Here is a 57027-nt window from a genome sequence, read left to right as displayed (position 1 = left end):
CAAAAACCATTAATTTTAGTTTAAGGGATTGGTATTCCTTATATACTCGTTCAAAATCTCTTTTACCACATTGATGATAAATCCTTATTCCTCTAGCTTTCATATCCTCTGCCACACTTAAAGCAAAGTTATTAATCGTTCTAGCTCCTTGCGACCCTCCCATAAATAAAACATTTATCACCCTATGCCTTATTCTAGCAGTTTGAAAAAATGCTTGATTAATAGGATAAAATTTAGTAGGCGAAGTATCCAAATAAGAGGAGAAAAAGAGTTTTGCATAGGGCTTTAAAAGAGTATTTAATCGTCCAATTTGTGCATTTTGTTCATGAATGATTAAAGGGATTTTCAAAACAATAGCAGCAAATGCTGCAGGTGCTGCAGAATATCCTCCCACAGAAAAGACAAAATTAATCTTTTCTTTCCTTAATATTCCTAAAACCTCATAAAAAGCACTAAAGTGATGCCAAAGAGACCTTATTTTACCTATTCCTTTTTGATTAACAACCCCACAAGTCTTTAAAAAGTATTTTTGAATAAAATAATGATTATTTTCAAAATAGATTCTATCCTGTCCTGCATTACTCCCTATAAAAATACATTCTAAACCATTTTTAAAACATTCTTCTAAAAAAGCTTTTGCAACACTTAAATGTCCTCCTGTCCCACCACCTGTAATAACTACTTTCATTAAATTCCTCTAAAACTTTATTAAAATCTTAACACAAGAATACTTTAAAGGCATAGCAACTTCTTAAATGTGTAGAATATGCAACCTCTTATGACAAAAGTTTAAATAAAATAATACTTTTTTACAAAAAGTATTAAAAATAATTGTAAAATTTCCTTAAAATACACCAACATCATAAAGGCTTAAATATGGAAGAAATGAATATTCTTGATAAAAAATCCCTATCAATGTCTATCTTAATGACCCCTAGTATGGCAAACTTCCGCGGAAGGGTTCATGGTGGAGATATTATGAAGCTTATGGATCAAGTTGCTTATGCTTGTGCGGCTAGATATTGTGGCAAATATGCAGTTACACTATCTGTTGATAGTATTACCTTTAAACAACCCATAGCTGTAGGCAATCTTGTGACCTTTAACGCATCGGTAAATTACACCGGCACTAGCTCTTTAGAAATAGGTATTAAAGTTATTGCTGAAGATGTTTATAATCATTCTAATACTCATACTAATAGTGCCTACTTTACAATGGTATGTGTTGATGAAGAGGGCAAACCTGCTAAGGTTCCAGAATTCATCCCGCAAACCGATGAAGAAAAAAGGCGACATAAAAACGCCATTAAACGCAAAGAAGTAAGAATGGAATTAGCCAATAAACAAATGTGATTTTATGTTACAATTTCTCCTCTTGGAGGGATTATGCTAAACCAACAAAACAATATACAAAATATTCAAAATACATTGATAACTAACCATCTAAACCGACTTTTTAAAAAAAACTCAAGAGCCATTGCGCTACTTTTTAAAGCCCTCATTAGAGGTGAAAAACTTTATCCCAAAGATACCCTATTAAAACCTAGAGAAGAAAAAACTTCACAAACCAATAATAAATCCCTATCAAAACCCCAAAACTCAAAGACAGATTCTAAGCCCTTAACAAAAACCCTCACAAAACCTCCCCTTAATATTGAAGGATAAATGCAATTCCATATCGTCCTCCATCAGCCAAGAATACCTCAAAACACAGGAAATATAGGAAGGCTTTGCTTTGCAAGCAATTCTATTTTACACCTTATTCACCCCTTAGGTTTCAAAATTTCTGCAAAGGAACTCAAAAGAGCTGGAATGGATTATTGGAAAGATTTAGAATTTTATGAGTGGGATAATTTTAAATCTTTTCTAAACTCCGCTATTACCTTAGAGCATTTTTACCTCACCACCAAAAGCACCTTAGCTTACTATAAAGCAGACTTAAAAAATGGTGCATATTTGCATTTTGGCAGAGAAGATGCTGGATTAAATCCCTCTTTACTCGCTCAATACCCCAAACAAACACTCACTATTCCTATGCAAAATAATGCAAGAAGTTTAAATCTTGCGACAAGTGTAGGGATTGTTCTTTATGAAGGCATTAGGCAACGCGATTTATTCCATCTCTAAACGCAATAAAAGCATTTCATTGCCCTCTATTATTGCAATTGATGAAGAGCCACACAAAGGGCATTGTGTATAATTTATCCCTACAGCTTGACTACTTTGCTTACAATTCTCACAAAATAGCTTCACTTTAACCAATCTAATAAACAATTCAGCATCTTCACAAATGCTCCCAATCTTAAAATCTAAAAATGCTCTTTTTAATAAATCCGCATTTACTCCACTCCTCTCCCCAATTTCTAAATGGATAGCTAACACCTTACTAGCTTGATTATCTTTAGCAATTTGCTCACAATTCTCAAGCAATGAGGAGACTACTGAAAATTCGTGCATACTTTTTCCTACTATTTCTACAAATTAAAATATTTTTAGTTATCATATTGTAAAATATTTTTTTTAATCTTAAAAACACTAGAAATTTTAGATTTTTGCAAGGTAATCAATGAGACATTTTCTAACTTTAGCGGATTTTAGCAAAGAAGAAATTTTAGAAATTTTACAAATCGCTAAAAAGCTCAAAAAAGAGCTAAAAGATGGTCAATACAGCAATCTTTTAGAAAATAAAACCTTAGGAATGATTTTTGAAAAAAGCTCCACAAGAACTCGTGTAAGCTTTGAAGTGGGTATCCACCAACTAGGGGGTAAAGGAATCTTTTTATCAAATAATGATATACAACTTAGTCGTGGGGAACCCCTTAAAGATACCGCTAGAGTGCTCTCATCTATGGTAGATATGATAATGATGCGAACCTTTAAACATTCAAGCCTAGAAGAATTCGCACAATACTCTAGTGTGCCTGTAATTAATGGCTTAACCGACGATTTTCACCCTATGCAATTACTCGCAGACTTTTTCACAATGCAAGAATGCCATAAAGATAAAAACCCTATAGTAGCATATATCGGAGATGGGAATAATATGGCACATTCTTGGTTAATGCTTGCTGCAAAACTTGGGTTTGAATTAAGAATCGCCTCCCCTAAAAATTACCAAGTTTCGCCAAAAATTCTGCAACAAGCCCAAGCATTCGCTAAAATTTCTGGCTCAAAGCTATTAATAATGCAAGACCCTAAAGAAGCAATTTTAAATGCAGATGTTGTTACCACAGATACTTGGACTTCTATGGGGCAAGAAAAAGACAAAGAAATGCGAAAAAAAGCATTTAAAGGCTATTGTGTAGATAAAGCACTTTTATCCCTAGCAAAACAAGATTCTATCTTTTTGCACTGCTTACCCGCCTATCGAGGAGAAGAAGTTACGCAAGAAGTTTTAGAAGGCACACAGAGTAAAGTTTTTTTAGAAGCAGAAAATCGCTTACATATACAAAAAGGAGTTATGGTTTGGCTACATCAAAATCGTTAATACAACACAAAGAAACAAATTGCTACCAAAAACTTAAACAAGCAATTACACAAACTCACAAATATGTCTCTGATTTACCAGAATCTCTTCAAGACTTCCCTAAGGATTCTTTAGCCTATTGTCTCAAAGATAACAATAATGAAGAATATTACCTACTCTCTACAAAAATTGTTAGAGCCCTTATGGAATCTGCAAAAAAGTTAGAAGAGGATAAATACCTCTTTAAATTAGAGCAAGAAATCTACAAGAGTATGCCTATTGATTTTGATGATGTTTGGTGCATTGCCTTAAAAGAAATCAAAAATTACAAAAAAGACCCCAAAAAGATTATCCAAAATATCAAAAAACGCTATCCCTATTTATTTGTAAATTTTGATTTAAATAATTCTATGAATAATATAAGAATATAACCAATGCAACCTACCATAGACTTTAAAAAGTTTGCCACTTATTCTAAACCCGGTCCCCGCTATACAAGCTACCCAACCGCTATAGAATTTAATGAATCTTATACTTTAGATTCTTACCTCAAAGACTTAAGAGAGGATAAAAGCCCCCTCTCTTTATATATTCATCTCCCTTTTTGCCGCACCGCTTGTTATTTTTGTGGTTGCAATGTTATTTATACAAGCAAAGAAGAAAATAAACAACTTTATATAAAAAACCTCCAAAAAGAGCTAGAAATCTTAAAAGATTCAATGGATACTACAAAAATCGTTTATCAACTCCATTTTGGAGGGGGAACACCAACTTTTTTTAACGCAAAAGAGCTAGAAATCATTATTAATCTTTTAAAAAACACTTTCCCAAACTTCGATAAAGAAGCAGAAATTGCCTGTGAAATTGACCCTAGATATTTCACTACAGAACAAATGCAAGTGCTAAAAAATGGAGGTTTTAACCGACTAAGCTTTGGAGTGCAAGATTTTAATCAAGAAGTGCAAACGGCTATCCATAGATACCAACCCTTTACCCAAGTGCAAAAGGCTATCGAAATTGCAAGAGATTTTGACATCCCCTCAATTAATTTTGATTTAATCTATGGATTACCTTATCAAAACTTAGAAACCTTTAAACAAACCCTCAAATCTTGCATAAGTTTAAACCCTGAACGTTTTGCTATTTTTAACTACGCCCACGTGCCTTGGCTAAAAAAAACTATGCGAAAAATCGATGAAACTACCTTACCTAATCCCGAAGAAAAGCTAAAGATTCTAGAATACACCATTACCTACCTGCAAGAAGCAGGATATAAAATGATTGGAATGGACCATTTTGCCAAAGCAGATGATGAACTTTTTCAATCTATACAAAAAGGTGAATTAAGGCGAAACTTTCAAGGCTACAGCACAAAAGGTGGGACACAAACTATAGGCATTGGCTTAACCTCTATTGGGGAGGGAGAGAATTATTATGCCCAAAACTACAAAGAAATGCCTCTTTATCAAGAATCCCTACAAAAGGGGAAACTGCCCTTTTGTAGAGGCATTAAGCTTAGCCTAGATGATAAAATTAGAAAAAAAGTGATTATGCAGTTAATGAGTAATTTTAAACTCAATTTTACACAAATCCAAAAAGATTTTTCTATTAATTTTAAAGACTATTTTAAAGAAGAATTAGAAAATCTAAAGCCCTTGAATGAAGCAGGATTCATTACTCTTAAGAGTGATGAAATTCTAGTTAGTGAGATGGGAACTTTATTAATCCGTAATATCGCGATGGTTTTTGATATTTACCTAAAAAAAATCGCGCAAGGACAAAAAGTTTTTAGCAAAACAATTTAGGATAAAAATGGCACATTTTGAAAATTATAACTATCTAACAACAAGTGATGCTTGCGTTAAATGTGGAAAATGTCTTCCAGATTGCACGATTTTTGCTATTAATGGCGATGAAGCAACTTCCCCTAGAGGCTTTATTGACCTATTAGGTGCTTACCAAAGGAAAGAAATTCCTCTTGATAAAAACGCAAAAGAAATTTTTGAAAAATGCTTTTTATGCACGACTTGCGTTAGCGTATGCCCAATCTCTCTGCCTACAGATACACTCATTGAAAATATCCGCTATGAGCTTATGCAGAAGTACGGAATTAGCTGGTTTAAACGCATATTTTTTTATCTCCTAAAGCACCGCAAAATTATGGATTTTAGTTTTAAAATTATCGCATTTTTCACTCCCCTACTTTTCAAAGAAAGCCCCGATAAAAGCTCTATAATTCCCCGCTTTAAACTGCCTCTTATAAAAAATAGAATCTTTGCTAAAACTTATAAAAAAAGCTTTTTAAACACCCATAAAGAACACTTAACTTTTGATTCAAAAAGTAAAAAAAAGGTAGCAATTTTTATTGGTTGTTTGGGGAATTACAACTACAAAGAAATTGGTGAATCGCTGCTTTATATTTTAGAAAAATTAGGGATTAATGCGATGATTCCAAAGGCACAACAATGCTGTGGAGCACCGGCATATTTCACAGGGGATTTTGAAAGCGTGGATAGGCTTATCAAACACAATGTAGAATATTTCGAAACCTTTATTGATGAAGTAGATGCGATTTTAATCCCAGAAGCAACTTGTGCGGCGATGGTAATAGAAGATTGGGAAAAGTTTATGAAAAACAACCTAGAATTTAAACAAAGAATCCAAAAAATCTTGCCAAAAATTCATATGGCGACACAATACCTAGCAAATGCTACTCATCTTAAAGAATACTTAAGCAATCTCCAAACTACCCATAAGCCCACTTTAACCTATCACGACCCTTGCCACGCTAGAAAAGTATTAGGAATATGGAAAGAACCAAGAGATCTTTTAGCACAAAACTATACTTTAATAGAAATGGAAGATTCTAATATGTGTTGCGGTTTTGGTGGAGTTACTATGCAAACTGAACGTTTTGAACTTGCTAGTAAAGTAGGGAGTAAAAAAGCCAAAATGATAGATAAAACACAAGCAATGTATGTAAGTGCAGAATGCAGTGCTTGCAGAATGCAACTAAGCAATGCACTCTATCAAGAAAAGGTTGATATTCCCTTTAAACACCCTTTAGAATTAATTGCCAATGCAATAAAACAATAACCCTATACCACAACTTTAGCTTTACAATCTATTCAAGAAGTATCAAAGCTTATTTATAATATAATCACAACAAAACAAAAAAGGGGTTATATTTGCATAAAATTACATTGATTGTATTAAGTGCAGGAGATAGCAGTCGCTTCCAAACAAAAAAGATTCCTAAAAAACAATGGTTACGCATAGGAGAACTCCCCTTATGGCTAAAAGTAGCTCAAGAAATTAGCAGTTATTACCCCTTTAGCAAAGTCCTTATTAGTGCAAAAGAATGTGAAAAGAAATATATGCAGCGGTATTTAGACTCTTTTGGATTAGACTTCCTACTCACAACGGGTGGAGAGACACGGCAAGAATCTCTTAAAAACGCCCTATCACAAGTAGATGAAGAATTTGTTTTAGTAAGTGATGTTGCACGTTGCAGTATCCCCAAAAGCATATTTGATACAATCCTATTAGAAGCTAATAACTATGATTGTGTTGTCCCTTATATCCCTATTAATGATACTATCGTCTATGATAAGGATGGCTTAGAATATCTCCAAAGGGAGCAAATAAAAATCATTCAAACCCCCCAACTAAGCAAAACAAAGATTCTAAAAAATGCCTTAGGAAATCACACTTACACCGATGAAAGCAGTGCTATTTATGCAAATGGTGGAAAAGTAGGATTTGTGCTAGGCTCACTACAATCAAGAAAATTAACCTCTTTAGAAGATCTATCAAGCCTTTCATTGCCTCCACCTAACAAGAAAACCCTTATTGGTTGTGGTAGCGATATTCACGCTCTCAAAAAAGGAGAAGGAATTTTACTAGGAGGAGTCTTCATCCCTTGTGAATTTAAGCTCATCGCCCATAGTGATGGGGATGTATGTTTACACGCTTTAAGCGATGCCATACTAGGGGGAATTGGTGCTGGAGATATTGGGGAGTGGTTTCCTGATAATGATGAAACCTATAAAAATGCAGATTCTGCAAAACTCTTAGAACAAATTACGAATTTTACCCTAAATGTTGGCTATACAATCCAACAAGTAGATATTACGATATTTGCACAAAAACCCAAAATATCTCCCTACAAACAAGCCATAGAAAAAAATATTGCTAAACTCTTAGGGATTCCCCTATTTTGTGTAAATGTAAAAGCCACGACAACAGAAAAGCTTGGTTTTATCGGTAGGCAAGAGGGGATTTTGGTGCATTCTAATGTGGTTTTAACCTACTTCCAATGGCACAATAAAACAAATGAGGAAGAACAATGAAAATTTTAATTATAGAAAATGAAATTTACTTAGCACAAAGCATCACTACAAAACTCAATCATTTAGGATTTGACTGCGAAAATGTATCCAACATCAAAGAAGCCTTTAATATCCAACTAGTAGATATTGTTTTATTATCTACAAATATCGCAGGAGAGGATTTCTATCCACTCATTGAAAAGTTTAAAAACTCCATTGTTATTTTAATGATTCCCTATATTAACGATGATACCGTTACATTTCCCCTGCAAGCTGGAGCAAGTGACTATATTGTAAAACCCTTTATGATTGATGAACTTGTTAGAAAAATCAAACATTTCACACATTACAAACAATTACAAAAAGAAATTTTATTCTATAAAGATTATTTTTGCAGTTCTTTAATCAACCCAAACCATTCTATTAATGCAATAGTTTCCTTTCCTCTCATCATCAAAAGCATTTCCCAAAAGATTATTGATGCTTATGTGATTAATTACGCTATTATAAAAAAACTATCCATTAACTTCCATTCTTTTTACAAAAACCCCAAATTCCAAGATTACCTAAAAAATACTTCTAGGCAACAGCTTAACTACATCATTGGTTTTGAAACACTTACAAAAGAAAAAAGAGAGGAGTTTTTAAAAAAATTAAAAAATACTCCCGCAATGCTTTCTTACTTAGGCGAAGAAATTGAAGATAGTTTTAGCAATGTTTATGAAATCAGCGCCAAAAGTATCACTGAAAATCTCGAAGAAGATATTTTAAGTGTCGATGAATATGTCAAAACAACGATTTTAAAATTTGAAGATAAATATCCTGATACAGAACTTAGCAAAAAGCTTGGAATGTCCAGAAAAAGTCTATGGGAGAGAAGAAAAAAATATGGAATTGCAAAGAAAAAATAAATCTCTATTCATCGACAAAGAAGCTATTTTTGCCCTCCTTTTATGCCAAGAGGGGCTACTTTATCCAGTAACGCATTTAATGGATGAAGCAAAAATGCTAGAGGTAGATAAAACCGGACTTTATAACAACCAAAGATTCCCTCTCTCTTTCATTCTAGCACCCGCAGGAAAACGCAATGAAGAGATTATCAAAACCGCTACTAAAGGGGAGGTATTAGACTTAGTCTATAACAACCAAGTCTATGGGACTCTAAAGGTGGATTCAAGCTTTTTTATTGATAAAAAAGAAAGACTTTTAAAGATTATGAGTGGAGATATTTACTCGCAAAAAGCACAAGATATTTATCGTCGATTAGGTAATTATGCCATTTGTGGAGAATACAACATTATAACTTCACTCGCAAATAATTGCTTTGATAATAGAATTGCAAAAGACAAAATCCTACAATTCAAAAAAAGCACAAAAGCACAAAGTATTACTTCAATGGTATTAGACGCCTCCCCTATTACAAGGATTCACGAACATATATTCCGACTTATTTTAGATAAAAACCAATTATTAATCCTACTCTTGCTGCGCAAACAAAATGAAGATTTACTAGATTTTCAAATCCGCAAAGAATGTTTAGAATATGTGATTGAAAACTTCTTACCAAAGGGCAAAATTATGATTTTTCCTTTAGATAACATCTATCTTTTTGCTGGAGCACACGGGATTATCTTAGATGCTATCCTCTCTCAAAATCTAGGTTGTGAGAGAATAGTTATTGGGGAAAATTATCCCAATCTAGCTATTTACTACGACCACCAAAAAATCCATTCTATTTTTGATACCACCAAAAACATTAAAATCAAAGTAAAACTGCTTAGCGAATTTGTTTATTGCAACCAATGCAACACAATTATTAGCACCAAAACCTGCCCACACGGGAAACACCACCATATTAATTATTCCTCTAATTTCATCCAAAGCATTTTAAAAGCAGGATTAATCCCTCCTACTATTTTAGTGCGAAAAGAAGTATCAGCAAAAATCCTTAGCCACCTTTTTCCTAAACGTTTTCAACACATTATTAAACAATACCAAACAATGTTTTCAAAAAATGGTATCTTGCAAGAGCAAAGTGAAGAAGATTTTTATTTAAAACTTATCGAACTTTACCAAACACATCCTTAAATTAGGAATTTTTATGCAAGAAAAAAGTTTTTTTCTAACTTTTAAAAATCCAAAAGATTTCTTAGCTAAAATGTATCTTACGCTATGTTTTAGCGGTTTATCCCCCAAAGCACCTGGAACTATCGGGACTTTAGTCGCAATACCCTTTGCTTATTATATCGCTTCATTCTCGCACACTACACTTTTGCTCTCTGCCCTCTTAATTTCTGCACTTGGTATTAAAATCATTGACCATTATGAAAAGAAAGGATTAGAACACGATAGAAAAGAAATTGTAATTGATGAACTTGCGGGCGTTTGGGTAAGTATTGCTATAATTGGCAATACCACACTTGGGATAGTATTATCTTTTATTTTCTTTAGGATTTTTGATATATGGAAGCCATCCATTATAGGCAAAGTAGATAAAAATATCAAAGGAGGCTTGGGAGTAATGGGGGATGATTTACTCGCAGGATTTTTTGCAGGGATATTAGGATTAATAGTTATAGGAATCCTAACTAAAATGGAGAGCTTGAATTTTTAAAGTAGCGATAATAAATCTTTTAAATTATGCCATAATCAAATCACAAACAGCACAAAGGATACCTAATGAATCTACTAATAAATATTAGGGGGTGGGCAAAATAAATCCCACCCTTTACAAACTCTCCTAAGAACTAAAACTCTACATTCTATAAAAACAAATTCTAAAACCCTCAAACTTTTAAACCCTAAGCTTTTAGATTCTATTATAGAATCTAATTTCACTCTAATCTTAAAGCCTTAATCTTTAATCAATTAATCCCTAAACTTCTTGCTTTACAAGAATATTTTAAATTTTCATTTTTTAATATAAATAAATTTATTATAAATATATGTTATAATATATTTAATTTTATTAAAGTAAATATTCTTAATCCATTGAAAAATGAATCTAATAACTTTTCTTTGATCCCTAATTTGCCAAGCTCTACTTTATTTTTAAGTTTAAGTGTAATAAATGTTTTAAATACTTCTTTAGGTGCAGATAGTTGGGCTACATCAGGAACTATTACTTTAAAAAATAGTGGGACTATAGATACTATTACTTCTACTGGTGGAACTAATAATAAAATTGTGGGGAATCAAAATGGAGTAAAGTATAATAATTTAGTAATTAATGAGGGAACAAGGTTTTACAGATGGACTAATAATGCAGGTTAGAACCATGGATATAAGGGATAATGCCTGCCATAGGGACATTATTAATAAAGGGATAACAAAATCAAATACTGAAGATATTAATATCAATAAAGGAGTGATACAAGCTTGTGAAAATGAAGGAATGTTAAAAGCCAATAGAGATGGTATGGGCAATATTTTATTCAACGAAAGAACCATTCATACCCTTATTAATAATAGGATAATGGATAGTAATCAAGCTTGTGGCATTTCTCTGGAAAATAACTCTACCATAACTACTTTTGCTAATGCTGGAGCAACAAATGGTGGTGGTATAGTGGGCGATTCTACTATTACAAACTTTACTAATAAGGGAACTATACATAGAAAGCATAATAAGGCTTTAGGTATTAATCACTCTAGTGCAGGAACACTTAGCAATAGTGGATTCATAAAAAAAATGATAGCTCTGCCATAGCTATTGAAAATAATGCTACTTTAGGGACTTTAAACAATACTGGAACCATAGAGGCTAAGGATACTAATAACAACTATGACGTTAATGCAATTATAACTAAGAGCTTTAATAATAATGGCTTGATTAAGGTGGAAGGGTTAATATCAATAATAACTCTACCATACAAAGCTTTAGTAATAGTGAGACTATAAAAGCAGGAAATACGGGTATGAATATAAGCAAAAATGCTGCCATAGAAAGTTTTACTAATACAGATACTATAGAATCAAAAAGTTGCTCTGGGATATTCACTGCTGGAGCAAATATTAAAACCCTTATCAATAAAGGAAATATCATTTCTGAGGGTGATAACAATCTACACGCTGGTGTCAAGCTAAATGAAGGAACTATTGAAAGCATTATTAATACAGGCACAATAAGAGGAAATAATTTTGGGTTTGCTGTAAGCATTGGTAAATTTGGAAAATTCTCTATGCAAGATGGTGCAATAGTGATTGGGAAATATTCAGGTATTATAGTAGGAAATAATCAAACTTTAGGAGAGCTTGAAATTAGTGGAGCAAATACTAGGATTAGTGGGGATGATTATGGTATTTGGTTAAATAGAGGAACAAAAACTGAGAAGGTTACTGTTAAAGATGGAGCTAGATCAAAGGTGGCACTGCTGGTATTTCTAATAATAGTGGAACGATAAGTGGTAAGATTACCATTGAAAGTGGGGCTACTATTACTTCTACAAGAAGAGGAAGTAACACTGCTATTGCTAACGCTGGTGATACTACTTTAACTGGAGGTATTACTATAAGTGGTGCTAATACGAAGTTAGAGGGTAAGATTATAAAGAGTAATAATGCAAAGATAGCTAGTGATATAAAGATACAAGAGGGTGCTAGTGTTAATGGAGGGTTAGTGAATAATGGAATTCTATATCAGGAGGCATTAGTATTGATGAGAATAGTAAGCTTAATTCTATTATTAATAATTCTAGTAAAAGTAACTTCACTTTAATAATTAAAAACGAAACAAACACTTAAGAGACAATAAAGACAAATAAAGAGATTCATTAATAAATTAAGATTAAAAGATTTAATAATAAATAAGAGAATGAATATTTATAAAATTTAATAGATTTAAAAGCTTAATAAATGAATAAGATTAAATGTTTTAAAAAATTTTTGTGGATAGGAAGTATAACTTACTAAGCTGTGGAAAGTTTGTTTATCAAAAAGAAATCTTATGCTTTTAAAATCCTTTTTGAACTTTATTTAGCATTTAAAGCTTTTTATTTCAATCTTTTAGTTTTAAGTCTAAAGGAAATAACCAAAATTATTAAACTTCATAAGACTTTTGTGTAATTTTGCTTAAAAATTCTTCTAAATTAAATTTCTTTCTTTGATTTTCTGTAAAAAGATGAATAATAATATCCCCTAAATCTGCCACTATCCAATTAGGATTTTCTTCTTCGATATTTAAAAAACTTTCCCCTTTTTGCTTTAAATCCTTTTTCAAAAAATCCAACAATGCCAAAGCGTGCTTATCAATAAGTGCAGTTGCAATAACCACAAAATCTACAAAATAATCACTCCCTTTAAGATTAAAAACCTCAATATTTTCACCCTTTTTATCCTCTATAATTTTACAAATTTCCTCAATAACTTTTTCTCTATCTTGCAATTTCTTTCCTTTTTAAAATCTCCTCTAAAATAGCTTGCGGGATAAACTCTAAAACCTCCAAATCATCCTTTTGTAACGCAAGTTTGATTTGTGTAGAACTAATCGCTATTTCTTGCATAGGCAAGACTCTAAAATCACCAACTATTTCATAGCCTTTACGCGGAATTATAACAAACTCCACCTTAGCTTTAAGGTTTTCATACTGATACCATTTAGGCAAATTCTCTATATTATCCGCACCTAAGAGTAAATAGATTTTATTGGGCTTATAAAGGTTTTCAATAAACTTTATAGTTTTCAATGTTGGTGTAGGTTTATTTTGCCTAACTTCAAAATCTAGCACTTTAAGTCTTGAATCTTTACCTATTAAGAGATTATTAAGCCAACTTAGACGCTGCGTTGAACTAAAAAGAGAGATTGCCTTAAAAGGGTTTAAAAAACAAGGCACGACAAAAAGTTTGTCAATGGCTAATTTTTCTAAAGCAACCCTAATAATCTCTAAATGCCCCAAATGTGGAGGGTCAAATGACCCTCCAAAAACCGCTATATCTCCCATAAAATCTCCAAAAAATAATGTAAAATTGTATCAAATTTTAAGGAATGCTATGGAATTTTTATTTGTTTTTGTTTTTGGCGTTATTTTAGGCTCCTTTGCTAATGTCTTAATCTATCGTATCCCAAAGAATTTAAATTTATGCCTACCCTTCTCCTTTTGCCCACAATGCAAAAAAACATTACTTTGGAGAGACAAAATCCCCCTATTCTCTTATCTTTTCTTAAACAAAAAATGCAGGCACTGCCAAAGTAAGATTCCATTTTGGTATTTTTTAAGTGAATGTTTAGGTGGATTTTTCGCAGTTTTTAGCTTTTATCATTATGGTATTGGGGGAATTGTTTGCTTCTTTTTATGTTTATTCTTTTATACACTTTGTGTTATTGATTGGTATTTTTTAGAGATTCCTAATATTTTAAGCTTCCTAACCTTTGGGCTTGGAATTTGCTATGGATTTTATGCCGATTTAAACGCTTTTTATTCGCCCATTAATCCTTTTTTAAATGCTTTTGTTCTAATGGGTATTGCAAGTTTCTTAAGGCTTTTTATCGGAAGTATTTGTAACAAAGAAGTTATGGGGGAGGGGGATATTATTGTTTTTGGTATCCTTGGTGGTGCTTTAGGGATATTCTACGCTTTTGTGGCAATCTTTATAGCAGCTATTACAACCTTATGTGTTATGCTTGTTACAAAAACATACAAAATGCCATTTGTCCCTTTCTTGTTTTTTGGCTTCTTGTTGCTCTTGATAGTAACAACTTTTTAACCTCCCCAAATAAAGTTAGAATTTTATTAAGAAATAATTTTTTTAAACTTTATTTTATAGAGCTTCTTATATACTTAGAGGCATTAACTAAAAATTAAGGAGAAATTATGTCTGTAAAAATTACTGATATTTGTATAGCCTGTGGAGCCTGTATTGATGAATGCCCTGTTGAAGCAATCGTAGATGATGATGATAACCCAAATGATGATGGTTGCTATTTTGTTTATAATGACAAATGTGTAGAATGTGTAGGGCATAACGATGAACCAGCCTGTGCAACAGCCTGTCCAACAGAGGGTTGCATTGTATGGGATAACATCGTAGAAGCTCAACCACACAGAGATGATATTGGAGAGGATAAACGAACATCACATACTCCCGTAGTGGAATAATTTAGATTAGGGTTTCCTAATCTAAGAAGCTTTCTTTAAGAATTTTCATTATCTTTACCCCTTATTTTATCAATCCATTCTTTTAATGTTTTTTCAAATCCTTTAGGTAGCCACTTGACAAACTTTAGCCTTTTAGACAAATACTCTTGCTCTACCCAACCACCAAAACTATGAGGATAAAGATAATCTTTAGAAAATTGACAAAGAGACTTTGGAATTTCTTCATTAGGATGAGTTTTTACATAATCTATCGCTTCATTAATAGCTTCATAAGCACTATTAGACTTAGGTGAAGCTGCAAGATAAATAACGCATTGACTTAAAAGAATCCTAGCTTCTGGGTAACCAATTCTTGCTACCCCTTGCATTGTAGAAACCGCTAAATTTAAAGCATTAGGATTAGCATTACCAATATCTTCACTCGCTAAAATTACTAATCGTCTTGCTATAAATTCCGGATTCTCACCCTCTGTAATTAATCGTGCCAAGTAATAAATAGCTGCATTTTCATCGCTTCCTCGGATACTTTTTATCATTGCAGAGATGAGATTATAATGTCTATCAAGCTCACTAACACCGATATTCAAAGAGGTTGGTCGAAGAGACTTTAGAACTGCTAGGGTAAGTGGCTCTTTAAGACTTAAGGCACAATCAAGTAAATTAAGCATAGCCCTAGCATCTCCTCCACTACTTTCTATCAAATAGGTTTGAATTTCTAAGTCTAAATCATAAGGCTTTAAAATCTCTCTTAATTCGTCCTTACTCAACGCAAAAAACTCAAAAACAAAAGAACGCGATCTTATCGCACTACTTAGAGCAAAAAAAGGATTTTCCGTAGATGCTCCCAAGATAAGGACTTGATGATTTTCCATTATAGGTAATAGTGCTTCTTGTTGGGATTTGCTTAATCTATGCACTTCATCAATAAAAATCAAAGGTTTTTGTAAAGTATTTTGGTGTTGTTTTAAAATATTACGCAAATCTTCTAACTTAAAATTCGTGGCATTAAGGGGATAAAATGGGAGTGAGAGCATATCCGCTATTAAAAGTGCCGCACTTGTCTTACCACTTCCAGCATTACCAAAGAAAAAACTATGCGGGATACTCCCACTTTTAAGAAGTTTCATAAAAGGAGCATTCTCTCCAAAGAGGTGTTTTTGTCCGACAAATTGCTGAAAACTTTTAGGTCTTTTGTTGTATGATAAATTTTTCATCAACTTTTCTTAATAAAGGAATAATATGGCACGATTTGCTCCTATTATTTTAGCACTTTTTGCAATGTTTATGGTTTTATTAATGATGTATGGTTTTAACAACCCGATTTTTTAAAATCCTTAAAACTTCTTTTGGAGAGTCTGCAATACTTATAATCTCTAATTCCTCTTTAGAAATCAACCCCTCTTTAAGCATAACTTCCTCAATCCAGTGAAAAAAACCTTTCCAATACTCCTTGCCATACAAAATAATGGGTATTTTTTGTATCTTTTGGGTGGCTATTAATGTTAGAATCTCACTTAATTCATCTAAAGTCCCAAACCCTCCCTCTCCAACGATAATTCCTATAGAATGGTGATTAAAGACAAATTTCCTACTAAAAAAATTTTCGAATATTAAAGGAATCTCTACATAAGGATTTATTGTTTGCTCGTGGGGAAGCTGTATATTTAGCCCAATAGAAACTACTTTAGAATCTTTGTCTTTAGATTCTACCAAACCCTTATTAGCAGCTTCCATAATCCCAGGTCCCCCTCCTGTCATAATACAATAGCCTTCCTTTCCAAGCTCAAAGGCTAATCTTTCTATCTGCTTATAAGCTTCACTATATTTTGCAACCCTTGCTCCCCCAAAAATCGTTAAGATATTTTCATAAGGTTTTAAAACCTCAAAACTCCTACATACTTCTTTATAGCCAATTAATAACTCTTGCATTATCTTACTTTGTAGAATTTTTAGATTCTATATATTCAAAAATAGCTTGAATCTCACTTTTTGTTAAATAATATTTTGGCATAACCTTTTTGTTTTCCCCTAAAGCTTTAGCAAAAGCTTCAAATGTTAGATGATTAATAGCAGGTCCTTGCAAAGTTATGAGTTTTTTTTTATGGTAATACTCTGTAATTCTTTTTCCCTCCCCTGCTTGTCCGTGGCATTCTACACAACCTATACCGCGAGGGTTTTCATAAAGCATTTTTCCATATTCAATAGATGTAATAAAACTCTCTTGTGCAAAAACAAAACTACCAAAAATCAGCAAAAATAACCGATACATACAAAGCCTTAAACTATAAAAAAACTTTTTTTATTATAATATCAAAATAACTTTTCAAAGGCTATAAATGCAGATATTAGATGGAAAATCTCTTGCTTTAAAAATCGAAGAAACGCTCAAAGAAGAAGTGCAACTTCTAAACAAAAAACAAATTACTCCTGGATTAGCGGTTATTTTAGTAGGCGATGATCCAGCCTCTCAAAGCTATGTAAATATGAAAGCAAAAGCCTGTAAGCGAACAGGAATCTATTCTACAACACACGAAATGCCTAAAAGCATTACGCAAGATTCTCTTTTACAAACCATTAATATGCTAAATCAAAACCCAAATATTGATGGGATATTAGTCCAACTGCCTCTTCCTCAACACATTAATACAACAACTATCCTAGAAGCCATTGCCCCCCATAAAGATGTCGATGGTTTTCATCCCTTTAATGTAGGGCGAATCTCAGCCAATCTTGAAGGATTTACTCCTGCTACCCCTATGGGAGTTATTACATTGCTTCAAGCCTATGATATTAACCTTAAGGGTAAAAATGTGGTAATTGTAGGGACTAGCAATATTGTTGGCAAACCCTTAGGTGCATTATTCCTTAACCATAAATCAACCATTACGCTTTGCCATATCTACACCAACAATCTCATAGAGCATACTAAAAATGCAGATATTCTTTGCGTAGCCGTTGGCAAGCCAAACCTCATCACCAAAGAAATGGTTAAAGAAGGTGCCATTGTTGTTGATATAGGCATCAATCGCTTGGAAAATGGAAAAATTATAGGCGATGTAGATTTTAATAATGTAGCTCCTATTTGCAGTTTTATCACCCCAGTTCCAGGAGGTGTAGGACCTATGACAATCGCTTCTTTGTTGCAAAATACAATAAAAGCCACTAAAATTCGTGCAAATTTATAAGATTTAAGGAAGTTTAATGAATCAAATATTTAATAAATTAGGTAAGTTTATTAATAGTTGGACAGGCACAATTATCATCGTCTTATGCGTAATATTCTTTGTCGCTCAAGCTTTTGTTATCCCTAGTGGAAGTATGTTAAATACAATGCTAATTGGTGATAATTTATTTGTCAAAAAATATTCTTATGGAATCCCAACACCCACAATTCCTTGGATAGAGATAAAAGTCTTGCCTGATTTTAATAATAATGGGCATCTTTTTGAAGGGGATCGTCCAAAGCGGGGAGATATTGTAATATTCCGTTATCCATTAGAACCAAAAATACATTATGTAAAACGTAATATAGGAATTAGTGGTGATGAAATTCTTTACACCAAAGAGGGATTATGGGTTGCTTTTGCTAGTGACAATCCTTATACTGAAGATTCTAGCAAAACACTCATTTATAAAGGTAAAACCTACTTTTATGAACCTTATGCTAAAAAACACCCGGGCATACATTATGAAAATATCCCTTTTAATGCTTTTGTTCAATTACAAAGTTATTTGCAAAGCGGGCATAAAATTGGCATGGAACCTATCACCTTAGATAATGGGGAATTAGCCTTTCATACAAAGATTAAGGAAGATGAATTTTTTATGATGGGGGACAATCGGAATAATTCTAATGATTCAAGATTTTGGGGAAGCGTTCCTTATCGCTATGTTGTTGGCAAGCCGTGGTTTATCTATCTAAGTTGGGATAGTGATTTTAATATCCGATGGGAAAGGATAGGAGAAACTATCGAATCTTTAGAGACTCAAAAAACACCCTAATGTTTGATTTACCCTTATTTTACCAGCTTCCTATAATCGTCATTGCCTTACTTATTGCTATTATAGGGCATGAAATTATGCACGGGTTAGTAGCTTATAAATATGGCGATAGCAGTGCAAAGGATTTAGGTAGACTCCGATTAAATCCTCTAGTGCATATAGATTTAATTGGCTCTATCCTTGTTCCTGTAATACTCTTTTTACTCAATGCCCCTTTTTTGTTTGGTTGGGCTAAGCCTGTCCCTGTGAGAATGGATAGGGTAATTTCTAATGGCGGATATTTGGGGGCTTTTGGAGTCTCTATTGCTGGTGTTGCTTATAATTTTACACTAGCCCTTTTTTGCTCTTTTTGTATTTATGCTTTTAATGGGGGAATATTTAGTGGCTTCTTGGATTACTTTGATAATCCTAAATTTATTTTAGAGCTTATTCTTTTCTTCTTTTTACAATTACTCATTTATAATGTTATCTTAGGGGTTTTTAATCTCCTCCCTTTTCCTCCTTTAGATGGCTCACAAGTATTAGCTTATCTGGGTTTAATGTTTAAAAATGATTTTTTTGCTAAACTTTTTAACAAGATTCATCCGATGCTAGGAATGATATGTTTAATGGTTATTCTAAGCACACCGCTTTCAATAATCCTTTCAAAGCCTATGAATTGGATTATACATTGGCTACTCTAAAGGGGAAATATGAGATTTTATATTGCAAATGACCACGCAGGTTTTATTCTCAAAAGCCCAATTCTTAAATTTTTGCAAACTAGGAATTATGAAGTTTTTGATTTAGGTTGCCATAATCAAACTAAAGTTGATTATCCAGATTTTGCGAATTTACTTTGCCAGAAAGTTTTAGAAGATTCAAAGAGTTTTGGTATCTTAATTTGTGGTAGCGGAATTGGAATGAGTATTGCTGCAAATCGGTTTAAAGGAATCCGAGCAGCCCTTTGCTATGAACCTTATAGTGCAGCTATGAGTCGTAAGCACAACAACGCTAATGTCCTATGCCTAGGGGCTAGAGTAATTGGGATAGATATGGCAGAAGCAATCTTACAAAATTTTTGCCAAAGTCAATTTGAAGGCGGTAGGCATTTACAAAGAATAGAAAAATTGTAATAGGGGATAAAATGACACTTTTTACACAATGGTTATTTTTAACAACTTTTATTCTTTTTGTCTTATTTATTGTCGTTAAAACCTTTTTTTACAAAAGTGTCGCACAAAAGGAAGAAAAAAATAGTGCTATTATGAAATTAACCCTACAAGAAGCAGAAATACTTATCCGCAAACACCAACTCCAACTCCAAAGGGCTTTAGGAAATATTGATATTTTAACAGATGAAATCACTACTTTAAGAAACGAAGTCAAAGCACTCAAACAAAGAAACTCTCAATATAGGGTTGAAACAGAAAAATATAAAAGTAAAATCAAAGATTTAGAGCAAAAAATAGAAGCTCTATTATAAGGGAGAAACTATGCAATTAACAACAACACAGCAAGAATTCTTGCTACAAACTATCCGTTCTATCAAAGACTTTCCACAACCCGGGATTAATTTCCGCGATATAACAACGCTTCTTAGCAATAAAGAAGCTTTTACGCTACTCATTAATCATCTAAAAAGCTATTACCAATCTTATGAAATAGATTATATCGCAGGGATTGAAAGTCGTGGGTTTATTTTTGGTGCTGCTCTAGCCTATGCCCTCAATGTTGGCTTTATCCCCATTAGAAAAAAGGGCAAACTCCCCTACACGACAATATCTGAAAAATATTCTTTAGAATATGGCTTTAATGAAATTGAAATCCATATTGATGCTTTCAAAAATGAAATTTTAAACCATATACCCAAAGTTTTACTTATTGATGATTTACTTGCCACTGGAGGAACTGCCTATGCAGCTGCTAATCTCATAAAAAAAGCAGGGGCTAATTGCATAGAGGCTTGTTTTATTATTCACCTTAAAGACTTAAAAGGAGAAGAAAATCTCCAGAACCTTTACCCTATTTATAATGTTTTAAGTCTATAATGAACGCAAAAGCTCTAAACTCTCTTAAAAAGAGCTTAGACTTAAACTACTTCTCATAAAGTTCTTTTAATTTTTTAGCAAAATCTAAAAGATTCTTACCCCAAGGTATTTCTAAGGGTGAAAAATAACCTAGTTTTGCCCCACTTTCTTTTGCGATAAATTCTGCAGTTTTTGTAGAAAATTCAGGTTGTGCGAAAATAATTTTTAGATTCTCCTTCTTAATTACCTCGACCACCTCCATCATATCTTTAATTGTAGGTGTTTTTCCCTCAACTTCAATAGAAACCTCTTCTAATCCATAATCTCTAGCAAAATAACCTAACATCGGATGAAAAACAACAAATTTTTGATTTTTAGGCAAACCTCTTAAAGCTTCCTTTAATTGTCTATCAAGATTCTCAATATCTCTAATAAGTGCTTGGTAATTAGACTCATAATTTCCTTTAGGATTTATTGTTTTTAAACCCTCATAAATATTTCCCGCAATAATTTTTGCATTAGATAAGGACAACCAAATATGGGTATCACCATTTTCGTGGGAATGGTGAGAATCCTCCTCCTCATTATGATCATCGTGCCCATCATGTCCGTGTTCATCATGTTCCTCCATATTTCCAAAGTTTATAACCTCTACCCCTACATTACTAGGATAAATTTTCATAGCTTTATTTTGGTTAGCAAAACGTTTAAGCCATTGCTCCTCAAACTCTATCCCAATAGAAAAATAAGCTTTAGCTTGATTAACACTTTTAACATCTGAAAATTTTGGTTCAAAATCATGTGGATTAACTCCGGGCTTAACTAAGGCTATAACCTCATATTCTCCTTTAGCGATTTTTTCTACAAATTCCTTTTGCATAGGAATACTTACAGCAATAATAGGTTTAGCCATCATTACACCTGCAAACATTAATAAAGATATTAAAAACTTCACCTTCCTTACTCCTTTTTATTAAAATTTTATGGATTATTAAAATAATCCAAGCTATTATAACATAATTTTTGCGTTCATAGCTCAACTGGATAGAGCATCAGACTTCGGATCTGAGGGTTGGGGGTTCGACTCCCTCTGAGCGTACCATAACTTTGTTACTAATTCCCAATTATAAAAACTTTATTACCATTTGTAACGATTTTATCCCTTAAGAATAATCTATATTACTTTTTAAGTATTGCCTATTCAATTTATTTCCCTTGCAAGTGCAACTTTATTTATTATTCAACACTTATTGCTTAAGTCGCATACTATTTAACGCTACCACCAATGAGCTAAGAGACATAGATAAAGCAGCAATGAGAGGTATTACGAGCCCAAACATCGCTAAAGGAATAGTTAGAGCATTATAGATTAATGAAATTCCTAAATTTTGCTTAATAAAAACATAGGTTTTACGCCCTAAATAAAAAGCTTCTTTTACCCCCTCTATCCTATCATCTAAAATAACAATATCGCTTACATTAATAGCTAAATCAATCCCTCCCCCCATAGCAATGCCAATATCACTTTTCCCTAAAGCAATAGAATCATTAATCCCATCACCTGCCATTACAACAACTCTTCCCTCCTTATGGAGTCTATCAATAAAATCTGCTTTATCAATAGGGCTTTGTTTGGCATAATACTCCTTAATCCCTAAAGCTTCTGCAACCTTTTTACAAACTCCCTCATTATCTCCACTTAAAAGCACTAGAGCAATACCCATTTTCTTAAGCCTTTCTAGGGCAGAAAAAGCGTCCTCTTTAATACTATCCTCTAAGGCATAAAAACCTAAAAACCTTTGATTTTTAGCAAAGCAAAAACTACTTTTATCCCCTTGACTTTGATAAATTTCTTCAGGTATTCTAACACCCCTCTCCTCTAAAAGCTCAAAATTCCCACCCAAATAAATATCTTCTCCTATTCTAGCAATCATTCCTTTAGCATTAATCTGTTCCAAAGTATCAAACGCACAAACAACATCATTATGTGGCAACACCTTTAAGACCGCTTGAGAAATAGGATGCGAGCTTTGCCTTAGAATCTGTGCTAAAACATTTAATTCCTCTTGTGTAGCATTGCTTTTAATTTCGACGACTTTTAATTTCCCTTGCGTTAGTGTTCCTGTTTTATCCAAAACCAATGTATCTGCCTTAGCAATGGTTTCTAAAAATCGTGCTTCTTTAAAAAGAATTTTTTGCTCAATAGCCCTCCCTAAACCAACTAAACAAGCAATAGGGGTAGCTAATGCTAAAGCACAAGGGCAAGCAATAATAATCACAGAAATAGCTATCATTAAGGATTTATCAAAACTCACTTCTAAATAATAAAACCAACTTAAAAAAGTCATAAATCCTAAAAAAAACATCACCAAAGAAAAAAAACGAGCGATTTTATTAGCTTGCTCTTGAATTTTAGGGCGAATATTTAAAGATTCTTCAACCATATTCACAATAGAAGTCATTAAAGAATCTTTAAATTCCTTAGAAACTTGATAGCATAAAGGAGTATTTAAGACTAAAGAGCCTGATAATATCTTGTCTTGATACTGCTTTTGCATGGGTAAAGATTCCCCATTTAATGCACTCTCATCACATAAAGCATTTGCAGAAAGTAAGGTTCCATCTATTGCGATACATTCCCCGGGCTTTGCCTCTATAATCTCTCCAATTTTTACATCATAAACAGAAACTTCCTCCCTTTTATTTCCTCGTAAAACATTCACACTAAGAGGAATTTGTGCATTAATCTTATCTAAGCTATCAACAGCACTTTTCTTGCCCCTAACTTCTAAGAACTTCCCTATTAAGACAAAAGTAATAATCATAACAACGGATTCAAAATAGGTCTCCCCACCCTTAAAACTCGCATAAATAGAATAAAGATAAGCTAAAGTTGCACCACTTATAACCAATAAATCCATATTAGGGGTTTTGTGCTTTAAGGAAAAATAAGCCCCCTTCCAAAACACCCAACCACTAAAAAAAAGCACCGGGGTGGAGAGTGCAAAACCTGCAATGTTTAAGATATTACGCATTGGCAAAGAAATACCACTAAAATATCCCGCATATTGAGCAACAGCAATCCACATAATATTCATCATACAAAAAATGCCAACACTTAATCGTATATAATAATCCCTTTTTTGCTTTTGTGCGTATTGCTCTTGTAATCTAACATCATAAATATGTGCGTCATAACCAATAGATCTAATAATGGCAATAATTTCTGAAACCTTTATAGATTCTAAATCAAATAACAAAGTAGCTTTATTGGTAGTGTAATTAATGCAAACTTTAATAATGCCTTTTTGCTTAGAGAGTATCTTTTCATTTAGCCAAACACAGGCAATGCAATGAATTTTCTCTAAAATCAAAGAAATTTCATACAAAGAATCCTTTTTAATCACATATTTATCCAAGAAAGATTGTGTATCAAAGGTCTCTAGGCTATCTTTACTATCCACAAAGGAATCTAAAGTATTATTTCCAAGCTTATTGTAAAAATCCTCTAATCCTTGCAAATATAAAAGCCTATATACTCCCTCACAGCCCTTACAACAAAAGTATTTCTGCTCACCCTTAATAAAGGATGAAAAAAGGGCTTTTTCTTCAAATTCTAATTGGCAATGATTGCATTTTCTTTTATTTTGCATCATACACTAATGATAGTATCTATAATAACCTAATCTTGAAACTGCCTTAAAAATTTTTTCAAATTCCTTGCAGCTTGACGAATCCTATTTTCATTTTCAATAAGCGCAATACGCACATAATTATCCCCGTGGTTGCCAAATCCAATCCCGGGACTAACCGCAATTTTTGCCTCTTGTAAAAGCCTTGTAGAAAACTCCATACTCCCCAAATGCCTCACACATTCTGGAATCTCTGCCCAAATAAACATACTTGCTCTTGGCATTTTCATTTTCCAACCAGCTGCCCCAAAGCTCTCTATTAAGACTTCCATACGATTTTGATACTTCCTAGCAATTTCTTGCACACACTCTTGATTACCATTTAAAGCAACCGTAGCAGCAACTTGCATAGGCGTATAAATCCCATAATCTAACCAGCTCTTAATTTTTTGCAAAGCCCCAATTAACTTAGTATTTCCTACCATACAACCCACTCTCCAACCCGCCATATTATAACTTTTAGAAAGCGTATATCCTTCAACGGCAACATCTAAAGCACCCTCTACTTCAAAAATAGATGGAGCTACATAGCCATTAAAGCTTAAATCCGCATAGGCAATATCATTAATGATGTAAAAACGCTCTTTTTTGGCTAAAGCCACGAGCCTTTCATAAAAACTTTTATAAACAACTATAGTAGTAGGATTATGGGGAAAATTGGTTACAACGAACTTTGGCTTTGGCATAGTATTATGCAAGGCTTCCTCTAAAGATTTAAAATACTCCTCCTCTAAGAGTTCATAATCCTCATTCCATTTTAAACCAAAAGTGCTAACATTTGCCCCTGCTAAAATAAAAGCATAATAATGAATAGGATAGGTAGGCTCTGCAACAATTGCGGTATCTCCGGGGTTGGTAATAGCTTGCACCAAATGTGCATAACCCTCCTTAGAACCCATTGAAACACAAACTTGACTTTCAGGATCAAGCTCTATGCCATATTTGCGGTTATAAGTATCTGCAATGGCTACTCGTAGTTTATAAATTCCCTTACTAGCAGAATAGCCATGATTTTTTGGTTTTCTTGCAGCTTCACAAAGCTTATCAACAATAAAATCTGGAGTAGCACCATCTGGATTCCCCATACTAAAATCAATAACATCTTCACCAGCTTGTCGCATTTTTAACTTAATTTCATTAATTACTGCAAAAACATATTTAGGAAGCCTCTTAATGCGTTCAAATTCTATTTCATCAAACATTTCGCCTCTCCTTATCTTAATTTAATTCTACCATCAAACCGCTCTTTATTGTAAGGGGCAGGTAAATATCACTTATCTTGATAAAAACTGCATTTTTAGGGATTTTAACTTTTATTGCTTGCACAGCTTTTTCTTGAAAAAATATTTCTAAAACCCTTAGATTAGAATCAAAAAAAACAATTTTAGGATACCACAAAATAGCATTGCTAGAAACTATTCCTAAAGTATTACCTTGGGATACTTGATACCAATACTCTCCAGATAAATTAGCTTGCTCTTTTTCTTCATTAGGGTTTAGCAAAATCGCCTTTGGGTATTGAAAATTACTCTCTTTGATTTCATAAACCCATTGATTAAGACTTTGCTTTTCAATCTTTAAAGCCATGTAACCATACTCTTTCAAACGTTCTTGCAATAAAATAGGATCAATGGCATATTCTGTATTCATAGAAAGAACAAACTTATAAGAGTAATTATCAAGCACACTCTGCTTAACAAAAAAATAATAATACCCCATTGTGCCTAAAATATCATACAAAGCACTCGTAAAAGCCATAGGATTCCCTGCAATTTCAAAAGATACTTCAAGCTCCATAGGAGAAGCAAAGGCTAATTTTAATAATCCATTTTGTTTTAAAACTTGAGAAATCTTATAAATATTAGGATTCCCTACCTCATCCATAAATTCTAAAGGATTTTTAAAAAGTCTTTGGATTAATTTCTGATTAATCTTATAATCTTGCACTCCAAGCAAAGAAATAATTTGATAATCAACGCTTTTAGGATTGGCAAAAAGAATCCCAACGCCTAGTAATAAGGTTAAAATAACTTTTATTACCACCCTATGCCTCCATTGTATTGTTTATATTGTGCGTTATTAATTTCACTAAAATTCCCCTCATCATCAACATAAAATCGCATCTTGTCGGCTAAATGATATTGTAAAATTTCTTGATTGTTATCAATCTCTAGCATTCCATGCCCAGTAATAATAGTTTGTGGTCTTGTTATATCGATCTCTAAAGACTTATCAGTTATTAGGGAGGTTTTTTGTTTAGTATCTAAATAAATAATTCCCACCCATACACTAGAGAGTGGTTTAATTTCTACTTTTTTAAAAGATGGAGTTTCTTCATCTAAAAAAACAGAGGTGGGTAAATCCTCATCATTTGCTTCTAAGGGAGATTGTGCTATTTCTGATTGCGTATTACTTTCATCAAGAATGCTAGAATCTACTAGTGCTATATTCTCTCCATTATTATCCAATAAAGCATTTTCAATATTTACTTCTTGAGAGAAAATAAAATTAGAATAAATATAAATTCCAATGCCTATTATTAACAAAATCAAGGCAATAATAAACCAAGACTTTATCGGATTATTTGGTGCAACAGCCTCATGTGCGATTTTAATATTAATAGCCTTAGTTAATTCCTCCTCTTGATGAATTTCATTTTCCCAAAATCCTTTATAATCCTCAACCCATTTTTGTAATTGCACATTATATTCTCTCTCTAAAATCTTAATAAGACCTATGGTAGTCGCCCTATCTTTTAAATTTTCAAAATTTAAATTTAGAATATCCTCAATCTTGCCTAATGCCATATGTGTATTTTTAGCAATCTCCCTAGCACCAATTTGTTTGAGCTTATCCAATTCTTCCATTTATCATCCTATCTATTAAAATCGCACCTGCTGTGCCTACATTTAATGAATCAAATTCTCTTTCCATAGAAATCGTTAAAATAAAATCCATTTTAGCAATAATCCTCTTAGAAAGCCCTTGATTTTCACTCCCCAAAAATAAAGCCTTTTTATGAGCTACATTCACAACTTCATTACTGCCTTGCATATCTGCTCCATAGAGCGTAAAACCTGCTTGTTTTAGCTCATTAGCAACATCTAAGGGATTATGCACGACACAAAAAGGCATTTGCAAAAACGCTCCCGAACTTGCCCTTAATACTCCTTCTTGTTTGAGACTTTTAATACTACAAATCACGATACAATCTACACCTAAAGCATAGGAGACTCTAATAATAGACCCAATATTCCCTACATCACTAACCCCACATAAGACAACAATAAAATTCATTGTCTTAATAAGTGTAAAATCCACAGGTTCTAAAGGGTTAATCTCCAATAAACACCCTTGATGATTCCCCCCTTTAGCTAAAGCTTGTGCCTTTTTAGCATCTAACCTAATAATAGGTTTATTCACACTTTTTAATAAAGCAAAGAAACTTTTATCTATCTCTTTAGCCAAATAAATATTTTGGATACTATGGGGAGATTTTAACACTATCAATCTTGCAACTTGTTTCCCATAAACTACCATGCTATAATGTCTCTCTCCATAAATTCCCATAAATTTCTTTGATGCTCTTATTTGTCATTTTTGCTAGAATCTTAGCCTTAATTTTAGGGGGAATATCTAAGGAATAAACCTCTTCTTGTGTTAAATGCTTAGTATCTTCACTCATATTAGGCTTAATAACCATTACCCACTCCCCCTTAATAGTTTTTGTTTGAAAACTTTTATAGATCTCTTGTATCCCACCACAAAAAATATCCTGATATTTCTTACTCAATTCCTTGCCTAAAAACACTTCTAAATATGGATTAATTGTATATAAAATCTCCAAAGTTTCTAAAAGTCTATGCGGAGATTCATAAAACACAAGAGGATAAAGGCTTTTTAAAACCTTAGAGAAAAATTCCATTTTTTCTTTTTTTTTATGCGGAGGGAATCCCAAAAAACTAAACTCTTTTTGCACTAACCCACTAAAGGCAACTCCTAAAGTTAAAGCACTCACACCACCTAAGACATCATAAGGAATAGAGTTTTGTTGTAAAAACTTCACAAGCTCTACACCCGGGTCACTAATACAAGGCATTCCAGCATCACATAAAAAAGCGATATTTTGGTCAAAAAACTCTAAAGGAGTATTCTGTAAAAACACTAATTGATTATGGCTATGAAAAGAAAAATATTGATAGGTTAAAGCATCTTTTAAAAGATTCTGTTCTTTTAAAAGGGCAATAAGTTTTTTAGTAACCCTTGTATCCTCACACAATAAAACCTTACAAGATTGCAAAACCCTCAAAGTGCGTAAAGTAATATCCTCTAAATTCCCTATAGGAGTTGGGATAAAAGTTACCATAGCCAATAAGGCTTATTTAAGATTATATCTTTGTTTAAACTTCTCTACTCTTCCAGCAGTATCTACAACTTTATCAGATCCTGTATAAAAAGGATGACAAAAAGAGGAAATATCAATTCTTAATTCACTCTTAGTGCTCATCACTTCAATTTCTTTTCCACTTGTAACACAAGTAACTTTGCAAGGGATATATTCGGGATGGATTCCTTTTTTCATACAACTAACCTTCTTGAAAAATTTTTAAAATAAAAGCCCCTATTCTACTTCAAAAATCATTACAGAACTTTTAAATTTTATTCTTTTATAGCCTTATTCTTGCTACAATCCTTATTTAAACTTAAAGATTGGAGTTAAAAATGCCTATTACACCTCGCACACTTAGTGGGTTTAAAGATAGACTCCCCAAAGAAGCCTACGCAAAATCACAAATGCTAAAAAGCATTATTCATAGTTTTCAAAAATTTGGTTTCTCCCCGATTGAAACGCCCCATTTAGAATATGCAGAAATCCTAACAAAACAGGGGAGTGATGAAATACAAAAGGAAATGTATCGCTTCAAAGACCACGGGAATCGTGAAGTTGCTTTAAGGTTTGATTTAACACTCCCTCTAGCACGTTTTATTGCACAATACAAAAATATATTAGGCTTACCCTTCAAACGTTATTGCATAGGCAATGTGTTTCGTGGAGAGAGAGCACAAAAAGGACGTTATAGAGAATTTACACAATGTGATTTTGATTTTATTGGCACTACAAGTATTGGTAGTGATTTAGAGATATTAGAAGTTATCTACCAAACACTAAAAGAGCTAAAAATACAAAACTTCACGATTTATATCAATCACCGCAAGATCTTTAATGGATTATGTGAATACTTAGAGGCTAAAGAATATGTCAATGATATTTTACGCATTATTGATAAAATAGATAAAATAGGCAAAGAAGCTGTCGAGCGTGAATTAAAGCAAAGCACCCCTTTAAGTCAAGAGCAAATCCATATTCTCCTTGATTTTATTTCCAAAAAACAAACTTCTAATGCTACTAGCTTATTACAAGACATACAATCTTATAAATCTCTAAACTCTCAATTAAAAGAAGGGATTGAAGAGCTAGAATCCCTGTGCTCTCTGCTCTCTTTAGTTATACCCGAAAATTTTTATGCGATTAATTTATCCATCGCACGAGGACTTGGGTATTATACGGGCATTATTTATGAAACCATTCTTAAAGATTTACCCTCCTTGGGTTCAGTTTGCTCTGGAGGGAGATATGACAAACTCACACAAAATTTTACCCAAGAAGAATTAAGCGGAGTAGGGGCAAGCATAGGGCTTGATAGATTATTAAGCGGATTAGAAGAACTAAAGCTTATAGATTCTAAAGATACTCCTGCTAATTTACTCATTATTCCTTTATATACTCTAAATTATGCCTATGAAAGTGCAAAAGGATTAAGAGAGCTAGGGTTAAAAGTAGAAGTTTATCCAGAAATCACCAAAGCCAAAAAGGCTTTTGCGTATGCTAATAATAAAAATTATCAATGGGTAATGGTTTTAGGGGAAGAGGAGCAAAAAGAACAAAGTTATTCTTTAAAAAATATGCAAAGTGGGCTCCAAGAAAAATACGTATCCCTTCAAAGTGTTTATGAAAAACTCTATCAACTGCCTTAAACTTTATAAAGTAGCAAACAACCCAAACCTGCCACAATGCTTATCCCTGCGGTAAGAAAAAAACTCTAAAGAACAACAAGTGCAATGAGGACTAATAGTAATATTTTTATCTTGCACACCTTCTTGTTGGAATTGCTCTTTTAATACTGCTAATAAATCTAAATAGATTTTATTGCCTTTAATCACTTTTCCTTTCAATAGACTCTCATCTCTAAAAACTTCCTCCCCTACTTCATAGCAACATACTCGAATAGAGGGTCCAACATATACAAAAATATTTTCTATACAACTTTGGTATTGCTCTTTAAAAACTCTTAATCCCTCTAACACAATACCCCTTTCTATACCTACTCTACCAGCGTGAAGCATTATTAAAACTTGCCTTTTACGATTAAAGAGTAAAATAGGATTACAATCTGCAACCATAATCATTCCTACAATACCCTTTTTGTCTATTAAAATCCCATCCCCATCCCCTAATAATCCTCCTTTATTAGCCCTTATAATACTAGAGCCGTGAATTTGGTTTAAATAAGCTAAATTTTTAAGGGTATAACCCATCTCTAAAGAATTTTTGCGATTTTCTAAAATTTTCTCTTGAGTATTATTCCCTGCATGAAAAGCAATATTAATATGTGAGGGGCTAAACCAAAACTTCACAATCAACTCCCCTTAGCTACTCATTACTCCCTAGTTCCCCATTTAATAGAATATTTTTCATAATTTTGCATAATCATACAAACACCTTTAGAAATATCCAATAATGGGTCTGGAGATAGATTAATTTTTATTTTTAGCTCTTCTTCTAAAAACTCTTTCAATCCATCAATAAGTGCCATTCCACCAGTAAGAATCGCTCCATCTTCTATTAAATCTGGAGCAATTTGGGGAGGTGCTTTGTTAATAGATTCTAAAACCACTTCTTTTATTTTATAGATTCCATTTAATACAATATCTTTTAGCTCATTAAGGTTTAATTCATAAGAAAAAGGCATTCCATTCATTAAATCTTTAACAGCAACATTAATAACAGGATTATCTCCAAAAACATTAATCTGCCGCTTAATGTTCTCAGCCATTTCCTTACTAATGCCAATGTTTTTATTATACCTACAATATTCTACCAAAGCATAATCAATAAAATCTCCAGCCTCCTTTGTAAAAGAACTTGTAATAAGCCCACCTAAGGATATAATACTAGTCTCTACCAATCCCCCTCCAACATCTATAACCAACCTAACGCGTGGAATGCTAATATCAAGCCCAGCACCCACGCTTGCACTAAAAGGATCTTCAATTAAAAGCACCTCTTTAGCTCCAGCTAACATCGTTGCTTCGTGTAATGAATGTCTTTCTACTTGAGTAAGATTTTGGGGAATACTAATCCCAACTCTTGGGGCTAAAGAACCTTTTTTTGCCGATTCAATTATTGTATTCATAAAAATAGTTGTGGTTTTAAAATCACTCACTGCACCGTGAAGTAAAGGATTTATAACCTTAATATTACTAGGATTACGACCTAACATTTTTTTAGCTTGATTACCCATACAAATAACGCGTGGGGATTCGTATTTATCCTCTAAAGCAATACAGGTTGCCTCACAAAAAATCACTTTATCTAAGGAGTTTCTAACCACTGTATTAACCGTCCCTAAATCCACCGCAATATCATTCCTGCCAAAAAAAGCCATAAAGTCTCACAAACTTAAAAATTTTTCACATAATACCAAAACAAAGATAAAATAATATAGAAAATTTATGGTTGCATAATTTAGAACTTTGCTATAATAACACCTTTTATAAGGATTTTAAAAATGATTTTATTTAGTATTTATGCACTCTTTTTTACCTTACCCAAAATAACGCTTTCTATCTTACAATTAAACTTTTTGCAATCTAAACAGCACCAACAACCCTACATTTTAGATTCACAATCTTTTAAAAAAGCTGCACAATATTCCATCACAAAAGAAAAAATTTCGCTTATTTCTAGTATCTTTGATTTAATAATCTTTGGGTGTTGGATATTTTTTGGGTTAGCCTTTCTAGAATCCTTACTTCCTTTTAACGCTCTTATGCAAAGTGTTATATTCCTTTTGATATTCCTTATCCTACAAAGTCTCTTATCCCTACCCTTTGAAGCCTACCAAAAACTCATAGTCGATAAAGCATTTGGTTTTTGCAAAGGGGAGATAAAACTCTTTATAAGTGATACCCTAAAATCTCTCTTGCTCTTAATCTTAATAGGCGGAATCTTCTTAAGTATTTCTAGCTGGATTATTTTAAATATCCCATTATGGGAAATTTATATCTTTATTGTTGTTGCTATTTTTATCATAGGGGCTAATCTTTTCTACCCTACATTCATCGCACCCCTTTTTAACAAATTCACACCTTTAGATAATCCAAATTTACAACTTGCCATCCAAAACCTTCTTCATCAAGTAGGCTTTCAATCTAATGGCGTTTTTGTTATGGACGCTTCTAAAAGAGATGGTCGGCTAAATGCTTATTTTGGGGGTTTAGGGAATACAAAAAGAGTGATTTTATTTGATACGCTTTTAGAAAAAATTCCTCAAAATTCCCTCCTTGCTGTTTTAGGACACGAATTAGGGCATTTTAAACATTTTGATATTTATAAAATGATGATTTTAATACTCAGCTTTTTTGCACTTTTGCTCTTTATTATTGCGAATTTACCCCAAACCCTTTTCTTGGAAGCAAATATCCTACCAAGCCCCCATTCATTAATCGCATTTTTGATTCTCCTAAGCTCTCCTATTGGGTTTTATTTTACCCCCATTATCAGTTATTTTAGTTGCAAAAATGAATTTAATGCCGACAAATTTGGTGCAAGCTTAACAAGTAATGAAGATTTAGCGCAAGCCCTTTTGGTGCTTGTTAAAGAAAATAACGCCTTTCCCCTCTCTCACCCTTTATATATCAAATTCTACTACACGCATCCTCCCTTAATGCAAAGACTTAAAGCACTCCATTGTGAGCATTTAGCCATTACTTCTTAATGACTATACAAGAAGCCATTAATTTTGGGAGGAACAAACTCCATTTATTAGAGCGTCCAATCCTAGAATCAGAGATTCTTCTAGCCTTTGTCTTAAATAAACCTAGAATCTATCTGCATTCGCATAGTTTTGAAACAATTAATCCTTTTCACCAAGAATATTTCAAACGATTAATTTTGCGGAGGGAAAGTTTTGAACCCATTGAATACATTCTTGAAAAAGTAAGCTTTTATCATCAAGAGTTTTATATTTCTAAGGGTGCTTTAATCCCAAGACCCGAGACAGAGATTCTTGTCGATATGGCTTCACATATCATTCAAAGCAAAAATTGTCAAAACATCGCCGAAATTGGGGTTGGAAGTGGAATTATTAGCATTACCTTAGCACTTTTGCATAAAAGTAAGCCTTTAGAATTTCACGCTAGTGATATTTCCCCAGAAGCCCTTTTTAATGCTTATGTCAATACCAAAAAATTTAATTGCTCTAATATTACCTTATACAATAGTGCATTTTTAGACTTTAATAGCTATAAGCACTTTGATTTACTGCTCTCTAATCCTCCTTATATTCAAAACAAAACAATCCTATCCAAACCTTTATCTTTTGAACCCCAACAAGCACTTTTTGGAGGAGATAGAGGAGATGAGATACTCCATAAAATTATTGCTATAGCAAAAGTTAGAAATATCCCTTATGTTATTTGTGAAATGGGGCATAATCAAAGAAATAGCATTCTAGCTTTCACAAAGAATCTTTCTGTAAAAACACTAGAATTTTATCAAGACTTAAGCGGATTAGATAGAGGATTTATTATAGAGTTTTAGCAATTAAAATAGGATCTATATTTATAAAACCTTGATTCTACTTATTTTAACAAATTGCTTGATGCCCAAGCATCAAATCACTTAGGTGAGGGTTAATGCTATTTCATAAAGCATTATTGAATTTGTTTAATGAAAGCCTCTTTATTAATCCTCTCCCTAACTTCGCCTAAATGATTTTGAGCTTCTTGTCTATTATTAAATGGACCAATAAGTAAGCGATTAGTATTACCCGCTTTTTGCATACGATAATTTAAATTTGCCTCTTTAATCACACTTAAAACTTGTTGATTAGGAGAACCTTTAAAGGCACCAACTTGAATATAAAAGCCTTGTATTGCTTCACCACCTTGCAATTGTGTATCATTGGTTTGAATATTTTTAGAGGTATTTGCAGATGTCTCCTCTGGTTTAGTAGGACTTCTAGGAGGCGTTGGATCTTGTGGCTTTTCTATTTTAGGAGGTGTTAGATCTTGTGGTGGATTTTGTGGAAGTGGAGGTAAAACCTGTTGTTCTTTTTGTTGAGCTTTAATTTGATCAATAATTCTTTGAAATTGCTCATCAGAATTAGTAGTTTGTTGTTGAATTGGGACTTGACCAAAATCTTGAGATATTCTTGTAGTTTGTTGCACTGCTGATCTTTCAATATTCTCTAAAGGTTTTTGGGTTTCAATGTTTTGTGGCTTATTTTTCGTATCACTTTGCAATATATAAACGATAAAAACCACAATAGCAAAAATAATAATACCAATGGCTACTAATAAAATAGCCTTCTTGCTTTGACTTTCTTTATTCTCCTCATCCTCTAAATCCGTAAGCAATAAATCATCAAGCTCTAATTCTTTTTTTTCTTGTTTTTCTTGTTTTAATTCTGTCATTTTTAATCCTTTTACATATGTCTAGACCAAGAGGCTCCACGCTCTTTATTATAAACGTTATAAGGAATCACCAAAATATTGAAATTTTTGGGAATATCAATAGAGGGAAACATTTTCCATTCTATTGGCATTTTTTGTGCCAACTTTGCACTTAAGATTTTAGCTAATTGACAAGCTTCTTGAAAGGTTGTATGTCCTTTATGCACATATAAATGCAAATGCCCTGAAGTTTTTGTTTCATAAGCAGTAAAATTGATAAACCCCTCTTCTCTTAGCATTAATTGTGCTTTATGCCAAAATCTCTCTGGATTAGATCCATTATAATCAAATACAATATTTTCTACCTTATCACTTGCACTTACCAATGAATGGGCTATAGTAATCTCTTTTCTAAAATGACTTTGAAGCAAATTTCTTGTTAGGGGCTCCTCTACTTTCTCAAATTTATCATAAAAAATTCGTCCATTATGATGTATTTTCTCTCCAACACCTTTTTTATGTATCCAATAATGCGAGGTTATCATCTTAATTAACTTCAAATCCAAATCAGTTATCATTTACTTCGCTCCTTTTTACACGCTTAATTTAGAAAATTGCCTTAGTGTAAATTGGAAATTTTATCGCAAGTTCCTTTAATTCACTTTTTATTAATACTTGTTTTTGCGTATTTTTAATATCATCTAAGACATCAGCAATTTTATTTGCTACAATTACAAATTCCTTTTCCTTAAAGCCCCTGGCACTTAAAGCAGGACTTCCAATCCTAACACCACTTGTAACAAAAGGACTTCGTATCTCTCCAGGAACAGCATTTTTATTAACCGTAATTCCAGCATTTCCCAAAGCTAAATCCGCATCTTTGCCGCTAAACTCTTTATCCAATAAAGATAATAAAACTAAATGATTATCAGTGCCATCGCTAACGACCTTATAACCTCTTTGCATTAAAACTTCTGCTAAAGTTTTTGCATTAAGTTTGACTGCTTTAGCATACTCCTTCCAAGTAGGTTTTAAATTTTCCATAAAACCAACCGCTTTCCCTGCAATAACATGCATTAAAGGACCACCTTGCATTCCTGGAAACACCGCTTTATCAATTTTTTTAGCATATTCCTCATTATTGGTAAGTATTAATCCACCTCTAGGTCCTCTTAAAGTCTTATGTGTTGTGGTAGTAACAATATCTGCATAGGGGAATGGATTAGGATATTCTCCTGCTACAACCAATCCAGCAACATGAGCAATATCAGCCATTAAAATCGCACCAACATTTTTTGCAATTTCACTTAATCGTTTAAAATCTAAAACCCTTGAATAAGCACTAAAGCCGCAAACAAGAATATTTGGCTTCACGACTTTTGCAATTTCTTCTACTTTATCATAATTAATCCAACCATCAAGCTCTACACCATAAGAGAAACTTTGATACATCTGCCCAGTAATACTTACTTTTGCACCATGGGTTAAATGCCCACCGTGGCTTAAATCCATACCTAAAATCTTATCATAAGGTTTTAAGAGTGCAGAATACACAGCACCATTAGCTTGGGAACCAGAATGCGGTTGGACATTAGCAAACTCACAACCAAAAAGCTTTTTAGCCCGATTAATCGCTAATTCCTCTATCTTATCAACAAACTCACAACCTCCATAATAACGTTTATAGGGATAACCCTCTGCGTATTTATTAGTAAGTATGCTACCCATAGCCTCCATAACACTAGGAAAAGTAAAGTTTTCACTTGCAATCATCTCTAAGTGGGTATTTTGTCGATCTAATTCTTGTTGTATATAATTAAAAACTTCAAAATCATTCTCTTCTAAAAAATAGCTCATTATTACTCCTTTGTTCGAATTTCTTTTTTTTGAGGTTTGAGAGCTGGGAATAAAATCACATCTTTAATATTTGGCTGATTAGTTAATAACATCACAAGCCTATCAATACCTATCCCTGCTCCAGCAGTTGGTGGCATACCATAACAGAGGGCATTAATATAATCTTCATCCATATATTGTGCCTCCTCATCACCTGCTTCTTTAGCCTTAACCTGTGCCTCAAAACGTTTATACTGTTCCAGGGGATCGTTTAGCTCACTAAATCCATTAGCAATTTCACTCCCTCCAATAAATAATTCAAATCTATCAGCAATATTAGGATTTTCATCATTAGCCCTCGCTAAAGGGCTAATAGCAATAGGAAACTCTGTAATAAAAGTAGGATTAATCAACTGATGCTCAACAAAAGCATCAAAAGCCTCACTTTGTAATTTGCCTAACTCCATTTTAGTTTCTAAAGGAATATTATTTTTTAATAAATAGACATATAACCTCTCTTCATCTAAAACTATATCACTAGGAATTCCACCAATTTCAATAAGGGCATTAGTATAACTAATAGTTTGGAAGTTTTCAAAATTAATATTATGATGATTGAAGTTTAAAACTTTTGGTAGCTTTAAAACTTCAAGCAAAATATTAAACAATTCTTGGATTAATACCATCAAATCCTTATAATCCTTATACGCCCAATAAAATTCAATCATAGTAAATTCGGGATTATGGGAATGATCCATTCCCTCATTCCTAAAATTACGATTAATTTCAAAAACTGCTTCAAATCCCCCAACAACTAATCGTTTCAAATATAATTCTGGAGCGATTCGCAAATAACGTTCTATATTAAGAGCATTATGATAAGTAACAAAAGGTTTTGCATTAGCTCCACCGGGTATTGGGTGCATCATAGGTGTTTCTACCTCTAAAAAACCTTTTTCCTCAAAAAAATGCCGCACACAAGATACTATTTGGGAACGCATTACAAAGCTATCCCTAACCTCTTTATTCATAATTAAATCTAAATATCTTTGACGATACCGCAATTCAATATCTACAAGCCCGTGATATTTTTCAGGCAAAGGATTAATGGCTTTGGCAAGAAAATAAAGCTCTAGAGTATGCAAACTTAATTCACCCGTTTTAGTTACAAAGGGAAACCCTCTTAAAGCTACAATATCACCAACTTCAATATTCTTTTTAAAAGTCTCAAACATTGCATCAAGCTCATTTTTAGATAAATACGCCTGTAAGATTCCTTGCATATCTTCTATCTTAATAAAAGCTGCTTTACCCATTAAGCGGATAAATTTAATCCTCCCAGCTACTTGCACACTTTGAGTAGTATCTTTTTTCTCTCCCTCAGCCATAGTTTGAACATATTGAAATTGTTGCAAAAAAGTATTGCTAGTCATCTCTTTAGCAATGCCATTACCATAAGGATTAATCCCTAACTCTCTTAGTTGTTGGGCTTTTTGCATCCTTTGTGCTTTATAAATATCATCCCTAAACAATACCGCTCCTTTACTCATTTAAGCCATTAGTAGTTGTTGATGAATCTAAATTTTCTGTTTCTTCTTGCAAATCATGAAGCTTAATAATAACTGAACCTGTGCTCATCATTGCAGGATAAAGGAAGCTATTATGCGTATATTGATCCATAAAGACTTTCACTAATGTAATACTAGAGAGAGCGTAAAAAATAATAGCTAAAACAATAAAAATTTTTAATCCCCCAAAACAAAATCCCAAAATACGATTAAGAACGCCAAAATGAGTATTTTTAACAAGTTTTTGCAAAATTTTACTTAAAATTAATACCCCCACCCAAATAAGAACTAATAAGACTAAAAAACCAATCAATGAAATGGCGGAAGGATTTTCAAAGGTATAAACATTTGAACTAATCCATTGACCCACTTCTTTAGAATATAAAGAACCAACATATACACCAACTACAATACCCAATAAACCAGAAATCTCTCTTATAAAGCCATTAATGATGCCTCTTATAGCAAGAAGTATTACCAAAGCACCAATTATCAAATCAAAATAACTAAAATCCGCCATTAGCTTTAACCTTTTATTTAGCAAATAAAAAGTATATTTTACACAAAACAAACCTAAAAAAGGCATAATGCAAGAAATTTTAGAAATATTTTTAAGGAATTTTTATGGCAGCAAAAGAACATAGTTTTGATATTTCAGCAAAAATAGAAATGCAAGAGCTTAAAAATGCTCTTGAACAAGCAAAAAAAGAAATTAATAATCGATTTGATTTTAAAGATGACAAAACCAAAGAATTACATCTCAATGAAAAAACCAAAGTCTTGAGCATTTTAGCAATCAGTGAAAATAAAGCAAAAACCATTAAAGATATTTTAGATTCTAAGCTTATTAAACGCAATCTCTCTTTAAAAGTCTTAAAAGAAACCTCTAAAGAAAATGCAAGTGGAGGTAATACAAAAATCACTTACCAAATCAATGATATTTTAGATGATAAGAGCATAAAAACGCTCACCAATGCGATAAAAAATCAGAAATTCAAAGTCCAAACACAAATTCAAGGGAGTGAAATTCGCATAAAATCTAAAGATATTGATGAATTACAAAAAGTTATCACGCACCTTAAAACTTTAGAATTAGAAATTGCACTTTGTTTTAATAATTTTTCTTAAAAAATGAATGCTACACTTATAGCCCAAAAAAGGCTACACCAATCGTTAATAGGAATTTTATGTGCTATTTCTTTGAGTGCTTTTATTTATTTAGAGCATTTCTCCCTAAACTCCCCCATTATCTCTACACTCTTTGCTATTGTAGGATTATTCCTTTATTTACAACTTTCTGCTTTTGGTGGATTAGTATGTGGAGGTTTAATAGGGATTCTTTGGTTTTATTGGATAGCCCTTAGCTTTAGATATTATGATATTGCTTATCTTATGCCCCTTATGTGGATTGTCTTAATCCTTGTTTATGGAATCTTATTTTTATTTTTTTGTGCTTTTAATCATTATGTATATAAACTCTTAACCCTTCTGTGTGGAAGCTTTATTCACCCCTTTGGGTTTAATTGGTTTATCCCAGAGGCTATATTCACAACTAGTTATTTTACCCCTTCTAAATGGACACTTGTTTTATTACTTCTTAGCCTAATGATTTTTTCAATGCTTTATCTTAAAAGATTTTATAAAATTTCGCTATTATGGCTACCAATGAGCTTAATTTGTATTTACATATTCACCCAACAATCCTCTATACACACTACACCATCTCCACTAAAAATCAAAACTCTACAAACTAATATCCCCCAAAACCTTCGTTGGGATAGCAACAATTTACAAGAAATTTTAGATTCTAATCTTGAAGCTATCAACCTTGCCATAAAAGAAAGTTATGATGTAATTATCCTCCCAGAAACCGCCTTTACCCTTGTGCTTAATCATCAACCCAAACTCTTACAAACGCTCCAAGAAAAAAGTCATAAAATCACCATTGTAACCGGCGGAATTTATCAAGATGGATTTTATCAAGATGCAGAAACTTATAATAGCGCCTATGTATTTGAAAAGGGGGAAATGCAAGTTCTACATAAAATCATTCTTGTCCCCTTTGGTGAGAGCATTCCTCTCCCCTCATCACTTGCGAATTTTATTAATGAACTCATTTTTAAAGGCGGGAGTAATTTTGCAAAAAATCCCAATACAACACCTAATTCTACAAGGATTCATAAGCAAGATTTCCAAATTGCCATCTGTTATGAAGCGACAAGAGAGGAATACTACCAATCCTCTCCTAAGTTTCTTATAGCCATTAGTAATAATGCGTGGTTTGCCCCAAGCATTGAACCAACCCTGCAAAAGATTCTTATGCTTTATTTTGCAAAAAACTATGGGACAACCATCTATCATTCTAGCAACGCTTCACCCTCTTTTATTCTTTTTCCATAACCTCTTTCGCCCTCTCCATAAGTGTAACTTTAAGGCAACTCATCTCCTCTCCCCATTCCCTCCAAAGACCTCTTTTTTGAGCCTTTGCTTGAGATTGTAAAACCTCTAAATCTTTTAAAACATTTTCTGCAATGGTATCAAAATGTTGCACAATCGCATAACCATCCCTCACAATCTCATAATTAAATAAATTCGCTCCATTTTGTAAAAAACACCAACCATTGCTATAACCAATCCTATATTGCTGCTCTAAAAATATTTTATTCCTTGTATAAGTCATAGCAAAATGCCTCATTTTTCTTGCACTCTCTGCACTCACTTCACATTTTTCACCCTTAAATGCTTTTGCCACACTTGCCACTCCATAAAGCTCACAATAAAGCATTCCATAGTCTCTATTATAAACACTAAATAAAGCGGGGGCATAGATAGATTTTAATAAAACCTGCAAACTAACAGGCACTATCACCCCATAGAGATTATTAACACAAATCCATAGAAGCATAAAACCTATAATACAAACTCTCATAAACCCTCATCAAGTCTTGCATTAAATCTCGCACACTCTAACAATTCTTTAACATAAGTTGTTTTAGGGTTAGAAAATACTTCTTGGGTTGCCCCTGATTCTATAATTTCCCCTTTTTGTAAAACCAACACCCTCTCACATAAATTTGCCACAACCGCTAAATCATGGCTAATACATAGATAACTTAAAGCATACTTTTGCCCAAGGGCTAAAAATAAATCTAGCACCTGCTTTTGTGTATTTTGATCTAATGCACTAGTAGCTTCATCCAAAATAAGTATTTTTGGCTTTAATACTAAGCTTCTAGCAATACACACTCTCTGCCTCTGCCCCCCACTTAATTCATAAGGATAACGTTGTAAAAAACTCTCATCCAATCCCACATCATAAAGAGCTTGACAAACTTCTTTAGCAATATCTCCTTTAAAATGGTGAATTTCTAAACCCTCTTTGATAATTTCATAAAGATTCATCTTAGGATTTAATGCCCCAAAAGGATCTTGAAAAATCATCTGCAAAGCCTTTCTTTTTGCCTGTAATGCCTCACCTTTAAGGTTTAAAAAATCTTCTTGTAAAAACATAATTTTCCCACTTGGTTGCAATAGACGCACTAAAGCATTAGCTAAAGAACTTTTTCCACTTCCAGATTCCCCTATAATCCCTAAACTCTCTCCCTCTCTTAAAGTAAAATTTAGCGACTTTAGAGCTTCTAATTCTTGCAAAGTTTTACCCAAAAAGTTTCTTTTTAACACATAACATAGCTTTAAATCCTCAACCCTTAAAATCTCTTTGCCACAATTTTTAACTTCTCTATAACTAATCCCCAAAGATTTAAGAAGCGTCTTAGTATAAGGATGTTTTGGAGTGTTAAAAACCTCTTGATTTACCCCATATTCTACAATCTCCCCTTCTTTCATAACCGCAATATTTTGCGAAATTTGTGAAATAATGCCTAAATTATGGCTAATAAATAAAATACTTAAATGCAGCTGCTTTTGCAAATCTTGTAAGAGACCAATAATTTGTCCTTGTATTTTAGAATCCAATGCTGTTGTTGGCTCATCAGCAATTAGAAGTTGCGGATTATTTGCTAAAGCAATAGCGATACAAACTCTTTGTCTCTGCCCTCCACTTAACTCATAAGGATATCTTTGAAGATGAGATTTATCAAGTTTTACCATATCTAAAAGCTCATAAAGCCTAGTTTGTAGTGTATCTTTAGAATAAAGATTATGTATCTTTAGAGCTTCTAAAATTTGTTTTTTGATTTTATGGAGAGGGTTTAAAGCACTAAGGGGTTCTTGAAAAATATAACCTATCTTAGCTCCTCGCAAAAAGCACATAGCCTTTTGATTTTTAAGCAAGAGATTTTCCCCTAAAAACTCTATATTCCCACTTAGTAGTTGATAATCCCTAATAAAGCCTAATATAATATTACTCAATAAAGATTTACCGCTTCCAGATTGCCCAACTAAGCCTAAAATTTCTCCTTTAGAGATAGATAAAACAATATTTTTAAGTGCAAATCCTTTGAAATTTAACGATAAATTTTGAATCTCCAAAATCTTATCCATTATTTTCCTTTAGACTATCCCTCAATCCCTCACCAATAAATACCAATAAACACAGCAAAACACTCAAAACAAAAAAACCACTCAACCCAAGCCAAGGGGAGTTAAGATTATTTTTACCTTGTGATAAAATCTCTCCCAAACTTGCACTAGGAGGTGGCAATCCAAGCCCCAAAAAGTCAAGAGAGGCAAGCGTAACAATACTCCCACTCAAAATAAAAGGAATAAAGGTAACAACAGCCACAAGTGCATTTGGCATAATATGCAAAAAGATAATGCGAAAATCCTTTGCCCCTAACACTTTAGCTGCTTTGACATATTCAAGATTCCTTGCTTTTAAAAATTCAGCCCTCACAAAAGGCACTAAAGTAATCCAAGAAAAAAACAAAACTACACAAAGAATTGTCCAAAAATTGGGCTCTAATAAACTTGAGAGGATAATTAAAATAAACAAAATAGGCATTCCACTCCATATTTCTATAAATCTTTGCCCCAATAAATCAATTTTTCCACCATAATACCCACTAATAGCCCCTACAATAAAACCAATAATGGAGCTTAAAGCAGTTAAAATTAAACCAAATAAAATTGAAGTTTTCAACCCATAAAGCAACCGTGCAACAACATCCCTGCCTAAATCATCAGTGCCTAAGTAATTCTTAGAATTAGGGGGAGTTGGTGGAGGAGAGCTAAGAGAGTAAATCACACTATCATAACTATAAGGTATTAAAGGCATTATCATAAAGCCCTCTTGCTTAATCAAATCTTGCAAATAAGAATCCCCATAATTTGCCTCACTCAAAAAATCTCCGCCAAAGGTTGTTTCTGGATAAACTTTAAAAATAGGAAAATAACCCTCTCCTTTATAATAAACAAAAAGTGGCTTATCATTAGCGATAAAATCCGCCCCAAAGGAGAGAATACATAAGATTCCAAAAACCCATAAAGAAATATAAGCTCTTTTATTGCGTCTAAAAACTTGAAATCTTCTTACCAACATAGCTCTTTTTCTCACTCACCCATTTTATCAAAATGAATTCTAGGGTCAATTACTCGATAGAGCAAATCATTCAACAACACAACCACCAAACCCAATAAAGTAAAGATATATAAACTCCCAAAAATTACAGGATAATCTCTTGTAATAATCGACTCATACCCTAATAATCCAAGCCCATCTAAAGAAAAGATAATCTCTATTAACAAAGAACCTGTTAGGAATATGCCAAGCAAAGTAGAGGGAATGGAGGAAATTACCAATAGCATTGCATTCCTAAAAATATGCCTATATAAGACTTGCGATTGACTTAAGCCCTTAGAGAGTGCCAATCTTACATATTGCTTATGAATCTCCTCTAAAAAGGAATTTTTGCTTAATAGGCTTAGAGTTGCGAATCCTCCTATGCTTAAGGATAGTACAGGTAAGGTAATATGCCAAAAATAATCTTTTATTTTCTCTAATAGGCTTAAATTTGCAAAATCATCCCCCACAATACCCCTTAAGGGAAAGAAACTCCAATAACTCCCCCCTGCAAATAAAATAATCAACAACAAAGCAAACAAAAAGGTAGGAATGGCATTACCAATAATAATGATAATGCTTGTGATATTATCAAAAGGCATTCCATTATTCACAGCCTTTTTAATCCCTAAAGGAATTGCAATAAGATAAATTAATAAAGAACTCCAAAAGCCAAGAGAGAGGGAAACAGGGATTTTTTGTAAAATCAGCTCTACAACAGAATTGTTTTTATAAAAACTCTCCCCAAAATCAAATAAGAGATATTTTTTCAGCATTAACCAATACCGCTCCCCCAAAGTTTTATCAAAACCATAAAGTGCATTAATTTTAGCAAGCATTTCTATATCTATGCCCTCTTTTTTATAGCTAAATCCTCCCATTGAAGTTTCACCCTGCAAAACATTATGTTCTATTTTAGAGAGCATTTGTTCTACAGGACCCCCAGGTGCCATTTGAACGATAAAAAAATTTAACGTCATAATGCCTAGCAAAGCAGGAATTATTAAGCATAAACGTTTAAAAATATAAATCCACATTCTCTATCGCCTAAAACTTGGGTATTCTCTCTGCAATTTTTGTAATTTCTCCTCATCAACCCACCAAGTTTCAAAACCCACATCATAAAGAGGTGTAATAGAAGGATGCTCTAAAAACTTCCAATAAGCTACGCGAAAATTTTTGGTATGAAAATGCGGAATGGTATAATAATTCCATAGCAATACCCTATCTAACGCCCTCACATAAAGCAGTAACTCTTGATAATTCTTAACATTAATGATTTTTTGGATTAAAGCATCCACCACCACATTTTCTATCCCCGCATAATTATAACTTCCCTTTTCCTTAGCCGCTTTAGAACCCCAAAAAAAACTTTGTTCATTACCCGGAGATAAACTCTGTGGAAAAACAGCTACAATCATATCAAAATCAAATTCCCTTAAACGATTAAGGTATTGACTAATATCTACGATTCTAATCTTCATATCAATACCGATTTTTTGTAAATTTTTAGCAAAAGGAATAGCCACTCTCTCCATTGCAGGAGATACTAATAAAAGTTCAAAGACAAAGGGTTTATTCTCTTTAGTATAAAGCTTTCCATTTTTATAAGACAATCCCGCTTCCCTTAACAGACTTTGAGCTTTTTTTAGATTCTCCCTATTCTCCCCCATTCCATCGGTAGTAGGCAAAACAAAGGGATGAGTAAAGAGCTTAGGGGGCAATTGATTTTTATACTCCATAAGTATTTGCAACTCTTCATTTATGGGTATCCCAGCACTCCCAAAGGCAGAATTATCAAAATAACTTTTAGTTCGCATATATTGGTTAAAAAAGATATTTTTATTACTCCATTCAAAATCAAAGGCAAGATTAAGAGCCTCCCTTACTAAAATATCTTGAAAAATCGGCTTTCTCAGATTAAAGAAAAATCCTTGCATACCACTAGGTAAAGAATGCGATATTTCCTCTTGGATAATATTTTTATTTTTTAATGCCACTCCCTCATAGCCATTAGCCCAATTTTTAGCAGAGCTTTCTAAGCGGTAGTCATATCTCCCAGCCTTAAATGCCTCTAGGGCTACTAAATCATCTTTATAATAATCATAAGTAATTTTGTCAAAATTAAAATACCCAATACGGGTAGGATGATTTTTCGCCCAATAATTCTCTACGCGTTTATAAGTAATGCTACGACCTGCTACAAAGTTCTCTATTTGGTAAGGACCACTACCTAGAGGAATCTTCAGAGGATTCTTAGCAATATCCTCTGTATAATAATGCTTTGGTAAAACAGGTAAATCTCCTAAAATAAGGGCTATTTCTCTATTTTGCGTATTACTAAAATCAAATCTAATCGTATATTTATCTAACACTTGCAGGGATTTAACATCCGCATAATATTGATTCATTACAGGATTATCACCCCTTGCAATAGTATAAAAGCTAAACTCTACATCAAAAGCACTAACTTCTACTCCATCGTGAAAATAGGCATTTTTATTCAGATGAAAAATTACAAAACTATTATCCTCTGCCCGCTCAATCCTCTGTGCTATAAGCCCATATTGACTACTTGGCTCATCAAGGGAGCGAACCATTAAGGTATCATAAAGTTTATTTAAGCCTTTAGCGGGAGTGCCTTTGAATAAAAAATCATAAAAACTATCATAAGTGCCAATAGCATATTCCTTGATATGCCCACCCTTTTTAGCCTTTGGATTAACATAATCAAAATATTGCAAATCCTTATATTTCACTTCCCCATTAATCGCAAAAGCATTACTACTATAAGTATCAGCTAACACCAAAACTTTAAAGCTTAATAAAAAGATGAAAAATATTTTCCAACGCATTCTTTAAATTCTTCCTATATCATAAAGCTGGACAATCCCACAAACTCTACCCTCTTGCATTACCACTAATTCTTTAATTTTATGTGCCACCATAAATTTTTCAGCCTCTATTGCCATCATTTCACTTTCAATAACTTTGGGATTAACACTCATAATCTCACTAGCTAGAGCATTAAACCCTCCCTCTGTCATAGCCCTCCTTAAATCTCCATCGGTAATAATCCCTACTAGTTTATGACTATCTAGCACCAAACATACGCCAAGCTTTTTGCTTGTCATTTCAATAATTAAATCTTTAAAATTCGTCTTAGGAGAAACAATAGGTAAATTCTTATCCACCATTACATCTTTGACTTTTGTAAGCAACTTCCTTCCTAAACTACCACCGGGATGAAAAAGCGCAAAATCTTCAGGCTTGAAATTTCTAGCCCTCATTAAAGCTATAGCAATAGCATCTCCCATAGCTAAAGTCGCAGTTGTAGAAGAAGTAGGGGCAAGTTGCAAAGGACAAGCTTCTTGTTGTGTAAAAATATTTAAAAAATAATCCCCTTTTCTTGCTAGGGTTGATTGCTTATCCCCACTCATAGCAATCAATAAAATCCCCCTCCTTTGAATAACTGGGATAAGACGCAATATCTCTTCACTCTCCCCCGAGTTTGAAATAGCAAGTAAAGCATCTTCTTGTCTTAGCATTCCTAAATCCCCGTGTAATGCCTCTGTTGGGTGGATAAAAAAACTAGGTGTTCCTGTGCTAGCTAAAGTCGCAGCAATTTTTGCACCAATATGCCCTGATTTCCCCACTCCAGTAATCACCAAACGCCCTTTAAGATTCAAAATACAATCAATGATTTGATTAAAATTTTCATCTAAATGCTCTTTTAAATATAAAATAGAATTTGCTTCAATATTAAAAACTTCTTTTGCAATTTCTGTGAAATCTTGCATTCTATCTCCTATAACAACATAGCACCAATAACACCACCAATGATAAGTGGGATATTATACATTAAAAATGTCGGCACACAAGTATCCCAAATGTGATTATGCTGCTTATCTGCATTTAATCCTGAAGTAGGACCTAAAGTGCTATCTGAGGCTGGACTTCCTGCATCACCTAATGCTCCAGCTATTCCAACTAACAAAATAATTCCACTAACACTAAAACCAAGCTCTAAGGCTAAGGGACAATAAATAGCAGCAATAATAGGAATCGTTCCAAAAGAAGTTCCAATCCCCATAGTAATTAATAGCCCAATGCCAAGCATTATCAAAGCCCCACCTAATTTACCGCCAGAGAGGGAAGCGGCAAAATCTACTAAAGATTGAATATCTCCTGTTGCTTTTAAGACATTAGCATAACCCGCTGCTACAAGCATAACAAAAGCAATAAAAGCCATCATTTTAAAGCCATTTTCCATAACCTCATCAATCTCATTCCATTTAATTGCACCTAACACCATCATCACAAACAAGCCTGATATACCACCTAAAGGTAAAGAATTTGTAAAAACTTGAACGACAAAAGTTATTATCGCACCTAATAAAACACCAACATCACGAATCTGCATTTTTGGATTTTCTAACACCCCTAAAACACTCTCCTTTAAAAAAGTCTCTTGATATTCCCTTGGTTTTCTATAAAAAACAAAAATTGCTAGTAATAACCCAATAAGCATACTAAACCCGCCTATCCACATTACACTGCTAACATCACTTAAGCTTACCTCAATACCATTTTGTATTAACTGATCCCTCAAAATGGTATGAAAAATCAAACCAAACCCAACACTTAAGCTTACATAAGGAGCTTTCAAACCAAAAGTTAAAGCACAAGCTACCGCTCTCCTATCAATTTTTAAACGATTCATTAAAGGCAAAAGTGGAGGAATTAAAAGAGGGATAAAGGCAATATGCACAGGGAGTAAATTTTGTGAAAAACAAGCAAAAAAGGCAATGGATAGGCAAAACACTAAACGTCTATTTTGAATAAAATTAGCAATATAGTAAATTAAAATTATTGTAAGATTGCTCTTTGCAATTGCACTAGCAATAGCACCTAAGAGAATATAACTTAAAGCCTTTTCTAAATTCCCCGCCATTCCTTCAATTAATAAATTAATACTTTTTTGCAAACCTAATCCGGAAATAAATCCCGCACTAAGGGCTGAGAGCAAAATCGCTAAAAGCACATTTAAACGCAATAAACATAAAAGACTCATTAATAAAATTGAAATAACCACCGCATTACCTAACATTTATCCCCTTAAAAGAATTTATAAGATTTGATTGGATGAAAGAAGTAAAAATACCTTATTTTAGCTCTATGCAATCAATAGATTATTCCTCTGTTTTAGAATCTTGTGCTTGGGTTTGTATAACTTTGCCCCACATCATTTTATATTTACGTTTTAAAAACTCAATTTCATCTTGTGCTGCTTTTAACTGCTCCCTTAAAATCGCAATGGTTTTTTTATCATCCTCATAAACCTCTTGAGTATTAAAAAGTGCGTCTTTTAAGAATTGATTCTCACTCTTTACACTAGAGATTGTTTCTTCTTTAGAACTTACAACCTTCTCGTGCAAACTTAAAATCGTTCCAATAGTCTTTTGCACAAAATCTCCATCAATATTCTCATTTTGCTCAACCATCACAGCTTGATTAGAAGTATTCACCAATGCTTTAGCATTAGCATCAATGAAAAATTCGCCATTTTCTTGCCGACTTTTTAATTCACCCTTAGCAACCATCTCTAAAACTTTCTCTTTACTCAAATGGGAAACCTCTACAAATTCATCAATTTTAATCCAAGTTACCATAAATCTCCCTATAATATCACTTCAATATCTGCAGAATCAAGCTCAACATTTTTAGCTTTCATTACTCTATCTTCTTTAAGCTTTCCCTCTAATTCAGCATTACTTAAAGCCAGAATCTGCATAGCAAGATAAGCACTATTAATCGCTCCAGCTTTCCCTAATGCCACCGTTGCAACAGGCACACCAGAGGGCATTTGAACGGTTGAAAGCAAAGAATCCAATCCATCTAAAGCACCACCTTTTAAAGGCACTCCAATCACAGGCTTAGTTGTCATAGCCGATACAGCCCCTGCTAAATGTGCCGCCATTCCAGCTGCTGCTATAAACACTTTAGCGCCTTTCTCTTCAGCTTGTTTAACATATTCTTTTGTCCGATTTGGGCTTCTATGAGCAGAGGCAATTACAACCTCATAAGAAACATCAAATTTCTTTAAAATCTCCACACATTCATCCATAACTTTATAATCACTCTTGCTTCCCATTACAATGGCTACAAAATCCATAGATTCTCCTTACATAATTGATGATAATGAAATCCCAAGACCAATTAAAAATCCTCCCATTAATGTAAATAAAAATAAATAAAAAACCAAATAAATAATCAAGGGTATTAAAACCAAAAACCAAGACCAATTAATCTTTCCTATAAGCTTTAAGGCAATAAATAAGATTTGTAAAGCAACTAAAAAGATTTCAAACATTTACTTCTCTTCACTCTCTAATTCAAAAGGCTTTTTAATAGCTTTAATACGAACAATTCTTGCCCCTTGTGTAGCTAAAACTTCATAGCTACAATATTCATCACCAATAATATCACCGACTACTGGCATTCTCCCTAAAAGATTAAAAACATATCCCCCAATAGTAACTTGCTCTGTATCCTCCTCAAAAGTAATCCCAAGCACATCGGCAACGCGTTCTAAATCTAGCATTCCATCAAAGGAGTAAATATCCTCATCAATCTTATGATAATCCTCACTTTTCTTATCGTGTTCATCGGTAATATCGCCAATAACTTCCTCTAAAATATCCTCCATTGTCAAAAGCCCTGCAGTTCCACCATATTCATCAACCACCAAAGCAGTATGGCTTTGACGACGATTCATCTGCAAAAGGATATTAGAAATAGAAGCACTCTCTGGAACAATAATCATCTCCCTAACAAGACTTTCTAATTCCTTTGGAGGGTCGCAAGAGAGCATAGTCTCTAACAAATCCCTTAAATGCACCATCCCAATAATATTGTCCTTTCCATCTTTGCAATAGGGATAACGCGTATGCTTAGTAGTTGTAACAATCTTCATATTCTCCTCATAAGTATTATCATCATACAAACAAATCATATCTTTTCTAGGAGTCATAATCTCTTTAGCCATTGTATCAGAAAAGCTCACTGCATTTTGAATAATCTCATTTTCAATAGAATCTAAATACCCCCCCTTTAAACTCTCCCCTACAATAATTTTTAATTCTTCCTCTGAATGTGCGCTTTCTTCCCCTTCACTAGCTGGTTTTATATCCATTTTATGAAGAACAAAAACCGCAAGAAAATCAAAAACTTTTATCAATGGATAAAAGAAAAGCCAAAATAAATGCAAAGGTCTAGCAACCAACAATACACATTTCTCCGCTTTAGCAATCGCAATAGATTTAGGAATAAGCTCTCCTATTACAACATGCAAAAGTGTAATAAAGCTAAAGGCTATCACAAAACTTATCGTATGAAGCAAAACAGGATTATCCCCTACAAAATATTTAAAAGGTATTTCTAACAACCTTGCAATAGCTGGCTCCCCAATCCAGCCAAGCCCCAAAGAAGAAAGTGTAATTCCAAGCTGTGTAGCAGAAAGATAAGAATCAAGCTTACCTGTAATTTTAAGTGCTAATTTGGCACCCAAAACCTCCCTTTTAACAAGCTCTTCTAATCGGGAGCGACGAATTTTAACAATTGCAAATTCAGAAAGAACGAAAAAACCATTTAATATTACAAGAAAAAAAGCGAAGATAGACAGCAGAATCGACTGAACTTCCAAAAATTCCTCCTTTTAATTTAGCAAAAATATCATTAATTCTAACATATTAAGCTTGTTTTTTCTTAAATTCCTCTAAGCCCTCAATAGTTTCATTCATAACCTTACTAAGCCCCATTCCAAAAAGCAAAATTGCCCATGAAAGATAAATCCAAATAAAAAGCAGTAATACAATACTAAAAGATCCATAAAGTGTTAAATAAGCTTTGTTATAAAAAACATAATAAACAAAAGCCCATTTACTAATAGACCAAAATAAAGCAGTAATTAAAGAGCTAATAAGAATATTTTTTGTGCTAATTGCTGTATTTGCAGAAAGCTTAAAAAGCACAAAAAAGACAAACCAAGTAACTAAATAAGGAATAACTCGCAAAGCCCAAGATAAAAAATCACTATAGCCTAAACTTCCTAAATAAGCATAAATCTTTGCACTAAAATAAACAGAAAACAAAATACCTAAGGGGATAAGAGTCATAGAAGTCCAATAAAGTGATAAAGAGTCCCAAAACCCTCTACTTTGGGAGCAAAAAATCTTTTGTGTAATAAATTGATAATTTCTAAAAAACAAAATAGAGGTAGTAAAAGCATAAATTAAACCGATACCACCAAGTTTTGTAGAACTATGCAAAAAATTATCTAAATAACTTAAAAAGACATCTGAATAAGTTGGGATAAAGTTCTCGACAATAAAGCCTTTAAAGCCCTCTAAATATTCTTTAAAATCCGGTAAAATTGTCATTACCGAAAAAACAATTAATAACATAGGTAAAATAGCAAAAATCGTATAAAAACTAAGACTTGCCGCAAAATAAAGCAAGTCCCCTTTTAAAAATACATATAAGTAAGCAACAGGTAGATATAATCGCTTTGATATTCTCCTTGCTATCATTCTTAAACTTTGCACTCTTAAAACTCTAAAAATCAAAGATCAATTTTACTCACAACTTGTAGCGATATTATAACCATATTCTTTAATACGTTTTACCTCATCTTTAGGGGTATTCCCCTTAGTTGTCAAATAATCCCCCAACACTACTGCATTAATCCCACATTCAAAAAGCTCTTTTTGCTCTTCTCCAAACACGCTCTCTCTGCCTCCTGCAATCATCAATCTTGCACTAGGTAAATATTCTCTAGCTAATTTCACACATTCTAAGGCTTCATTTTTATTTAAAACTTTTTGCTCTAGGGGTAATGCGGGATTAGGTATAAAGAAATTAATAGGAACACTATGAGGATTAAGCGTTTTTAGGGCATAGAGTAAATCCATTCTATCTTGCCAAGATTCCCCCATTCCAAAAATTCCTCCACTGCATAATCCAAGACCCACTTCTAAGGTATTTTCACAGGTTTGATAACGTTCATTAAAAGAATGTGTGCTACAAATCTTAGGGAAAAAATTTTTACTGGCTTCTAAATTATGGTTATAACTCGCAATACCTGCTTCCTTTAAAGCCTTTAAAGACTCTTTAGAAGCAATGCCACTACAGCCAATTAAGTGCAAATGCAACCCCTGCTTTAGAATCTCTCTTGTAGCTTGTGTAATATATTCTAATCGTTTATCATCTAAATCTCTCCCACTTGTTACAAGGCAAAAGCCTAAAGCACCATTATCTGCTGCATTTTTTGCCTCTAAGACTATTTTATCAATAGACTTAAACCTATAACGTTCAATTTCTGCATTATATTTAGCACTTTGTGTGCAATAAGCACAATCCTCAGCACAAGAACCACTTGATACATTACAAATTGTGCATAAAAAAATATCACTCATCTTTATCCCCTTATAATCTCATCTCTACCACTAAATCTTGTATTTTTACTCACCTTCTCTAAATAAAAGACTGCAACTTCACAACAAATATTTTTCAAACATTGTTTCTTTAATGCTTAAATCCTCATTAAAATGTGTAATACGCTTAATCCTAATCCATTGATTATTATAGATACCAAATTCTACACTATTGAAATTTTGCCTATATTTATAGATAGCTTTAGCGGTGCAAAAATAAAGTTTATTGTTTTTTAAAAAAGTAAATTGCATAGAAGGCAAAGGATTTTTAGAAGTTTCTTTTGTAACTAAAAAGCTTGGATATTTATCTAAAATTTCTAGAATCTCTTGTTCCATTTAACCTCCTTATATTTCTTGACGCTCTTTGCAAGAGATACACTCTAAGATTTCTTTTTTTCTATAAGTGCGTCTTGCCATTAATCCCTTACACTTAGGGCAAATAACATTTGTAGGGGGATAAGTAGAGATAAAATCACATTTTGGATAATTCCCACAACCATAAAATTTACCCCTCTTGCCCTTTCTCTCTATAATATCTCCCCCATCTTTTGGACATTTTACCCCCTCTAAGATAACATTAACTTTTTCATTTTGAAGAGACTGCGTATTTTTACACTCTGGGTATCCACTGCAAGCTAGAAACTCTCCATTTCTGCTATATTTTTTTACCATAGGCTTACCACATTTTTCACAATTCCCAAAATCCTCTTGTGCTTTTTCCTCCTTTTTTATATATTTGCATTTAGGGTAACCACTACAACCTACAAACTCCCCAAATCTACCATTCCTCTTTACTAATTCTTGACCACATAAGGGACATTTTTCTCCTGTAGGAATAGTAACTTTTTGGCTTTTAATAGTATTTTTTCCCTCAGCAATTTTTTGGATAAAAGGTTCATAAAACTGCCATAATAATTTTTGCCAATCTTGTTTATTTTCAGCAATTTCATCAAGCTTTTCTTCTAAATTAGCCGTAAATTGAGAATCCACAATTTCTTCAAAATACTCTTGCAATAATTCAATAACCTTAAAAGCAACTTCTTGGGGTTTTATTTGCTTCTTCTCAATAGTAATATATTCTCTTGAAGTTAATAAAGAAATAGTTGGTGCATAAGTGCTTGGACGACCTATCCCTAAAGATTCTAAAGTCTTAATAAGGCTTGCCTCTGAAAACCTTGAAGGTGGCTCTGTTTGCTTAGTTAGTACTTCACATTTCTGTAATTTTAAGGTTTCTCCCTCCTTAAAGCTTGGTAAAAGTTTGTCCTTATCCTCCTGTCCTAAGACCTTATAAAATCCATCAAAAAGGAGTTTTCTACCACTTAGTTTTAAGAGCGATTCTCCTCCTTGTATGAAAATATTTTGCATTTCAAATTCTGCATCATTCATTTGGGAGCTTAAAAATCGGTTATAGATTAAAGTATAAAGCTTTAATTCATCACCCTTTAAATATTGTGCAGCAATTTGGGGAGTAAAGTCCATTAAAGTTGGTCGTATAGCCTCGTGAGCCTCTTGTGCGTTTTTAGATTTTGTAGCATAAACTTTAGGCTTAAGTGGGATATATGCTTTGCCATAGAGCTTTGCTATCATTGCTCTAGCTTCCTCTTGAGCTTCTTTTGCGACATTTAAACTATCGGTTCGCATATAAGTAATTACTCCCATAGAGCCTTTATGGGTCATTACTCCCTCATAGAGCTTTTGTGCATTTTGCATAGTGCGAGAGGGTGAAAATCCTAAAAAAGAACTAGCACTTTGCTGTAAGGTAGAAGTCATAAAAGGTGGCGGAGGAGTTATTTTTCTCTTTTTATTTTCTATCTCTTTAATAAGAAATTGAGATTTTTTCAAAGATTCCTTAATGGCTAACGCCTTTTTCTCCTCTTGCAAACTAAGTTTTTGGATTTTCTCTCCATTAAACTCTATTAATTCAGCCTCTAAATCTTTATCAAATAAGACTTCAAGCACATAATAAGTAATAGGCTTAAAACTTAAGATTTCTTTTTCTCTATCTACCACAATCTTTAAAGCACTACTTTGCACCCTACCAGCACTTAAACCTCTTTGAATCTTAGAAGCAATTAAAGGGCTTAAACGATAGCCTACAATTCTATCTAAAAGCCGCCTTGCTTGTTGGGCATTGACTTTATCCATATCAATATAGCGAGGACTTTTTAAAGAATCCATAATCGCTTTTTTAGTAATTTCGTGAAAAACAATGCGAGGAAGCTTAAGGGGATTTTTACCAATAGCTGTGGCGATATGATAACCAATAGCTTCCCCCTCTCTATCCTCATCAGTTGCTATATAAACCTCCTTAGCACTTTTAGCTAGTTTTTTGAGATTATCCACCACGGCTTTATGGGATTGGTCAATCGTATATTCAGGGATAAAACTATTCTCTTCAATTTTAATTCCAAAGCTATGCTTAGGCAAATCCCTAATATGCCCCTTAGAAGCAATTACCTCATAATCATTACCTAAAAAATTCTTAATAGTACGTGCTTTAGTAGGAGATTCTACGATAATTAGATCTTTCAAACTTATAATTCCTAAAAATAAATTCCTATTTAAGAAGCTAATCATAACAAAAATTTTCTAAAAAATATCAAGCCCCCATAAACTATATATCCAAATTCAAAATGATAATTTTCTATACAATTTTGTAATACTTATGTATAAAATGTAAATAATTTGTTTCCTTTTTATACATAACTTTTTAGAATATTTATAAATATCCTCATCCACTAACAAAATAAACTCTAATTTAAAGTATGATTAAAAAATATTTATACAAAAGGAAATAAAGCAATGATAGAACAAACTCTAGCCTTTGCTGAAGAGCTACAAAATAAAATACAACAACACCTCTCCAAAGAAGAAAAAGAATTTCATCTTAAAATGCAAAAACTCCTCAATAATCCCACCAACAAAGTAATGCTTATAGAGCTACTAGATCGTTCTTTTCGTTCTAAAGAAAAGAGTGCAACCTTTGAACTTATAGAATATACATTAAGAAAATATGGTATTGCGGATTTCTTTTCTGCATTTGAAAAATTCTTACTTTTTAGTTTTTTAAATGTTGGTAAATTTATACCTAATATTAGCGTCCCATTTTTTATCTCACAACTTAGAAAAGATACGAAAAATATGGTTTTAGATGCAAACCCAATAACACTACAACAGCTATAAAACGACATTTTAAATCAAAGTTTTTCCATTTAAAAACGAAGCGGTTTGATTTAAAATGGAAAAAATCAGCAAACATTAAGCTTATAAACTTGCT

General features: G+C 33.0%; 64 protein-coding genes, 1 tRNA gene and 1 pseudogene (1 of these 66 only partly in view). 29 read left to right on the top strand and 37 right to left on the bottom strand.

What is annotated here, in order from left to right; genetic code table 11:
* On the bottom strand, positions 1 to 688 hold the 5' portion of the coding sequence (locus LS72_RS06395) for a UDP-N-acetylglucosamine--N-acetylmuramyl-(pentapeptide) pyrophosphoryl-undecaprenol N-acetylglucosamine transferase (protein WP_034554392.1). Its footprint begins 386 nt before the window's first position; the window shows 688 of its 1074 coding nt (coding positions 1–688); it begins with the start codon at positions 686 to 688; its stop codon lies off the left edge, out of view.
* Between the two features lie 188 nt (positions 689 to 876).
* Here LS72_RS06395 and LS72_RS06390 point away from each other — a divergent pair, with 188 nt between their 5' ends.
* Genes LS72_RS06390 through LS72_RS06380 form a run of 3 tightly spaced genes read left to right on the top strand, consistent with a single transcriptional unit; the run spans position 877 to position 2127 of the window.
* The gene (locus LS72_RS06390) at positions 877 to 1353 is read left to right on the top strand and encodes an acyl-CoA thioesterase (RefSeq protein WP_034554394.1); all 477 of its coding nucleotides are present in this window, start codon (positions 877 to 879) and stop codon (positions 1351 to 1353) included.
* A 33-nt stretch (positions 1354 to 1386) separates the two neighbouring features.
* Positions 1387 to 1665 carry a hypothetical protein gene (locus LS72_RS06385; RefSeq protein WP_034554395.1) on the top strand — a complete coding sequence of 93 codons (279 nt, stop codon included), beginning with the start codon at positions 1387 to 1389 and terminating at the stop codon, positions 1663 to 1665.
* On the top strand, positions 1666 to 2127 hold the full coding sequence (locus LS72_RS06380) for a tRNA (cytidine(34)-2'-O)-methyltransferase (protein ID WP_034554397.1): 462 nt from the start codon (positions 1666 to 1668) through the stop codon (positions 2125 to 2127).
* On the opposite strand, the gene hypA is transcribed toward LS72_RS06380, so the two are convergent.
* Positions 2113 to 2457 carry a hydrogenase/urease nickel incorporation protein HypA gene (hypA, locus tag LS72_RS06375; protein ID WP_034554398.1) on the bottom strand — a complete coding sequence of 115 codons (345 nt, stop codon included), beginning with the start codon at positions 2455 to 2457 and terminating at the stop codon, positions 2113 to 2115. The genes LS72_RS06380 and hypA overlap by 15 nt on opposite strands.
* Before the next feature lie 109 nt (positions 2458 to 2566).
* On the opposite strand from hypA, the gene argF reads away from it, so the two are divergent.
* The 11 genes from argF to LS72_RS06320 all read left to right on the top strand — a co-directional run bounded on the left by argF (position 2567) and on the right by LS72_RS06320 (position 12200).
* The gene (gene argF / locus LS72_RS06370) at positions 2567 to 3487 is read left to right on the top strand and encodes an ornithine carbamoyltransferase (RefSeq protein WP_034554400.1); all 921 of its coding nucleotides are present in this window, start codon (positions 2567 to 2569) and stop codon (positions 3485 to 3487) included.
* Positions 3466 to 3897 (top strand): DUF2603 domain-containing protein, encoded by a 432-nt coding sequence (locus LS72_RS06365; protein WP_034554401.1) that lies wholly within the window; start codon positions 3466 to 3468, stop codon positions 3895 to 3897. The genes argF and LS72_RS06365 overlap by 22 nt, the downstream gene beginning before the upstream one ends.
* Positions 3898 to 3900: 3 nt before the next feature.
* The gene (gene hemN / locus LS72_RS06360; RefSeq protein WP_034554403.1) at positions 3901 to 5271 is read left to right on the top strand and encodes an oxygen-independent coproporphyrinogen III oxidase; all 1371 of its coding nucleotides are present in this window, start codon (positions 3901 to 3903) and stop codon (positions 5269 to 5271) included.
* 7 nt (positions 5272 to 5278) lie between these two features.
* Positions 5279 to 6562, top strand: coding sequence for a (Fe-S)-binding protein (locus LS72_RS06355; protein WP_034554405.1), 1284 nt, complete (start codon positions 5279 to 5281; stop codon positions 6560 to 6562).
* A gap of 92 nt (positions 6563 to 6654) precedes the next feature.
* Positions 6655 to 7818 carry a bifunctional 2-C-methyl-D-erythritol 4-phosphate cytidylyltransferase/2-C-methyl-D-erythritol 2,4-cyclodiphosphate synthase gene (locus LS72_RS06350; protein ID WP_034554406.1) on the top strand — a complete coding sequence of 388 codons (1164 nt, stop codon included), beginning with the start codon at positions 6655 to 6657 and terminating at the stop codon, positions 7816 to 7818.
* Positions 7815 to 8708, top strand: coding sequence for a response regulator (locus LS72_RS06345; RefSeq protein ID WP_034554408.1), 894 nt, complete (start codon positions 7815 to 7817; stop codon positions 8706 to 8708). Before LS72_RS06350 ends, LS72_RS06345 begins: the two co-directional genes overlap by 4 nt.
* Positions 8644 to 9885 carry a sulfate adenylyltransferase gene (locus LS72_RS06340; RefSeq protein ID WP_238700740.1) on the top strand — a complete coding sequence of 414 codons (1242 nt, stop codon included), beginning with the start codon at positions 8644 to 8646 and terminating at the stop codon, positions 9883 to 9885. The genes LS72_RS06345 and LS72_RS06340 overlap by 65 nt, the downstream gene beginning before the upstream one ends.
* 13 nt (positions 9886 to 9898) lie before the next feature.
* Positions 9899 to 10411, top strand: coding sequence for a phosphatidylglycerophosphatase A family protein (locus LS72_RS06335; protein ID WP_034554182.1), 513 nt, complete (start codon positions 9899 to 9901; stop codon positions 10409 to 10411).
* A 377-nt stretch (positions 10412 to 10788) separates the two neighbouring features.
* Entirely contained in the window at positions 10789 to 11070 is a 282-nt protein-coding gene (locus tag LS72_RS06330) for a hypothetical protein (RefSeq protein ID WP_034554184.1), read from the top strand.
* On the top strand, positions 11060 to 11506 hold the full coding sequence (locus tag LS72_RS06325) for a hypothetical protein (RefSeq protein WP_138155186.1): 447 nt from the start codon (positions 11060 to 11062) through the stop codon (positions 11504 to 11506). The genes LS72_RS06330 and LS72_RS06325 overlap by 11 nt, the downstream gene beginning before the upstream one ends.
* 208 nt (positions 11507 to 11714) lie before the next feature.
* Entirely contained in the window at positions 11715 to 12200 is a 486-nt protein-coding gene (locus tag LS72_RS06320; RefSeq protein WP_034554188.1) for a hypothetical protein, read from the top strand.
* 635 nt (positions 12201 to 12835) lie between these two features.
* Here LS72_RS06320 and rsfS read toward each other — a convergent pair.
* On the bottom strand, positions 12836 to 13180 hold the full coding sequence (gene rsfS / locus LS72_RS06315; RefSeq protein WP_034554189.1) for a ribosome silencing factor: 345 nt from the start codon (positions 13178 to 13180) through the stop codon (positions 12836 to 12838).
* On the bottom strand, positions 13170 to 13736 hold the full coding sequence (gene nadD, locus LS72_RS06310; RefSeq protein WP_034554191.1) for a nicotinate (nicotinamide) nucleotide adenylyltransferase: 567 nt from the start codon (positions 13734 to 13736) through the stop codon (positions 13170 to 13172). Before nadD ends, rsfS begins: the two co-directional genes overlap by 11 nt.
* A 49-nt stretch (positions 13737 to 13785) precedes the next feature.
* On the opposite strand from nadD, the gene LS72_RS06305 reads away from it, so the two are divergent.
* A complete protein-coding gene (locus LS72_RS06305) occupies positions 13786 to 14499 on the top strand; it encodes a prepilin peptidase (RefSeq protein WP_034554192.1) in 714 nt (237 codons plus the stop codon).
* Between the two features lie 107 nt (positions 14500 to 14606).
* Positions 14607 to 14891 carry a 4Fe-4S binding protein gene (locus LS72_RS06300; protein WP_034554193.1) on the top strand — a complete coding sequence of 95 codons (285 nt, stop codon included), beginning with the start codon at positions 14607 to 14609 and terminating at the stop codon, positions 14889 to 14891.
* Between the two features lie 35 nt (positions 14892 to 14926).
* Here LS72_RS06300 and LS72_RS06295 read toward each other — a convergent pair whose 3' ends face one another.
* The 3 genes from LS72_RS06295 to LS72_RS06285 all read right to left on the bottom strand — a co-directional run bounded on the left by LS72_RS06295 (position 14927) and on the right by LS72_RS06285 (position 17160).
* The gene (locus LS72_RS06295; RefSeq protein ID WP_034554194.1) at positions 14927 to 16105 is read right to left on the bottom strand and encodes a replication-associated recombination protein A; all 1179 of its coding nucleotides are present in this window, start codon (positions 16103 to 16105) and stop codon (positions 14927 to 14929) included.
* Positions 16106 to 16184: 79 nt separating this feature from the next.
* Positions 16185 to 16820, bottom strand: a complete 636-nt coding sequence (locus tag LS72_RS06290; protein ID WP_034554195.1) for an LOG family protein — start codon at positions 16818 to 16820, stop codon at positions 16185 to 16187.
* A 4-nt stretch (positions 16821 to 16824) separates the two neighbouring features.
* Entirely contained in the window at positions 16825 to 17160 is a 336-nt protein-coding gene (locus LS72_RS06285; RefSeq protein WP_034554196.1) for a c-type cytochrome, read from the bottom strand.
* A gap of 67 nt (positions 17161 to 17227) precedes the next feature.
* On the opposite strand from LS72_RS06285, the gene folD reads away from it, so the two are divergent.
* From folD to LS72_RS06255, 6 genes are read left to right on the top strand one after another with little or no spacing between them, the layout of a single operon-like run.
* Positions 17228 to 18076: a bifunctional methylenetetrahydrofolate dehydrogenase/methenyltetrahydrofolate cyclohydrolase FolD gene (gene folD / locus LS72_RS06280; RefSeq protein WP_034554197.1), complete on the top strand. Its 849-nt coding sequence runs from the start codon at positions 17228 to 17230 to the stop codon at positions 18074 to 18076.
* Between the two features lie 16 nt (positions 18077 to 18092).
* Positions 18093 to 18893, top strand: a complete 801-nt coding sequence (gene lepB, locus LS72_RS06275) for a signal peptidase I (protein WP_034554198.1) — start codon at positions 18093 to 18095, stop codon at positions 18891 to 18893.
* Positions 18893 to 19576 carry a site-2 protease family protein gene (locus LS72_RS06270; RefSeq protein ID WP_034554199.1) on the top strand — a complete coding sequence of 228 codons (684 nt, stop codon included), beginning with the start codon at positions 18893 to 18895 and terminating at the stop codon, positions 19574 to 19576. Before lepB ends, LS72_RS06270 begins: the two co-directional genes overlap by 1 nt.
* Positions 19577 to 19585: 9 nt before the next feature.
* Positions 19586 to 20008 (top strand): ribose 5-phosphate isomerase B, encoded by a 423-nt coding sequence (rpiB, locus tag LS72_RS06265; protein ID WP_034554201.1) that lies wholly within the window; start codon positions 19586 to 19588, stop codon positions 20006 to 20008.
* An 11-nt stretch (positions 20009 to 20019) separates the two neighbouring features.
* Positions 20020 to 20358 (top strand): hypothetical protein, encoded by a 339-nt coding sequence (locus LS72_RS06260; RefSeq protein WP_034554202.1) that lies wholly within the window; start codon positions 20020 to 20022, stop codon positions 20356 to 20358.
* Between the two features lie 10 nt (positions 20359 to 20368).
* Positions 20369 to 20923, top strand: coding sequence for an adenine phosphoribosyltransferase (locus tag LS72_RS06255; RefSeq protein ID WP_034554204.1), 555 nt, complete (start codon positions 20369 to 20371; stop codon positions 20921 to 20923).
* A 46-nt stretch (positions 20924 to 20969) separates the two neighbouring features.
* Here the strand turns inward: LS72_RS06255 and LS72_RS06250 are convergent, their stop codons facing one another.
* Positions 20970 to 21857: a metal ABC transporter solute-binding protein, Zn/Mn family gene (locus tag LS72_RS06250; RefSeq protein ID WP_238700739.1), complete on the bottom strand. Its 888-nt coding sequence runs from the start codon at positions 21855 to 21857 to the stop codon at positions 20970 to 20972.
* A 70-nt stretch (positions 21858 to 21927) separates the two neighbouring features.
* On the opposite strand from LS72_RS06250, the gene LS72_RS06245 reads away from it, so the two are divergent.
* Positions 21928 to 22004, top strand: a tRNA-Arg gene (locus LS72_RS06245).
* Positions 22005 to 22149: 145 nt separating this feature from the next.
* Here the strand turns inward: LS72_RS06245 and LS72_RS06240 are convergent.
* Genes LS72_RS06240 through rpmE form a run of 7 tightly spaced genes read right to left on the bottom strand, consistent with a single transcriptional unit; the run spans position 22150 to position 29176 of the window.
* Positions 22150 to 24558 (bottom strand): heavy metal translocating P-type ATPase, encoded by a 2409-nt coding sequence (locus tag LS72_RS06240; protein WP_238700738.1) that lies wholly within the window; start codon positions 24556 to 24558, stop codon positions 22150 to 22152.
* Positions 24559 to 24584: 26 nt separating this feature from the next.
* Entirely contained in the window at positions 24585 to 25796 is a 1212-nt protein-coding gene (locus tag LS72_RS06235) for an LL-diaminopimelate aminotransferase (RefSeq protein ID WP_034554868.1), read from the bottom strand.
* 16 nt (positions 25797 to 25812) lie between these two features.
* Positions 25813 to 26637: a hypothetical protein gene (locus tag LS72_RS06230; protein ID WP_034554867.1), complete on the bottom strand. Its 825-nt coding sequence runs from the start codon at positions 26635 to 26637 to the stop codon at positions 25813 to 25815.
* Positions 26631 to 27461: a hypothetical protein gene (locus LS72_RS06225; RefSeq protein ID WP_138155184.1), complete on the bottom strand. Its 831-nt coding sequence runs from the start codon at positions 27459 to 27461 to the stop codon at positions 26631 to 26633. Before LS72_RS06225 ends, LS72_RS06230 begins: the two co-directional genes overlap by 7 nt.
* Complete coding sequence (rlmB, locus tag LS72_RS06220) at positions 27445 to 28134, bottom strand: 23S rRNA (guanosine(2251)-2'-O)-methyltransferase RlmB (RefSeq protein ID WP_034555329.1); 690 nt, start codon at positions 28132 to 28134, stop codon at positions 27445 to 27447. Before rlmB ends, LS72_RS06225 begins: the two co-directional genes overlap by 17 nt.
* Position 28135: 1 nt before the next feature.
* Positions 28136 to 28960: a 16S rRNA (cytidine(1402)-2'-O)-methyltransferase gene (gene rsmI / locus LS72_RS06215; RefSeq protein WP_034555327.1), complete on the bottom strand. Its 825-nt coding sequence runs from the start codon at positions 28958 to 28960 to the stop codon at positions 28136 to 28138.
* Between the two features lie 12 nt (positions 28961 to 28972).
* Positions 28973 to 29176 carry a 50S ribosomal protein L31 gene (rpmE, locus tag LS72_RS06210; RefSeq protein WP_034555328.1) on the bottom strand — a complete coding sequence of 68 codons (204 nt, stop codon included), beginning with the start codon at positions 29174 to 29176 and terminating at the stop codon, positions 28973 to 28975.
* 140 nt (positions 29177 to 29316) lie between these two features.
* Between rpmE and hisS the strand changes: the two genes are divergently transcribed.
* Positions 29317 to 30630: a histidine--tRNA ligase gene (gene hisS / locus LS72_RS06205; RefSeq protein WP_138155182.1), complete on the top strand. Its 1314-nt coding sequence runs from the start codon at positions 29317 to 29319 to the stop codon at positions 30628 to 30630.
* Between the two features lie 3 nt (positions 30631 to 30633).
* Here the strand turns inward: hisS and LS72_RS06200 are convergent, their stop codons facing one another.
* A complete protein-coding gene (locus LS72_RS06200) occupies positions 30634 to 31290 on the bottom strand; it encodes a purine nucleoside phosphorylase YfiH/LACC1 family protein (protein ID WP_238700736.1) in 657 nt (218 codons plus the stop codon).
* Positions 31291 to 31313: 23 nt separating this feature from the next.
* Positions 31314 to 32321: a rod shape-determining protein gene (locus tag LS72_RS06195; protein ID WP_034553548.1), complete on the bottom strand. Its 1008-nt coding sequence runs from the start codon at positions 32319 to 32321 to the stop codon at positions 31314 to 31316.
* A 123-nt stretch (positions 32322 to 32444) separates the two neighbouring features.
* Between LS72_RS06195 and LS72_RS06190 the strand changes: the two genes are divergently transcribed.
* Positions 32445 to 33653: a M48 family metallopeptidase gene (locus tag LS72_RS06190; RefSeq protein ID WP_034553550.1), complete on the top strand. Its 1209-nt coding sequence runs from the start codon at positions 32445 to 32447 to the stop codon at positions 33651 to 33653.
* Positions 33653 to 34477 carry a HemK/PrmC family methyltransferase gene (locus tag LS72_RS06185; protein ID WP_034553551.1) on the top strand — a complete coding sequence of 275 codons (825 nt, stop codon included), beginning with the start codon at positions 33653 to 33655 and terminating at the stop codon, positions 34475 to 34477. Before LS72_RS06190 ends, LS72_RS06185 begins: the two co-directional genes overlap by 1 nt.
* A 113-nt stretch (positions 34478 to 34590) precedes the next feature.
* On the opposite strand, the gene LS72_RS06180 is transcribed toward LS72_RS06185, so the two are convergent.
* Genes LS72_RS06180 through LS72_RS06160 form a run of 5 tightly spaced genes read right to left on the bottom strand, consistent with a single transcriptional unit; the run spans position 34591 to position 39255 of the window.
* Positions 34591 to 35352 carry an SPOR domain-containing protein gene (locus tag LS72_RS06180; RefSeq protein WP_034553552.1) on the bottom strand — a complete coding sequence of 254 codons (762 nt, stop codon included), beginning with the start codon at positions 35350 to 35352 and terminating at the stop codon, positions 34591 to 34593.
* A gap of 11 nt (positions 35353 to 35363) precedes the next feature.
* Positions 35364 to 35909, bottom strand: a complete 546-nt coding sequence (locus LS72_RS06175; protein WP_034553553.1) for a DUF1882 domain-containing protein — start codon at positions 35907 to 35909, stop codon at positions 35364 to 35366.
* Positions 35910 to 35937: 28 nt separating this feature from the next.
* A complete protein-coding gene (locus LS72_RS06170) occupies positions 35938 to 37188 on the bottom strand; it encodes a serine hydroxymethyltransferase (protein ID WP_034553554.1) in 1251 nt (416 codons plus the stop codon).
* A gap of 2 nt (positions 37189 to 37190) precedes the next feature.
* Entirely contained in the window at positions 37191 to 38717 is a 1527-nt protein-coding gene (lysS, locus tag LS72_RS06165; RefSeq protein ID WP_194145567.1) for a lysine--tRNA ligase, read from the bottom strand.
* Positions 38710 to 39255, bottom strand: a complete 546-nt coding sequence (locus LS72_RS06160) for a CvpA family protein (RefSeq protein ID WP_034553557.1) — start codon at positions 39253 to 39255, stop codon at positions 38710 to 38712. The genes lysS and LS72_RS06160 overlap by 8 nt, the downstream gene beginning before the upstream one ends.
* A 104-nt stretch (positions 39256 to 39359) precedes the next feature.
* Here LS72_RS06160 and LS72_RS06155 point away from each other — a divergent pair, with 104 nt between their 5' ends.
* Complete coding sequence (locus tag LS72_RS06155; RefSeq protein WP_034553558.1) at positions 39360 to 39863, top strand: YajQ family cyclic di-GMP-binding protein; 504 nt, start codon at positions 39360 to 39362, stop codon at positions 39861 to 39863.
* Between the two features lie 3 nt (positions 39864 to 39866).
* The gene (locus tag LS72_RS06150) at positions 39867 to 41135 is read left to right on the top strand and encodes an apolipoprotein N-acyltransferase (RefSeq protein WP_034553559.1); all 1269 of its coding nucleotides are present in this window, start codon (positions 39867 to 39869) and stop codon (positions 41133 to 41135) included.
* On the opposite strand, the gene LS72_RS06145 is transcribed toward LS72_RS06150, so the two are convergent.
* The 15 genes from LS72_RS06145 to topA form a co-directional block, all read right to left on the bottom strand.
* A complete protein-coding gene (locus LS72_RS06145; RefSeq protein WP_034553560.1) occupies positions 41119 to 41664 on the bottom strand; it encodes a thermonuclease family protein in 546 nt (181 codons plus the stop codon). The genes LS72_RS06150 and LS72_RS06145 overlap by 17 nt on opposite strands.
* On the bottom strand, positions 41661 to 43238 hold the full coding sequence (locus tag LS72_RS06140) for a dipeptide ABC transporter ATP-binding protein (RefSeq protein ID WP_034553562.1): 1578 nt from the start codon (positions 43236 to 43238) through the stop codon (positions 41661 to 41663). Before LS72_RS06140 ends, LS72_RS06145 begins: the two co-directional genes overlap by 4 nt.
* Complete coding sequence (locus LS72_RS06135) at positions 43231 to 44235, bottom strand: ABC transporter permease (protein ID WP_034553563.1); 1005 nt, start codon at positions 44233 to 44235, stop codon at positions 43231 to 43233. Before LS72_RS06135 ends, LS72_RS06140 begins: the two co-directional genes overlap by 8 nt.
* 11 nt (positions 44236 to 44246) lie before the next feature.
* The gene (locus LS72_RS06130) at positions 44247 to 45293 is read right to left on the bottom strand and encodes an ABC transporter permease subunit (protein WP_034553564.1); all 1047 of its coding nucleotides are present in this window, start codon (positions 45291 to 45293) and stop codon (positions 44247 to 44249) included.
* Between the two features lie 3 nt (positions 45294 to 45296).
* The gene (locus LS72_RS06125; protein ID WP_034553565.1) at positions 45297 to 47111 is read right to left on the bottom strand and encodes an extracellular solute-binding protein; all 1815 of its coding nucleotides are present in this window, start codon (positions 47109 to 47111) and stop codon (positions 45297 to 45299) included.
* Positions 47112 to 47114: 3 nt separating this feature from the next.
* The gene (locus tag LS72_RS06120) at positions 47115 to 48056 is read right to left on the bottom strand and encodes a KpsF/GutQ family sugar-phosphate isomerase (protein ID WP_034555346.1); all 942 of its coding nucleotides are present in this window, start codon (positions 48054 to 48056) and stop codon (positions 47115 to 47117) included.
* 8 nt (positions 48057 to 48064) lie between these two features.
* The gene (locus LS72_RS06115) at positions 48065 to 49366 is read right to left on the bottom strand and encodes a Na+/H+ antiporter NhaC family protein (protein WP_138155180.1); all 1302 of its coding nucleotides are present in this window, start codon (positions 49364 to 49366) and stop codon (positions 48065 to 48067) included.
* An 82-nt stretch (positions 49367 to 49448) separates the two neighbouring features.
* The gene (locus LS72_RS06110; RefSeq protein ID WP_138155178.1) at positions 49449 to 49928 is read right to left on the bottom strand and encodes a DUF3972 domain-containing protein; all 480 of its coding nucleotides are present in this window, start codon (positions 49926 to 49928) and stop codon (positions 49449 to 49451) included.
* 8 nt (positions 49929 to 49936) lie between these two features.
* A complete protein-coding gene (gene purE / locus LS72_RS06105; protein ID WP_034554689.1) occupies positions 49937 to 50431 on the bottom strand; it encodes a 5-(carboxyamino)imidazole ribonucleotide mutase in 495 nt (164 codons plus the stop codon).
* Between the two features lie 9 nt (positions 50432 to 50440).
* Entirely contained in the window at positions 50441 to 50629 is a 189-nt protein-coding gene (locus LS72_RS11640) for a hypothetical protein (protein ID WP_034554688.1), read from the bottom strand.
* Positions 50630 to 51961, bottom strand: a complete 1332-nt coding sequence (locus tag LS72_RS06095; protein ID WP_034554686.1) for a hemolysin family protein — start codon at positions 51959 to 51961, stop codon at positions 50630 to 50632.
* Between the two features lie 46 nt (positions 51962 to 52007).
* Positions 52008 to 52883, bottom strand: a complete 876-nt coding sequence (locus LS72_RS06090; protein ID WP_238700735.1) for a YihY/virulence factor BrkB family protein — start codon at positions 52881 to 52883, stop codon at positions 52008 to 52010.
* 9 nt (positions 52884 to 52892) lie between these two features.
* Complete coding sequence (locus tag LS72_RS06085) at positions 52893 to 53732, bottom strand: biotin synthase (RefSeq protein WP_034554684.1); 840 nt, start codon at positions 53730 to 53732, stop codon at positions 52893 to 52895.
* 78 nt (positions 53733 to 53810) lie between these two features.
* The gene (locus LS72_RS06080) at positions 53811 to 54086 is read right to left on the bottom strand and encodes a hypothetical protein (RefSeq protein ID WP_052087347.1); all 276 of its coding nucleotides are present in this window, start codon (positions 54084 to 54086) and stop codon (positions 53811 to 53813) included.
* Positions 54087 to 54095: 9 nt separating this feature from the next.
* Positions 54096 to 56282, bottom strand: a complete 2187-nt coding sequence (gene topA, locus LS72_RS06075) for a type I DNA topoisomerase (RefSeq protein ID WP_034554683.1) — start codon at positions 56280 to 56282, stop codon at positions 54096 to 54098.
* A 270-nt stretch (positions 56283 to 56552) separates the two neighbouring features.
* Between topA and LS72_RS06070 the strand changes: the two are divergent.
* Positions 56553 to 56924 (top strand): annotated as a pseudogene (locus tag LS72_RS06070) (1-pyrroline-5-carboxylate dehydrogenase); the annotation flags it as partial.
* Between the last annotated feature and the right edge of the window lie 103 nt (positions 56925 to 57027).

This window comes from Helicobacter apodemus, assembly GCF_000765745.2.
GTDB lineage: Bacteria > Campylobacterota > Campylobacteria > Campylobacterales > Helicobacteraceae > Helicobacter_D > Helicobacter_D apodemus.
This window is presented reverse-complemented; position numbering and strand designations above follow the sequence as displayed.

What these genes read in the sequence shown, in the direction of transcription:
- LS72_RS06305 (WP_034554192.1), top strand. Translation starts at nt 13,786, where the DNA reads ATGGAATTTTTATTTGTTTTTGTTTTTGGCGTTATTTTAGGCTCCTTT.
- nadD (WP_034554191.1), bottom strand. Translation starts at nt 13,736, where the DNA reads ATGGGAGATATAGCGGTTTTTGGAGGGTCATTTGACCCTCCACATTTG.
- LS72_RS06175 (WP_034553553.1), bottom strand. Translation starts at nt 35,909, where the DNA reads ATGATAACTGATTTGGATTTGAAGTTAATTAAGATGATAACCTCGCAT.
- rlmB (WP_034555329.1), bottom strand. Translation starts at nt 28,134, where the DNA reads ATGGTAGTTTATGGGAAACAAGTTGCAAGATTGATAGTGTTAAAATCT.
- LS72_RS06155 (WP_034553558.1), top strand. Translation starts at nt 39,360, where the DNA reads ATGGCAGCAAAAGAACATAGTTTTGATATTTCAGCAAAAATAGAAATG.
- LS72_RS06345 (WP_034554408.1), top strand. Translation starts at nt 7,815, where the DNA reads ATGAAAATTTTAATTATAGAAAATGAAATTTACTTAGCACAAAGCATC.
- LS72_RS06335 (WP_034554182.1), top strand. Translation starts at nt 9,899, where the DNA reads ATGCAAGAAAAAAGTTTTTTTCTAACTTTTAAAAATCCAAAAGATTTC.
- LS72_RS06130 (WP_034553564.1), bottom strand. Translation starts at nt 45,293, where the DNA reads ATGTGGATTTATATTTTTAAACGTTTATGCTTAATAATTCCTGCTTTG.
- LS72_RS06320 (WP_034554188.1), top strand. Translation starts at nt 11,715, where the DNA reads ATGAATATAAGCAAAAATGCTGCCATAGAAAGTTTTACTAATACAGAT.
- LS72_RS06170 (WP_034553554.1), bottom strand. Translation starts at nt 37,188, where the DNA reads ATGAGCTATTTTTTAGAAGAGAATGATTTTGAAGTTTTTAATTATATA.
- LS72_RS06180 (WP_034553552.1), bottom strand. Translation starts at nt 35,352, where the DNA reads ATGACAGAATTAAAACAAGAAAAACAAGAAAAAAAAGAATTAGAGCTT.
- LS72_RS06260 (WP_034554202.1), top strand. Translation starts at nt 20,020, where the DNA reads ATGACACTTTTTACACAATGGTTATTTTTAACAACTTTTATTCTTTTT.
- LS72_RS06190 (WP_034553550.1), top strand. Translation starts at nt 32,445, where the DNA reads ATGATTTTATTTAGTATTTATGCACTCTTTTTTACCTTACCCAAAATA.
- LS72_RS06160 (WP_034553557.1), bottom strand. Translation starts at nt 39,255, where the DNA reads ATGGCGGATTTTAGTTATTTTGATTTGATAATTGGTGCTTTGGTAATA.
- hisS (WP_138155182.1), top strand. Translation starts at nt 29,317, where the DNA reads ATGCCTATTACACCTCGCACACTTAGTGGGTTTAAAGATAGACTCCCC.
- LS72_RS11640 (WP_034554688.1), bottom strand. Translation starts at nt 50,629, where the DNA reads ATGTTTGAAATCTTTTTAGTTGCTTTACAAATCTTATTTATTGCCTTA.
- LS72_RS06195 (WP_034553548.1), bottom strand. Translation starts at nt 32,321, where the DNA reads ATGGCTTTTTTTGGCAGGAATGATATTGCGGTGGATTTAGGGACGGTT.
- LS72_RS06120 (WP_034555346.1), bottom strand. Translation starts at nt 48,056, where the DNA reads ATGCAAGATTTCACAGAAATTGCAAAAGAAGTTTTTAATATTGAAGCA.
- lysS (WP_194145567.1), bottom strand. Translation starts at nt 38,717, where the DNA reads ATGAGTAAAGGAGCGGTATTGTTTAGGGATGATATTTATAAAGCACAA.
- rpiB (WP_034554201.1), top strand. Translation starts at nt 19,586, where the DNA reads ATGAGATTTTATATTGCAAATGACCACGCAGGTTTTATTCTCAAAAGC.
- LS72_RS06295 (WP_034554194.1), bottom strand. Translation starts at nt 16,105, where the DNA reads ATGAAAAATTTATCATACAACAAAAGACCTAAAAGTTTTCAGCAATTT.
- LS72_RS06085 (WP_034554684.1), bottom strand. Translation starts at nt 53,732, where the DNA reads ATGAGTGATATTTTTTTATGCACAATTTGTAATGTATCAAGTGGTTCT.
- hypA (WP_034554398.1), bottom strand. Translation starts at nt 2,457, where the DNA reads ATGCACGAATTTTCAGTAGTCTCCTCATTGCTTGAGAATTGTGAGCAA.
- LS72_RS06240 (WP_238700738.1), bottom strand. Translation starts at nt 24,558, where the DNA reads ATGATGCAAAATAAAAGAAAATGCAATCATTGCCAATTAGAATTTGAA.
- LS72_RS06125 (WP_034553565.1), bottom strand. Translation starts at nt 47,111, where the DNA reads ATGCGTTGGAAAATATTTTTCATCTTTTTATTAAGCTTTAAAGTTTTG.
- LS72_RS06115 (WP_138155180.1), bottom strand. Translation starts at nt 49,366, where the DNA reads ATGTTAGGTAATGCGGTGGTTATTTCAATTTTATTAATGAGTCTTTTA.
- LS72_RS06380 (WP_034554397.1), top strand. Translation starts at nt 1,666, where the DNA reads ATGCAATTCCATATCGTCCTCCATCAGCCAAGAATACCTCAAAACACA.
- LS72_RS06080 (WP_052087347.1), bottom strand. Translation starts at nt 54,086, where the DNA reads ATGGAACAAGAGATTCTAGAAATTTTAGATAAATATCCAAGCTTTTTA.
- lepB (WP_034554198.1), top strand. Translation starts at nt 18,093, where the DNA reads ATGAATCAAATATTTAATAAATTAGGTAAGTTTATTAATAGTTGGACA.
- LS72_RS06390 (WP_034554394.1), top strand. Translation starts at nt 877, where the DNA reads ATGGAAGAAATGAATATTCTTGATAAAAAATCCCTATCAATGTCTATC.
- LS72_RS06355 (WP_034554405.1), top strand. Translation starts at nt 5,279, where the DNA reads ATGGCACATTTTGAAAATTATAACTATCTAACAACAAGTGATGCTTGC.
- rsmI (WP_034555327.1), bottom strand. Translation starts at nt 28,960, where the DNA reads ATGGTAACTTTTATCCCAACTCCTATAGGGAATTTAGAGGATATTACT.
- LS72_RS06255 (WP_034554204.1), top strand. Translation starts at nt 20,369, where the DNA reads ATGCAATTAACAACAACACAGCAAGAATTCTTGCTACAAACTATCCGT.
- LS72_RS06225 (WP_138155184.1), bottom strand. Translation starts at nt 27,461, where the DNA reads ATGGAAGAATTGGATAAGCTCAAACAAATTGGTGCTAGGGAGATTGCT.
- purE (WP_034554689.1), bottom strand. Translation starts at nt 50,431, where the DNA reads ATGGATTTTGTAGCCATTGTAATGGGAAGCAAGAGTGATTATAAAGTT.
- LS72_RS06145 (WP_034553560.1), bottom strand. Translation starts at nt 41,664, where the DNA reads ATGAGAGTTTGTATTATAGGTTTTATGCTTCTATGGATTTGTGTTAAT.
- LS72_RS06135 (WP_034553563.1), bottom strand. Translation starts at nt 44,235, where the DNA reads ATGTTGGTAAGAAGATTTCAAGTTTTTAGACGCAATAAAAGAGCTTAT.
- argF (WP_034554400.1), top strand. Translation starts at nt 2,567, where the DNA reads ATGAGACATTTTCTAACTTTAGCGGATTTTAGCAAAGAAGAAATTTTA.
- LS72_RS06285 (WP_034554196.1), bottom strand. Translation starts at nt 17,160, where the DNA reads ATGTATCGGTTATTTTTGCTGATTTTTGGTAGTTTTGTTTTTGCACAA.
- rpmE (WP_034555328.1), bottom strand. Translation starts at nt 29,176, where the DNA reads ATGAAAAAAGGAATCCATCCCGAATATATCCCTTGCAAAGTTACTTGT.
- folD (WP_034554197.1), top strand. Translation starts at nt 17,228, where the DNA reads ATGCAGATATTAGATGGAAAATCTCTTGCTTTAAAAATCGAAGAAACG.
- LS72_RS06150 (WP_034553559.1), top strand. Translation starts at nt 39,867, where the DNA reads ATGAATGCTACACTTATAGCCCAAAAAAGGCTACACCAATCGTTAATA.
- LS72_RS06270 (WP_034554199.1), top strand. Translation starts at nt 18,893, where the DNA reads ATGTTTGATTTACCCTTATTTTACCAGCTTCCTATAATCGTCATTGCC.
- LS72_RS06325 (WP_138155186.1), top strand. Translation starts at nt 11,060, where the DNA reads ATGCAGGTTAGAACCATGGATATAAGGGATAATGCCTGCCATAGGGAC.
- LS72_RS06140 (WP_034553562.1), bottom strand. Translation starts at nt 43,238, where the DNA reads ATGGATAAGATTTTGGAGATTCAAAATTTATCGTTAAATTTCAAAGGA.
- LS72_RS06235 (WP_034554868.1), bottom strand. Translation starts at nt 25,796, where the DNA reads ATGTTTGATGAAATAGAATTTGAACGCATTAAGAGGCTTCCTAAATAT.
- LS72_RS06185 (WP_034553551.1), top strand. Translation starts at nt 33,653, where the DNA reads ATGACTATACAAGAAGCCATTAATTTTGGGAGGAACAAACTCCATTTA.
- LS72_RS06110 (WP_138155178.1), bottom strand. Translation starts at nt 49,928, where the DNA reads ATGGTAACTTGGATTAAAATTGATGAATTTGTAGAGGTTTCCCATTTG.
- LS72_RS06290 (WP_034554195.1), bottom strand. Translation starts at nt 16,820, where the DNA reads ATGCAAGAGTTATTAATTGGCTATAAAGAAGTATGTAGGAGTTTTGAG.
- hemN (WP_034554403.1), top strand. Translation starts at nt 3,901, where the DNA reads ATGCAACCTACCATAGACTTTAAAAAGTTTGCCACTTATTCTAAACCC.
- LS72_RS06300 (WP_034554193.1), top strand. Translation starts at nt 14,607, where the DNA reads ATGTCTGTAAAAATTACTGATATTTGTATAGCCTGTGGAGCCTGTATT.
- LS72_RS06385 (WP_034554395.1), top strand. Translation starts at nt 1,387, where the DNA reads ATGCTAAACCAACAAAACAATATACAAAATATTCAAAATACATTGATA.